This window comes from Moraxella equi, from assembly GCF_002027555.1.
GTDB lineage: Bacteria > Pseudomonadota > Gammaproteobacteria > Pseudomonadales > Moraxellaceae > Moraxella > Moraxella equi.
On record NZ_MXAP01000097.1, the window covers coordinates 1 to 49,372 of the forward strand.

Here is a 49,372-nt window from a genome sequence, read left to right on the forward strand (position 1 = left end):
GGTAGTTTGGAGAGGGGTTTTATACTCAATCACAGGCAGTTTAAAGTCGGTTGTGCATTTTGCCATAAAAAGCACCCCAAAGGTTAGTATTTGAGTGTCTAACTTTTGGGATGCGGTTCAATTTTTTTGATCTAACACTTATTTTTGATTGATTTTTGCCATCGCTTTTTCATAGAACTCATTGAATTTGTCTTTGGCGGTGTGGACAAATTCGCTGTCGGCCTGCTCATCAATCATATCACTAATTTTGGAGAACAGCTCTTTGGTTTTGGATTTTTGATACACAGGCAGTCTTTGGCATACTTCGCTAACTTTGGCGCGCACCTCACCAATCACTTTTTCATCGCCTTTGGCGTCCAAAATATCGCACACCCAGCCCGCTAGCTCCACGCACTCAGCTTCTTTAAAACCACGAGTGGTAACGGCAGGTGTGCCAAGGCGGATACCGCTTGTTACAAAGGGCGATTTGGGGTCGTTTGGCACGGAGTTTTTGTTCACGGTAATGTGAGCGTCGCCAAGCCACTTGTCCGCTTCTTTGCCTGTAATGCCTTGCTTGATAAGACTGATAAGCATAAGGTGGTTTTCGGTACCGCCAGACACCACGTCATAGCCACGAGCGATAATCGTGTCTGCCATGGCTTTGGCGTTTTTGACAACTTGTTGTTGATATTCTTTGTACTCATCGCTCATTGCTTCTTTAAAGCATACCGCTTTGGCGGCAATGGCGTGCATTAGGGGGCCGCCTTGCGTACCAGGGAAGACGGCTGAGTTTAGTTTTTTCTCAATCTCTTCGTTGGCACGGGCAAGGATAAGACCCGAGCGAGGGCCTCGCAAGGTTTTGTGAGTGGTGGTGGTCGTTACGTCCGCAATCTGCACGGGGTTCGGGTACACGCCTGCCGCCACAAGCCCTGCAACGTGTGCCATATCTACCATAAGATACGCACCGACTTCATCGGCAATCTCACGAAACTTTTGCCAGTCCATGACTTGACTATATGCCGAAAAGCCAGCGATAATCATCTTAGGCTTATGCTCACGGGCTAGGCGAGCCACTTCATCATAATCAATCAAGCCGTCATCGGTAATGCCATAATGCACGGCATTATACGTTTTGCCCGAGAACGACACGCTTGCCCCATGTGTCAAATGTCCGCCGTGGGCAAGGCTCATGCCAAGCACGGTGTCGCCTGCTTCTAGTAGGGCAAGATACACGGCAGCGTTGGCGTTAGACCCTGAGTGTGGCTGTACGTTGGCATAGTCCGCCCCAAACAGCTCTTTGGCACGGTCAATGGCAATCTGCTCAATCACGTCCACATGCTCACAACCGCCATAATAGCGTTTGTTAGGGTAGCCTTCGGCATATTTGTTGGTTAGGTTTGAGCCTTGAGCTGCCATGACGGCAGGCGAGCAGTAGTTTTCACTGGCGATGAGCTCAATATGGTCTTCTTGACGCTCGCCCTCGGCATCAATGGCGATGGCAATCTCGGGGTCAATGGCGTGTAGGGAGATGTTTTTGAACATAAAAAATCCTTAGATTGGAAAGATTAGAAATGAAATGGTATAAATAAACATGCTAAGTGTATCATATTTTACCTAAAATGGCAGGGGTATTTTGGTATCAGAGATGATAAATAGACCAAAATCATACCAAGATATTAAGGCGTGCCTACCATTGATAACATTTCACAAAATACGATGAAAATTTGACAATTTTAATCGATTTTTGCATGAAAAATGGCTAAATCTTGTGGCTCGAAGTCAAAAACTTGCTTGATAGAAGACTCACAGCCTACGTTTTTTCCTTGAAAAACGTGCGATTCCCCTGCTTTTTTAAATAGGCATTTTTCATTGCAAATACCAAAGGTAGGCACGCCCTAGCCGATTATCAATTTAAAAAATCTGTTAAAAACATCTCCTGCACCAACACCACTCGCCCTTGCCAATCATAGACCGTATTTCGCCCCCAATGCTTATTATTAAAAAAGTAAGTGCGAGTATGGGGCAAATTTTTGTTGTGCTTAAACATGACATAGCCAATCGGTGTGCGTTTTAAATGGCGTAGGCGTTTGGCATTACCGACTAGGCTTGTCAAGGGAAATATGCTTTTGGCACGCACCCATGCTTTATCATCATTGCCATAAAGCTCCACTTCACGTATCCACGCAAGGGTAGGGCGGTGGACGGGCAGTCCTAAGAGTTTTTTGGTGGTAAAATCAATGACTTGATACGATTCACGTACCACATTGACACGCAAGGCTTGCCCTGCTCGCTGTTCTAATAAGGTGGTGAGCGAGCCGTGAGAATACAGATAAGGGGCTAAGGTGGTGGGTGGTGTGGTCATGATAAAATGGTGTGAAATTTGGCAAATTTTAGCATAAAATGACCAATGTAGGGGTGAGATGGGGTGGTTTTTGAGATGTTTTGTTACAATTTGGCAGATTTTTCAAAAAAAATTTTATAAAAAATCAAACATCATCATCAAGATAATTTATACACCTTATTTTGATAAAATCACCTTACTTTTCAAAGGGTTATCACTTTGCTTGTCTTAATTATCATCAATTTTTATAATGAAAAATCCAACATCATTTTTTAAAAAAATAATGACAATTTAAGCAGGCTATTGGATAAATGCCAAACTTTTGGGTATGCTAAGCACATGAAAAACAAACGAGCAATACAGATGGTTTTGCATTGCTTTTTCATAAGTTGGCAGTTTTGTTATTCACGGTCCTAGACCCATGAACTTTAAGGAAAATTCTCATGACTTACCAATCCGCCCTAGAACACGTTCGCTCTGTTAAAGCCAAATTAGGTGGTACTTGGGACGCCATTCGCCCAGAAGATGCCGCTCGCATTATTGTCCAAAACCGCTTCAAAACTGGTCTTGACATCGCCAAATACACCGCCTCTATCATGCGTCGTGACATGGCAGAATACGATGCGGATAACTCCAAATACACCCAATCACTCGGCTGTTGGCACGGTTTTATCGCCCAACAAAAGATGATTGCCAACAAAAAATACTTTGGCACTACCAACAAACGCTACATCTACCTATCAGGCTGGATGGTTGCCGCCCTACGCTCTGAGTTTGGTCCACTGCCTGACCAATCCATGCACGAAAAAACCGCCGTGCCTAAGCTCATTGAAGAGATTTACACTTTCTTACGCCAAGCAGACGCCAAAGAGCTAAACGACCTATTCCGTGCCTTACAAAAAGCCGAGCAAGCGGGCGATACTGCAAAAGTTAAAGAAATCGAAGCTCAAATTGACAATTTTGAAACCTACGTTGTGCCAATCATCGCTGACATTGATGCAGGTTTTGGTAACGAAGAAGCGACCTACCTTTTGACCAAACAAATGATTGAGGCAGGGGCGTGTGCCATTCAAATTGAAAACCAAGTATCAGACGCCAAGCAGTGCGGACACCAAGCAGGTAAAGTTACCGTGCCACACGAAGACTTTTTGGCGAAAATCAATGCCGTGCGTTATGCCTTCTTAGAGCTTGGCGTGGACGAAGGTGTGATTGTTGCCCGTACCGACTCAGAAGGTGCCGACCTTACCCAAAAAATCCCTGTCAGCCGTGAACCTGGTGATTTGGCGAGCAAATACATCAGCTACCTAGAAACCACTGAGATTGACATCGCGGACGCCAAAGAAGACGAAATCCTTATCAAGCGTAACGGCAAGCTACACCGCCCAACTCGCCTAGCGTCTGGCTTGTATCAGTTCCGTGAAGGCACACAGCATGACCGTGTGGTACTAGACTGCGTAACTTCGCTCCAAAACGGTGCGGACATGATTTGGATTGAGACCCCAACCCCAGACGTGGCAGGCATTGCAAGTTTTGTTAATGACATCAAAAAACAAGTGCCAGATGCCAAATTGGTGTACAATAACTCTCCGTCATTTAACTGGACAATCAACTTCCGCCAACAAGCCTATGACCGCTGGGTTGCCGAGGGTAAAGACGTATCAGACTATGACCGTGCCAAACTTATGGACGCTCAATATGACGACAGCGAGCTTGCCCGTGATGCGGACGAAAAAATCCGTACCTTCCAAGCAGACGCTGCCCGTGAAGCAGGTGTGTTCCACCACCTCATCACGCTACCGACTTACCACACCGCCGCTCTATCTACGCACGAGTTGGCAAAAGGCTACTTCGGAGATGAAGGTATGCTTGCGTATGTGGCAGGCGTTCAGCGTAAAGAAATCCGTGGTGGTATCGCTTGCGTGAAACACCAAGCAATGGCAGGTTCGGACATCGGTGATGATCACAAAGAAATCTTCTCTGGTGAAAATGCGCTTAAAGCAGGTGATGCGAGCAAAAACACCATGAACCAATTTGGCGGTTAAGACTTGCTAAATAAAAGAAACGGTGTTTTGCTGTTAAGGTAGAGCACCGTTTTTTGTTTAAAATTTAACTGTTTTGGTTTTCCGTTCGCCCTGAGTCTGTCGAAGGGTGAAAGAAAACCTTTTCATGGTTCGACAAGCTCACCACGAACGGTTTTTAACATTATTTATTTTAAGGACAAAATTATGGCTACCCAACGCATTACCAAAGGCTCACTCGCCATTGACAAAATTTTATTTGATTTTATTGAAAATGAAGCCCTACCTGTGGCAAAGCTCGACAGCGATACTTATTGGAAAAACTTTGAGCAGGTTGTGCTTGATTTGACCCCAAAAAACAAAGCCCTACTTGCCAAACGCGATGAGTTTCAAGCCCAAATTGACGCTTGGCACAAAAACAACACTTATGAACTCGGTGCGTATAAAAATTTCTTAAACGAGATTGGCTATCTTGAACCAGAAGTTGCTGATTTTACCATTAGCACAGAGAATGTGGACGATGAAATCGCCACCATCGCAGGCGCACAGCTTGTCGTACCAGTACGAAACGCCCGCTACGCCCTAAACGCTGGCAACGCCCGTTGGGGTTCGCTCTATGATGCCTTGTATGGCTTTGATGTCATCAGCGAGGCGGACGGTGCAGAAAAAGGCAAAGGCTATAACCCTGTGCGTGGGGCAAAAGTGGTGGCATTTGCCAAAAATTTCCTTGACGAAACTTTCCCCCTAACAGACGGCTCGCACGCTGATGTAACGTCTTATACCATAAAAGACGGCAAATTATCCGCCAAAGTGGGCGAGTCTGAGACCACTTTAACCGAAAATAAAATAGTTGGCTACAACGGCACGCCTGACAAACCTAGCGAAATTATCTTAAAAAACAACGGCTTACATGTCATTATCCAAATTGACCCAAATAGCCCAATCGGTAAAGATGACAAAGCAGGGGTTAAGGACGTGGTGCTAGAATCTGCCGTTACCACCATTCAAGACTTAGAAGACTCGGTTGCTGCGGTTGATGCCGAAGAAAAAGTGGAAGGCTATCGCAACTGGCTTGGGCTGATGAAAGGCGATTTGTCCGAGCAAGTTGAGAAAAACGGCAAAACCATCACTCGTACCCTAAATGCTGACCGTACTTATACCGACCTAAATGGCAACAGCCAAACCCTGCACGGGCGTTCGGTGCTACTTTTGCGTAATGTTGGGCATTTGATGACCAACCCTGCGATTTTGGTGAATGGCGAAGAGATTTTTGAGGGCATTATGGATGCTCTCATCACGCCAATGCTGACCGCCATTGACATTCGTGGCGAGAACACCTTGCGTAACTCTCGCACAGGCTCGATGTACATCGTTAAGCCAAAAATGCACGGCTCAGAAGAAGTGGCGTTTGCGGTAGAGTTATTTACCCGTGCCGAACAAGCGATTGGCTTGCCCGCCAAATCCATCAAAATGGGTATTATGGACGAAGAACGCCGTACTTCGGCTAACCTTAAAAACTGTATTTCAGTTGCTCGCGACCGTACCATCTTTATTAACACAGGCTTTATGGACAGAACGGGCGATGAAATTCACACCGCAATGCAAGCAGGAGCGTTTGTCTGTAAAGGCGAAATCAAGGGGCAAACTTGGTTTAATGCCTATGAAAAACGCAATGTCGGCATTGGCTTGGCGACAGGTCTTTTGGGCAAAGCCCAAATTGGTAAGGGTATGTGGCCAAAGCCTGACGAGCTTGCCGAGATGTACCGCACCAAGATTGAGCACCCACAGGCGGGGGCAAGCTGTGCGTGGGTACCAAGCCCAAATGGGGCAACGATTCACGCCATCCACTATCATCAATGCAATGTGGCAAACCGTCAAACTGAAATCAAATCAGAGCAAATGCCAAGCATTGATGAGCTTTTGACCATTCCTTTGGCGACCGACACCAACTGGACGGACGAAGAAAAGCAAAAAGAGCTGGACAACAACTGTCAAGGTATCTTGGGCTATGTTGTGCGTTGGGTAGATTTGGGCGTGGGCTGTTCCAAAGTGCCTGACATTAACAATGTCGGCTTAATGGAAGACCGTGCGACTTTGCGGATTTCAAGTCAGCACATCGCCAACTGGCTGGCTCACGGTATCGTCAGCGAAAGCCAAGTTTGGGACACCCTAAAACGCATGGCAAAAATCGTGGACGAGCAAAACGCGTCTGACCCTGCGTATCGCCCCATGTCAGCAGATTTTGACAATAACATCGCTTTTCACGCCGCCGCCGACCTTATCTTTAAGGGAGCGACCGAGCCGTCTGGCTATACCGAGCCACTGCTACACAAAGCTCGTTTGAAGTTGAAAGGTTATCAGGGTGACTAATCGCTTGTGATAAAAACCCCAAGCTGTCATGGTTTGGGGTTTTTATTACCTAGATTTTTTAAAGATTGCATAAATACCAAATAACACGCAGTTGTAAATAAATGAGAATATTGCTCCTGTAATGGGTGCTAGTGCTCGACCTGTATCGTTAGAAACTCTCTGCATGGCTTGTTGTTGTTCCGGTGTAATTTCATCACCACTAAAAAAACCATCATCATCTAAATCAAAACTATTCAAATAAATGGTTTTTTGATAATGAAAAAATTCTGCCATAAAAATAATCAAAAGCCATACCAATATCATTGATAATATCCACGCTACCCATTTAGGTATTTTTCGACGGTTTGCAATTTTAATGACAATAAATGGGGGCGATGCTATTAAAAAAATGGTTAAAAAGATAGAAAAGATTGCCATAAATATGTCTTATAACTCCGCCAACCACAAATTCATCCCAAAGCCAATAAACAAACAGCCAACCCCCGCCATTACCATTGCCATTATTATCGGGCGAGAGCCAAAAGTATCGGCGAGTTTTTTGCCACTAAAAATGAGCAAGATTAAATATAAAAAGCTGACAATTTGTAAAATCACCGCCAAAATAAAAAAGGTCAAAAAGGGCTTGTCATAATCAGGACGGACAAATTGCACAAAAAACGATAAGAAAAATAAAATCTCCTTGGGGTTGGTCAGGCTTAATGATAACGAGCGGTAAAAGTGATTGTGCGATTGGACTTTGGGCGGATTAAAACTTTTATTGGCAATGGCACGGCGATTTTTAAAGGTGTGATACGCCCCGATAATAAGCCGTATGCCCAAATATGCTAAATAGCAACCACCAATGAGCTTGATGACATCAAACACCGCAGGATAGAGTTTGAGTAGTGTCCCCGCTCCAAAGACGGTTGCTAATATAAGTATCGTATCGCCCACCAAAATCCCCGACATCGCCCCCATACCTGCTCGCCTGCCTTGACTTACCGACATCGATAGGCAGTAAGACTGTTTGAATGATGACAATTACGTCAGCAAGGCAGAAGACTAAGTTCTGTGAAGTTGTGAATTAAAGAATAATTACACAAAACTTAGTTCTTAGTGGATACAGCTGGTTTTACCAACCTAACCTTTGATCTTGTGTCTAAGATTTGGATTGGTTCATTTTTCGGTTTTTTGTGTGTGTATTGGGGCGTGCTGAACATTGATAACATTTTATAAAAATAAGATAAAACTTATTGTTTTGTCAATTTTTGCATGAAAAATGGCTATCCGACCGCTTAATTATGCAAATACCAATATTCAACACGCCTCAGGCAAGACTAAAAACGCTTTTTAAACTTACCGCCCATCGCATTACTGGCATTTTGCAGTTCGTTCATTTTTTGGCGAACTTGCTCTTCACTCATGCCCAGATTGATGGTGCTGGGGTCTACACCCATCTCATGAATGTCACTGGTCATTTTGGCAAATTCTTGTTGTTTGTTACCGCCAAACAAAGGACCGCCACCACCGCCAGACATGCCACGAGTCAGCCCTTGCACCGCTTTCATCATTTTCTCGATGCCATCGGGGCGACTAATCATTTTCATCATTTTTGCCATCTGCTTGTGTTGTTTTAGCAGGGCATTGACGTCTTGGATTTGTTTGCCCGAACCTGCGGCGATGCGACGTTTACGGCTAGGGGTAATTTTGTCGGGATTTTGGCGTTCAAAGGGTGTCATGGAGTGAATGAGTGCTTCCATTTCTTTGACTTTCTCTTCGGGTTTGGCTTGGGCGAGTGCGTCTTGGATATTTGCCCCGCTCATGCCTGGCATTTTGTCCAAAAATCCTGCCATGCCCCCCATGTTTTTCATCTGCTGGAACTGGGTCAATAAGTCTTCTAAGTCAAACTCACCACCTTTTTGGATTTTTTTCGCCATGCGTTCGGCTTTGTCGCGGTCGATTTTGTTTTCAACTTCTTCAACCAATGACAACACATCCCCCATACCAAGAATACGCTGGGCGATACGCTCGGGGTGGAACAGCTCCAAGGCTTCTAGTTTTTCGCCACGACCCAAGAATTTAATGGGTTTGCCAGTAATCACACGCACGGACAAAGCGGCACCGCCACGAGCGTCACCGTCTGTTTTGGTCAAAATCACGCCTGTTAGGGGCAGAGCGTCGTTAAAGGCTTTGGCGGTGTTGGCGGCGTCTTGACCAGTCATTGAGTCCACGACGAACAAGGTTTCGGTAGGATTGACGGCAGTGGTTAGCTCTTTGATTTCGGTCATCATCGCTTCATCAATGGCAAGGCGACCTGCGGTGTCGATGATGAGAATGTCAGCAAACTGGATTTTGGCTTGTTCTATGGCACGATGAGCGATGTCAATCGGATTCTCGTTCACGCTCGATGGCACGAACATCGCCCCCACTTGCCCTGCGACAAATTCAAGCTGATTAATCGCGGCAGGGCGATACACGTCTGCCGACACGAGCATGACTTTTTTCTTTTGTTTGTCTTGTAGGAACTTGGCAAGTTTACCTGCGGTGGTGGTTTTACCCGCCCCTTGCAAACCTGCCAAGAGATAGACCACAGGCGGTTTGCCCGTCATCTCTAAGCCTTGGTTTGCCGAACCCATCATCTCGGTCAGCTCGTCATAGACGATTTTGACAAAGGCTTGACCAGGGGCGAGTTCTTTTAGCACTTCTTGCCCGAGGGCTTGTTCTTTGACTTTGGCAACAAAATCACGAGCCACAGGCAGTGCCACGTCTGCTTCTAGGAGTGCCATACGCACTTCACGCAAGGTGTCTTTGATGTTGTCTTCGGTCAGGGTGCTTTGACCTGCCAGTTTGTGAAGTGTGCCAGAGAGTCGTTCGGTTAAGGTGTCAAACATGATGAGTTCCAAAAAATTAATAGAAAAATTTGGGTTATTTTATGCTAAATTTAAAAATTATGCTATTATTATTGCATATTTTGTACCAATTTTATGATAAAGGGGTGGTTGTGTTCGTTTTATACCTGATTGGCGTGATGATTTATGCAGGGGTGGGGCTTCATCTGTATCACGCTTTGGTTAAAAATAAGCCAATTTTTAAGACCGCCACGTTATCCGCCCTAACCATCGCCATCATCTTGCATGGCGTGATACTCGCCCCACAAATCATCACGCTCTATGGGCTTAATTTTAACATTTTTAACGTCCTTAGTTTAACAGGGTTGTTCTGCCTTATCTTTTTTGTGCTGTTTAGTCTGTATCGCCCCATTTTGAGCCTAGGCGTACTTGCCGTGCCGACCGCCATTATTGGCATGAGTTTTGGTGAGTTTGGGCAAGCCCCGTATCAGCCGATTACTGACATGAACATGGGTCTACAAACGCACATCTTACTGTCGTTTGGGGCGTACTGCGTGCTACTGATGGCGTGCGTGCAAGCGGTGATTTTGCGACTACAAATCCGTGAATTAAAGCACCAGACGATACACCGCTTTTGGGTTGCCAAACTGCCGTCTTTGCAGAGCATGGAGAGCCTGCTGTTTGACATGATACTCATGGGTTTTGTGATTTTAAGTGTCGCCATTGGGCTTGGGCTTGTGACCACCTATGACATCATGGCTCAGCATGTGGCGCATAAGCTCGTGTTTAGTGTGCTGTCGTGGCTCGTGTTCGGGGTGTTCATTGTGGGGCATTACCGTTTTGGCTGGCGGGGCAAAAAAGCGTCCAATTTTGCCATTTATGGCTTTATCCTGCTTGCCATTGGGTTTGTGGGGTCAAAGGTGGTGTTGGAGCTGATTTTAAAATAAATTGGGTTATATGGGGGTAATTTATTCATTCACAAACCAATCTTTTATCACAGGGTAAATTGCAATTTGTCCCTACAAGCCTATCTAAGGCATAATTTATCAATAACGCCAAACATTTAAATAAATATTACACCAAAAAAGGATGAATTATGATAAAAAAATCACTCTGTGTCATCATCGGCTTATGTATGGCGATGACCGCCCACGCCCACTGCATTTATGAAAAGCCCTTGGATGAACCCATAACCGATTTTCGCTGTGTTGGTAATCTCATTGAACGCAATCACGATTATGAATATTATAGCGTTATAGATAAGCAGGGTAATGTTTTATTTGCCAAGGTGGATTTATTATATGATGAATATGATAGAGGGATTAACATGGTCGTGAATGGTAAAACAGGATTGATTGATAAAGACGGTCGCATAAAACTGCCTTTTAAGTATGAGCATATCGGTATCTTTGAAAAAGATGACAATCTTATCTTAGCCAAATCAAATGGCAAGTTTGGCTACATCAATCGACAAGGCGAAACGGTCATTGATTTTATCTATGATAACGCTTGGGGGTTTAGCGAAGGTTTGGCGTGGGTTGTACAAAAAAGAGCGGATGATAAAGGTCTTGATGTTTATTTTATCGATGAAAAAGGCAGTAGGGTATTTGATGTGCCAAAAGATGTCTCATCAATGGGGATGGGTTTTAATGAGGGGCTTTATATGGTTAAAAAGGATGGCAGGTTTGGCTATGTCAATAAAGAAGGAGAGCTTGCCATTGATTATCAGGATTATGATTATGTTGAGGGTTTTGAACATGGGCTAAATGTTGTCACTAAAAATGATAAAGAAGGTGCGATTGACCGTATGGGTAATATTGTCATTCCCATAAAATACGATAATATCGAATATGTGGATGAGCATTATTTGATATTAACCTTGGGTGATGATATTTTTATTGCAAATTTTAATGGCGATATTTTAAAAAAGGACATGAGACTATACCGCTCATCTGACCTTTATGATGATAACAACCACCCCATATACATCGCAACTTTGACAAATGAAGAAGGCTATCCAACGGCATTGGTTAATCACGAATTAAAAGAAATTGTCCCTTTTCATCGCTTTGATGACATATTTGTATTAAACGCTAATTATTTTGAAGTAAAAAATAAGCGTTTAAATCAAGATGAAGCCATGCTAATAGATGATGATAGATATGGTATCATTGACAATCAAGGCAGGCTGATATTTGAGCCTGATTATCAAATTGATAAAACCTATCATGGTAAGGTTATGGCTGATTATTATATTTTAAAAAATAAACATCATGCAGGCGTGATTGATAAAAACATGAATGTGCTATTGCCTTTTGATTTTGATGATATTTATTCGCCTGACATGCCATTTTTTATTGTCAAAAAGGATGATAAAGTGGCATTGTATCAATATGACAAAGCCATGACGGGTTTTGATTATCAAAAGATTGAATTTATTACGCCAATGCTATGGGCGGTTCAAAAAGATGATAAGTGGGCGTTAATCAATGAACAAAATAAGCCTTTGACCAAATTCATATATGATGACATCGATGAGTTAAAATATGGCATGATACCTGTTTTAAGACAAGGAAAATGGGGCGTGCTTGATGAGCATTACCAAGAAATCATTGCTCCTGTGCATGACGGTTTATGGATTTTGGATAATGGGGCGATTGGCGTGAGCACATTAATCGATGGTTATCATAAGTATGGCTTGGTGGATAAAAAGGGCATGCCATTGACCCAGATTGAGTTCGATGACTTGTCAAGTTTTGGGGCGACAACAATAAGAGTGGCAAAGCAAATCGGCGATAAGCAGTACTATGGACTGCTTGATACCACGGGTAAGGAGATTTTCCCTGTCAAATACGACTTCATCACGCAGTCAAATGGGGCGGCCGAAGAGATGTATCTTAATGATGAGACCATTACCATAAATAAGGCAGGCAAGATATTGACAAATAGGTAATGGCTAAGTAACGGCTAGGTAACAGCTGGGCGATGTGTATCATCACAGCCCATTTTGGCTAAGTACGCTCTCGCCTGCTTGCTTGATGTCGTCCACGGTGAGATTTCGTTTACCGCTCAAATCTTGTCGCCATTTTCTTGCCCCTGTCAAGCCTTGAAACAGCCCCAGATAATGCCGTGTCAAGGTTGCCAAATTCGCCCCTTGCTCGGCTCGTTTTTCAAGATAAGGGTAGAGATTTTCTAGGATTTCACGGTGCGTTGGGATAGGCTCGCCCCACAACTCATTGCACACCCCCATAAGCATGGGATTATGATAAAACGCCCGTCCTACCATCACGCCGTCCACATGGGTTAGGTGGGTTTTGATGTCATGAAGATTGTCCACACCGCCATTGATTTCTATAAAAAGATGGGGAAACTCTGTTTTTAGGCGGTAAATATCATCGTAGCGTAGGGGCGGGATTTCTCGGTTTTCTTTGGGAGATAAGCCGTTGAGCCACGCTATCCTAGCATGAGCGATAAAGTGCGTACAGCCAGCCTCCGCCACTGTCCCCACAAAATCACGCATAAACTCATAACTGTCAAACGTATCAATGCCAATGCGATGCTTGACGGTAACGGGCTTGTCCGTACTGTCTTTCATCGCACGCACCATATCCACCACCAGTTTTGGTTCTGCCATAAGGCATGCCCCGATTTTATTGTGCTGAACACGGTCGGACGGACAACCAACGTTGATGTTAAATTCATCATAACCCATCTTATCGGCAATCTGTACGCATTGTGCCATATCGTTAGGATCTGACCCACCAAGCTGTAACGCGACAGGATGTTCGCTGTTATCATGTCGCAAAATATAATCGGTGTCGCCCTTTAAAATGGCACTCGTGCTTATCATTTCGGTGTACAGATGTATATGGCGGTTAAACAGCCGTGCAAAATAGCGAAAATCGGCTGTCGTCCAATCAATCATCGGGGCAACCGATATTCTCTTAGTATCTGATTTTAAAGCAGTTTTCAGGGAAAGCATTGATATATAAGCCTTTGAGTGGGTTAAGATTATGAATTATTTTTGATTATTTTAGCGTATTTTTGATTATTTTTGTAGTTTTTTGCGGAAAATTTGCGTAAAATATTGCGGAAAAAAATCTCACCAAAGGTCATCAAAAATGGGCAGTATTCGCACCAAAAAATCAAAAGACGGCACGCCTCGTTATTATGCCGAAATCCGTATCAATAAGCAAGGTTTTCCGCCTTATCGTGAAAGTGCCAATTTTGGCACAAAAAAACTCGCTCAGGCGTGGATAGCCAAGCGAGAACAAGAATTAAAAGACAATCCAAAACTCTTGTTTGGGGCAAAAGGTATCAGTGATGATTTGACGGTTGGCGATGCGATTGACCGCTATATTAGTGAATTGGGGGCGGGCTTTGGACGCTCAAAAATGCACGCCTTGCGACTTTTACAAAAATTCGCCATTGCCAAATTGCCTTTGACCGTCATTAACCCCCTTGATATCACCGACCACGCCAATTTACGCAAAAATGGCGTGCCAGAGCTTGCCCTTGACCCTATCAGCCCCGCCACGCTTGGGGCGGAATTTACTTACCTTTTTGGCGTGCTAGACCACGCAGAAATTATGTGGGGTGTGGACATTGATATGAATGCGTTAAGACGGGCATTAAAACAGCTTAAAAAGACCCGCAATGTCGCACCAAGCAAAAAGCGAGACCGCCTACCAACAAACGATGAGTTAATCAAATTAACCAAGCATTTTTATCAAGTTTGGCAAAATGATGGTATGGCAATGCACCTGATTATGTGGTTTGCCCTATTGTCAGGCAGACGACAAGCTGAAATTACCCGTCTAGAATTGTCAGACGATTTGGGTGGCGTATTTGTGGTGCGAGATGTCAAAAACCCCAAGGGAAGTGCTGGCAATCATCAAAAATTTACGGTATTGCCAGAGACACGACAAATCATTGACTTATTAAAACAGCACACGGCGGACGAGACTTATTTGGTGGCAGAAAGCCATAAGATGATAAGCAAGCTGTTTACAGAAGCCTGTCATCTCTTAGCGATAGACGATTTACACTTTCACGATTTACGGCACGAAGCCTGTACAAGATTGGCAGAACAAGGAATGACAATCCCCCAAATCCAGTCAGTCAGCCTGCACAAAAGTTGGGGGAGTTTACAGAGGTATGTGTCAGTGCATAAAAGGGCAAACACGCCCCAGTTTGATGAAGTTATGCGTGAAGTTTTGAATGATCGCTCTTGACCGCATTCTTTGCTTTGTCAAGGGCGGTCGCCAAGTCGGACAAATGAACAAAATAAGGCGATTTTTGACTGTCGGCAAGGCGAAAGCAAGGAAAAGCAAAACCTTGCTCGCTGGCTAGGCGGTTAATTTGGCTTTGTTTAAGGTGCGGATAATAAATTTCGCAGACTTCACGCAATTCCACTACGAGTTTACCAAATTGTAAAAATAGATAGTCTTGGGTGGAGATTTTAGGGATAAGGGGTTTCATTTATTCACTCCTTTGGCGGTTGTGGTAGGGGTTGCCAGTGGGTTACTCGGGTGTCGCTAGGCATAAGCTCACTAAACTCCCAGCTATCGCCAAGATATTCCGCAGTTAATACATACCGCAGAGGTCTCTGATACACCAATACTACCGTTTCCAACGGGGGTAATCGGTCATCAACACTAATCCACCCGTTATTAGTAACACCATCGTTTTCCCACCCTGCACACACCGCCTTGTGACTGCGAAAAAGCGAGCTTGCTTCGGCAATCACGGCTTTTTGTTCATCATCGGATAGTTTGGACATGTCATAAGTGATTGAGAAATATTTAGGCTTGTTCATAATCCACCCCCAAAACTGCCAAAGCTGTTGCAATTACCCCGATGGGAATTTCTTTAATGACAATATTGCCAATCGCTTCACGATATACAGTACAATCTTTTGGGCAATTCTTGATAATCTCTTTGGCTTTTTCAGTTCCACCAAGATTTTCAATTAGTTTTTGGGCTATTTCAATATTCATTTCTTACCCCTTTTTGATTTTGTTCGCTTATTATTTCGTGGATTGTGTCGCATTTTGTTGCCGTTTGGGATTTTAAAATTTCTTTTTCCAAAATCATTAACGAAAAACGATAAAAAGACACCTGCCGAGTATGGATTATTTAATTTAGCCATTTTATTTCTTACTCCTTTAAACCGATTGCAAAGTGTTCAAGATAATCAAGCATGGAAACAACATCGCTATTTTGTGTTCTAATTCGACACTCTCTTATCTCAGCCAATAAAACATCAAAATCGCTTATTGGATTGTTGTGTTGTTCAACAATCTGCAAAGCTGTCTTGATGGCATTGACCGAATATTTTTTCGGGCAGGGAATGCCGTTGCGATATTTTCCAAAATCAAAAAAAATAAACGCATTTGACGGCTCATTTTCAGCAATGTTTTTTGCTTCGTTTAGTCCGATTTCATCAATCAACGCTTTGGCGGTATTTAGGTTCATTTTTTACTCTCTGGGCGGTTAAAAAAAATTAAAACGGCATATCATTATCAGCCACCCCACCAGAGGGTGGCGTTACCACTTTCCCATGTTTTGCCCACCATTTTGGGGTGGAAAAGCAGGGGGTTGTCCTGTTTGATAGTGGGGCGGTTGGAACTCATTGGGAATACCACCTGTAAAGCCGTTTTGATTGCCCCATTGTCCGCCTTGCCCCTGCGGATAGCCCTGTGGGGCTGTGGGGGCGTGTTGTTGCGACTGCTGTTGTGGCTGACCTTGACCGCTAGGCAACATTTGCATTGATTGGGCTTTTATTTCGGTGCTGTAACGCTCTATGCCTTGTTGGTCGGTGTATTTTCTAGTGTGCAAACTGCCTTCGATATACACCAAACTGCCCTTAGACAGATACTGCCCTGCGATTTCTGCCAGGCGATTATACAGACTGACCCTATGCCATTCGGTCTGCTCTTTTTGCTCGCCTGTCTGCTTGTCCGTCCATCGGTCGCTTGTGGCGATGGACAGGTTGGTGACTTGACCGCCATTTTGGAATTGGCGGACTTCGGGGTCTGCCCCTAAGCGACCCACGATGATGACTTTATTCACACTTGACATGATTTACTCCTAAAAAAGGCATAAAAGACCCCAACACTTACCCCAAAGGGCAAGCGTGGGAATGATAAAAGGATTAGAATTGCTTTTGTAAAGCCTGAATGCAACGCTCGGATTTTTCCAAACGGCGTTGTAGCTTGTCCAAATGTTCTAGGATATTTCTAAAATCGCCCATGACACCCCAAAACTCATCTTGGGCTTGTTTGATTTGGTGGGCGTTATCGGCTAGGATATTGGCAATAAAGGCGGTGTTTAGGCTCGGGGTAAACTCAAAACCCCAAATAAATGCCAATGCCCGCTCAAAATCACACGCCAACAACTCGCTATATCGTGGAATGCTAAACGCTTGATATAGGGCGTGGTATAGGGTCTGATAATGCACCTTGTTGTGTTGGCATTTGGTTTTGATTGCCTGTTGGGTTTGGGCTTGTTGCTGTGCTGATATGGTGTGGCGGTATTGCCCTGTTTTTCTGATACTTGGCAAGACTTCTGATGTTACCCATTTACGGAATTTGTGTTGAACCGTACCTTTTTGCATTGCCTTACGAGAACGCAGGATAAGGGCATATAATCCGCTTTCGTTAATGATGTTTAATTTTCGGCTTTGTTTAACGCCGTTTGAGCTGGTGTCGGTTAAAGCTACATCAGCTTTTTCATCATCATCTAAGCGAGAAAGTGCGTCACGAGCGTTTGCGATTTCCAAAACATTGCAAACATCATTGGCAACGAACCAAAATTCGCCTTGTTGGTCAATGATACGGATTGGGGATTGTTCAAAAGTGAAGTTGATAAGATTTGACATATCTAAGTACCTATTTGAGTTGGATTTTCCCATTTACGACAATGGGGTGGGCAAGATGTTCGTAACACGCTCAAATTCGTGTGTGCATTCTCACGATATGCACCATCTTACCCATAACTTAAAAGGTATAGATATAAAAATGCCACAGATAACGCTTGTGGGGAACGATTTGAGAGTAGGTTACGACACCTTACCCCATATCATAGCGTATCTTTTGCCTTGTGTCAATAAAAAAATCCGCCCATTTTTAAGTATGGACGGACTTTTTAAGAAATAACGGATTAACCAAAAAACCGTGTCAAGACAAACACAATCAACCCCCCAACCATTGCCGATCCAAGTGTAACATAGGGGTAAAAGCGAGCTTCTTTTTCTATTTTTTTGGTTTCAGCAACAAATTTATCGTTTTCAATACGCATTTTTTCAACCGTGGCTTGGCTGGTTGCGATGTCCTGTTGGATTTTACTAATGTCTAGCATAAGTTTTACCTTTTCTAGGTTTTCTTTGTCTAAGGTCTGTAAGTCAATACGGCTTATATCAACCATAATAGCACCTATTATTTGCTTTGTCTAGGAAAACCTACCACAATAAACGCCAATTTAGGGCGATAGGGCTTGCAGGGTTGGCGGACTGTCATACAAGGTAAACAGCACATCTTGCGATGTCCCCACAAGCCCCACCATAAGGGGGTGTGTAGCACCCTTTGGGCTTGTGATTGCAATAAAAAAACCGCTTAGGGCGGTCGCTTTTGCAACCTTGTATTATTCAGTCCGCCAAGACTGACATCGGATTTTGCCGATGTGCGGATAGAATAGCCCATTTTTTAGCCCTTGTCAATAAAAATCACATTTCTGTATTTAAATGGCGGAATTCCGCCATTTGGCTTTATGATGATTTCGCACTATTGAGCAACCTTAAAATCTCATCTAACTTATCGCCAATTTCATTATCATAACTGGCAGTTAGCCGTGCTACAATCTCACTATTAAGGCTTCTGCCGTTGTCTTTGGCGGATTGTTGCAATTTGGCTTTTAGGTTATCAGGCATTCTTACGCCTGTGGGTGCGATATCACGCATAGTTACTCCTGTGCCATATATAATTTCTTTCGCTCACTTTCCAAAATCTCATTAGCACGCATAACATCACGCTCTAATGTCTCAATATCCACATCACTGCGATTGACACGGATAATCTTTAACTGCAAATTGGCAGGCATTCGTGGGTCAAAACTAACAAAATCGCACCAATCACGCTCTGTACACGCCAACTGCCATGCTATCTGTGGCAAATACTCGCTTGGCACTTGCCCTGTCAGTAGGGTGTTGGTGTGGGTGTCGCTGTTTGGGCATTTAATCTCAATAAGCCCGTTATCGCCCACAAGACCGTCTGGACTTGCCCCACTCATGGCAATGGTGGGGTGGTCTATCAGCCCTGTCTCTACCACGGTTTGGAATGTGGCAAGTTCATAGGCTTGTCTTGCCAAAGGCTCGCACTCAATACCCCACGCCATCTCTGACGTGGTAAATGTGCTAACCGCTTGCCCTGTCAGTCGCTCGGATAACAGACGGGTCAAGGTGGCATTTAGTGCCTTGCCCTTTTGGGGCTTAGCGTTTAAGTCCTTGATACGACTGGCGGTAATCTTGCCCACTCGGGCGGTGTGCCATTCATCTGTACGCTGTTGCATTTTATAGCCCCTGTGCGATTTGGCGTTGCTGTGGCGTTAAGGCGTACTCGGTTAATAGTCGCACCTTGTCAAATTGTCCATTGATGACGGCATTACAAGCCTCATTAAAGCGGTTGTCATCAAGGGTTGGCATGGTATTTTGCACTCCTTGATGAATGGTGGCATCAGGGTCATTATCCCCTTCGGTGGGAATGGCGAACACTTGAAAGCAAGCATATTTGTAGGCAATGCTCATTGCTTTATTGGTTGCTTTATCGCCACTATCCATTGCTTCGCCAAAGGTGGTGGCGGTGTATTTGGAACCGTCCACCGCAGAAATAAAATCAAACTCGCCACGAATAGACACATAGAATAAAATGCCATTTTTGCCTTGCTTTTCGGTAACAACACGCTCAGCATAACGCGGCATGACAATCAAATGATGTTTGGCAAGTAAAGGGCTTAGGGCATTGTACACATCATCAATACCACGAAACTTATACCCATAATTGCCTGACCCTGCTTGTTTGTCTTTGGCAATGCCTGTTTTGGCAAGCTCGGCTTGAATGGCGTTAATCGCCTTGAAAACTTCTAAGTTTTCCATGATTTACTCCTGTTCAAATTTGGTTTAACCCACGATTGCCAACTCACACAATTGGCAATCATTGGCTAAAACGGCAATTCATCAAATGCTTGCCCTGTCTCATACAGATAGCGTTCATACTCGTAGTAGTCGCTCTCCATTTGTGCTTGGATGTCATCGGGCAAGCTGTCTAAGTGGTCTTGATAGTCTCTATCGTTCATCTTTACGCTCCATCATCTCAATCATGACCTTATCGGCATGGCTGATATAGGTTTCGGCTTGGGCTTGGGCAACACGGCTGTTATCCTCTGCCGTATGCTCTGCCCATCCAAAGATACACTGATATACGATAACCACAAGGGCGATATATGCTATCGCCCCACCTATCAAATCAGATATTTTCATGCGTACTCCTGCTCTGCCAAAATTTGCTCATATCCTGCCACTTCATGTTCTAGCAGTGGCAAATAACATTTTTTGCTAAACGCTTTTTTAACCAAATCTTGATTTTCTGCCAAATCAAGGTCAAGTGTTATCTCGCCAAAGCGATTAAAACACAGCTTAGCGGTGTGAATAACCGTGTATTCGTCATACTCGGTTACTTCGACTTCGACGTGGACGGCATTACATTCTTGCCCCTTGGGGGCGAGTTCTGCGATAAGTCTCATGGCTTGCTCCTTGTGCGTAAATTTTGGGTACAAAAAGCCCACTCATGCCAAAATAGGCACAAGCAAGCGTTTTGGGTTGGTATTAAGAGATTAGACCGATTTTCTTTTTCATTGCCATTTGGCGGTCAATGAATGCTTGGGCATTTGCCACAAGGTTAGGGTCATGGCTGATATGGCGTTGTTCGCCTAGGCTGTCGTATAGCAAGCCTTTGGTTTTGACAATGCGATTAAGCTTGCGACAGGTCTCATCTAGGCTTTCTTGTAGCTCGGTAAGCTCACGGCTTATGCGGTCATATTCTAGCACCCCAACCATTCGCCAAAAGGCGTTTTGCTCACCATGAGCAGGCTGTCCCATCATCAGACGATGCACATACTCTACCGCTCGTGGCAAATCACTCATGGCAATCTCATCAATATGATGAACACCCATGTACTGATGCACCAGTGCATAGGCTTCTGAGTGTATGATGCCAAGTTTGCCACATAGGGCGGTTACGGCTTGGCGAAGTGGGGTGCGGTCGCGGGCGGTGGATTTGGGTAGACACGGTATCGCCCCTGTATTAAGTGCGTCAAAGGCACGAATGACTATTAACGAAAACTTAGGGCTAATCCACATTGCATAGGCATAGACCAACTCACGGCAGACAAATGTGCCTTGTTTTGCACCGTCTGCACGATTGCCTTTGATGGTGTGGTAAGCGACCTTATTTTCAAGTTCAATTTCGCTGATAAGGTCTTGTGTTTGTTGATTACGCAAGAATAAAGCAGGGGTATGACGATTTTCATTACCGCTTGCCTTGTGTAAATCATTGAGAGAGAAAAAGCCGTTTTTGTCTTGGCTGATAGAATGGGTATTGATGATTAAGTTCATTATGAACTCCTAGAAGTTTAGTTAGTGAATGTTACCCAATAGGGTAACGGGTCTCAACTACCGCTTCTAGACGGCTAGGCATATTCACCACAAGGGCTATTGTATTTTGCCTTATCAACCCGTCATAAGACGAATTTTGTTTTGCCTGTGAGTGATATACAGATTTGTATATCACTTTTTGGTAAATTTTAGGTACAAAAAAATCACGATGACGGTGTGAATTTTCCGCTAGAAGTTAAGTAGTAAGCACATCATACCCCATTCCTCCCACCTTGTCAAACATTTTTTAACATTTTACGGACTGTAATAATACCGCTCTGTTTTCTTGCCCCATTTAAAATTGTCATCAAAACATGCTTGATAACCATCGTAAAACTCATCACAATCAAGGCACCCTCTGATAATCTCCGCCATCTCAACTGGCATGGGGTAGTACTCCCCGTCATCGTCTATGCCCTGTATGTCGGTAATGACAGGATAGTACTGGTCCCAAAAAAACTCACGGGTGTAATCATCATCACACATCCGCTCGCATTCATGCTCTAGGGCAAGCTCCGCCCAAATGCACTCATCTAATATATCTAGCACGATAACCGCATGGCTTGGGCTGATTTTGTCAATGTTTAGCATATATGCTCCTAAAAGTTAATCCGTGATTGGCAACTGTTAAGTAATGCTTACAAGTTGCCAATGGCTGATTAGCTTATCACTCCGTTATCTGCCACGGTGGTGTGGGCTTTGTTTGTCCGATTTTAGATTTGGTTCATCTAAGTTCGTCTAAACTCCGTGTGGCTCCCTCACGGTAGGGCTTCTGGGGTGTTAAATAGTTATTCAAGCGGTCATCTCGTCTTGATGGGTGTATATTAACTTATGTTAGCATTTAAGTCAATAAAAATTAGCAATTAAAGTTAGTAAAAATGCTAACTCTAAGACAAAAGGTATTATTTAAAAGATAGGCGGTAAAAGATGGGCATAAAAAACCGCCCAACAGGCGGAAATTTTTTAAAAATGCTTGACATTATATACAAGACAGGATATAATATAAAACATAAGGGCGGTACTGGCATACCACCCTTATAGGTTACCGCCACCGACCTTGTAAGTGGTGGCAACCTTAGGAGTAAAGACAATGCGTAAAATTGCACTCATCGTAATTGTCCTATTCTTGGTCTTGTATAGCTCACCTGCCTACTAAACCAAGCACCTAAGTTAAGACCCAAAAGGACTTAATAAGGTGGGCGGATTGGGAAACCACCGCCACTCTCCTAAAACTTAGATTATCTTACCATAAGGAAAATACGATGTCAAACTACCAAAACACCGAATACACCAAACGCGCCAAAGCCAACTATAACGCCAAAGCCCTGCGTTCTACCACAGTACAGTTTATGCCAAAAGACCAAGAGGCATTAGATGCCCTTGACAAACTTACCGAGCGATATGGTTCGGTTGCCAAGGCGGTCAAGGCAAGCCTTTTGGCTCATAGCAAGGAATGTGAATAGGGCAATAAAAAAGCCCCCTAAGTCTTAGGGGGCTTGGTGTGGTGGGGATTAGTTGATAAGCTGGCTAATTGCTTTGTCTTTTTTTGACCAAAGTATGGGGTTGATGTTGTAGTTACGTAAAGACTGCATGGTGCTATCAGAAATCTTGTGGTTTATATCATTGAGAGCGACATATAATGTTGTATCTGCACCCCGTGCTTCTTTGGTGTCGGACCAACCAAAAAGAATGTGTTCAATGTTATTTTTAACAGGATTGTTGATGGTGTGAAGTAGGCGTTCTGGCGATTGGCTGGATTTTGGAATGGCAAAATCAAAATTAAAGGTAAACCCTGATTTACCTGATAAATTGACATTGGACAAATAGCGTATATTGTGCTGTGTTAGCCACGCTTCCACATCTTCAAAAAAGAAACTGGCAACGCTAGCATTGGCAAGCGAAAACATATCGTTGATGGCAAGCATCGCTTGGATAAAGCTGTTTTTGCGGACGGCAAAATTGGTCCTATTGGCAAGGGTGGTAAGCTGACCGTCTTTAATTTGTACGCCAAAACCGTTTGCTACTTCGGTTAGCAGTTTTTTGCGTTTTGGGGTGTTGAACTCCACGCCACTCATAGCAAGGTCGTTTAGGATATAGCCATCATCAGTAAAAAACAAGCCTTGTTCATTGCGTAACACATAAAACTGTAAATAATCGTTGTGGCGATCCAAATAGGGTGCGGTAATCTCTACCACCCCATTGTCCAGCTCCGAAAATGCGGTTTGGTCTTTTAGCCATGCCAAATAGTTGTCAAAATGGCTGTGAAGTTCAGTGATGAGTTTCATCGTAAATGCTTAATTGAATGTCCGCAAAAGGATTGCCTTGAATGTTGCAATATTGACAGAATTTATCTAAAAAATCAATGATATTTTTGCAACCATCAAACTCCTTTGGCAGGGCATACGCCCATTTTGTGCCGTAACCTTCCCTGTAAATATGTATGTGGGGGCAAGTAATGACGGTGTCGTCTGGGTTTTTGTGGGGTGGCCCATCTAGGTCCAACCGTACAAGCGGAATGCACTTTTTGGCACGCATTTGATAGGTGGCTTTGTTGATTTTGATGGTGCTGGGGGTAATGTCCAATATTAATTCCTCTTTGCCGTTTTGGGCAAGCAAATCCACACTTACTTTTTTGGTGCGTTCAAAAACCGCCTGTTTCATCACATACTTTGCGATGGCAATTAGCTCATCTGCTTCATATTGCGTTAGGTCCATTGTTTCTCCAAGTCTCACCCCATTTACACATTTGGCAACACAAAAGGCGGGTGGGTGGATAGTCCAACCAAGACAATCCTGTCATCAAATCTTTGGTAGTGCAGGACATATTCGCTCGTCATATCGCCATCATCGCCCACATACTCGGGTATGCCAATATGATAATGCCAAAGGCAATGTTTTTGGGCATAAGCAAAATCCGCTCTTTGCTGTTTGGTGCGTAGACTTTTGGGGATGGACGGCTTGTTACGCCCTATTAGCCCACGCAAGCCATACTGACGAACATAAGACACAAAGGCTAAAATGATTTGCCTTGTCTCATCGTCAAATGTCGGCATACAAGCCTTGAAATTGTCAGAAAATTCTACAATCATACGCTCGCCAACCATTTATCAAAACTTGACAAATCTTTCAATGCCCAATCGGGTATAGGAGTAGAACCACTTTTGATTGATTTGTCCAATTTTTCAACATCAAAATGATGTTCATAAAACCAGTCATAATAGGCTTGCTCATTAGGGTCAAAACGACTTTGTAGGGTGGCTAAGGCAAGCTCTTCAGCTGTTATGCCCTGTGCTTGGGCGGTGGCAATAATCATCTGTTCAATGTGTGGGGGAATGTCTAATATCATCTTTTGTCTCCATCAAAATTTAGGGTTAATACTTCACCCATTTTCCCACCACTTTACCCACAAGCTCCCACTCGCTTTTTGGGGTCATGCGTTGCTCGTGCCAGTCAGGGTTTAGGGGTTTTAGGTACATATCTGCCGATGTCTCGCCCATGATAAGCTGTTTAAAGGTTGCTTCATGGTTGCCATTTTCACGTACCACGACCAAATCGCCATTTTTCAAATCCCACACATCAAAGTTCGGCTCAACAAATATCACTTCATCAGGCTTAAATTCGGGCATCATGGACACGCCACGCACTCGCAGGCAAAAGCCGTCTGCTGATAGATTGGCAGGTCTGGGCAGATACTCGGTATCTTCATCTAGCCATTCCACCACATCGGACGCACTCCATGACCCCGCCGCCACCCAACTGATGATAGGCACAGGATTATTCACGGACAAAAAGTCGCTTGGCTCAACTTCGCTTTGACGGTTTTCTATGGCTTTGATTCTTTGGCGAAGTTCATCAATGGTGGGCTTGGCGGTCATCTCGCCTTGTCCTGTGGCGAGCCAGTTTGGGGTTACCCCAAATAATTGAGCGATTTTTACCAAAGAATCTGTTTTTGGCACATTTTGACCGCTTAGCCATTTTGCAACCGCTGCCGTGGATTTTCCTGTGGCTCGGGCAATATCAGCCTGTTTCAAGTTTTTCTCATCTAATTTTTGTTGAATACGGTCATGTATCATCATCTCAAAAACCCTTTAAAGTTGGGATATGTTAATTTATGTTAGCATATTTTTTATAAACTTAGGTTTACTTTTTTCTAAAAATGTGCTAACTTATGTAACTAATTTTTATCAACTAAGGTTAGTATAATGACTGTACAAGATTTAATGGATTTTTATGGTTGCAAAACACAATCGCAACTTTGTGAAAAAATTCAAATCTCAAGAGTTGCCCTATGGAAATGGAAAAAGCAAGGTATTCCATTTCGCACGCAGGCGAGTTTTGAAGTAAAAACCAATGGCGAGCTAAAAGCCACCCAAACAAAAACCCCTAGCAGTCACTAGGGGCGGTGTCCATCGTTCGGATTAACTTTTTTGGAAGTTACAACGGACGGTGTCATTCTAACAAACAACGGAGTCTATTATATGACAAATTTACCCCAAATTCAAGGCAATTTTCAAAAGATGTCAAGTCGTGAGATTGCCACATTGTGCGAAAAAGAACATCGCCATGTATTGCGTGATATTGATACTTTAAATGAAACCTACGAAAAAATGGGGTTGCCCAAAGTTGGGCAAGGGTATTACACCACGCCCAACACAGGCAATCAGCAATATCGTGAATACTTATTGACCAAAGAGCAGTGCATTGACCTAATTACAGGCTATCGTGCTGATGTGCGTATTCGTATTAATCGTCGTTGGCAAGAGTTGGAAAAAGCAACAAGCCTTGTTTTGCCCGATTTTTCAAATCCTGCTGAAGCAGCTCGTGCATGGGCTGCTGAATTTGAAAAGCGAGAACAAGCCGAAAAAGCCAAAATCGCCCTAGAACAACAAGCCAAACTAGATGCCCCCAAAGTTGCTCATTATGACCTTGTGGCTGACCGTAAGAACCTAGTCAATGCTTCACAGGTTGGGGCAAAGGTCGGACTGTCGGCGGTCAAACTAAACAAGCTACTTGATGACTTTGGCGTGTATAACAAATCCGTCAAACGCAACGCACGCACCTTTAATTTATGGTTTATCGCCAGAGGTCTCGGCGAGATGAAACAAAGCGAAGCAGGGTATGACCAAGCCCTATTTACGCACAAGGGCGAAGCATGGGTGATTGAGAAACTTGCTAATGAAGGGGTTGTCGCATGATTAAGCAATACTCTGACTACTACCGCCCCAAAGGCACGCCCCAATCGATCATCGATGAATGGATAGCCGAGCATGGCATATCCGAAATCACAAAAATCAAAAAGCCCAAAAGAAAAAAGACCAAAGAGCAGACCGTCCGAGCGGTCAAAAAGCTGTTAAAAAAACAAGGCGTGATTAGCATTGATGATTACATCGCCTTAAATCCTGCCAATATGAGTTTGCGTGAAGTGATTGATATCTTACGCCAAAATACAAATTGGACTTTTGGCAAGACCTTACAAGCAGGTTTTAAAATCATGGGAGAGAAAAAATGAGCTTCAAAGCAATGCACCCAAATCAAGCAAGAGACAACAGTATTATTTCGCAGATGAGTCAAAATGAAATCATCAAAAAAATAGAGAAAGGCTCTGTTAGCTTTACTGGTCATTTCAGACATGAATTGTGGAAGTCTCATCATAAAAAATGTGCTTATTGTGGTATAGATTTAGAGTCTGTTTCGGATATGCGTATAGACCACTTTATTCCAAAATATAAGGTGCTAGACAATAGTGTTGAAAATCTAATTTCATCTTGTAAGCGTTGTAATTCAATTAAAGGTAAAAGTGATATGGATTATTTTAGATTTTCATTAGCAGTTTCTAATTCTGTTCTTTACGGTATTATCCTACCAAATGTCGCTAAAAAATTGCTTGATATTGGTATTGAACTACCTATTGTTGAAAAACCTTTTTATTTTGAAACTCTGCTAGGTGGTGCAAAATGAGCAAATTCATCGCAAACAGTTTTCAGCTACCAAACGCATTCGTTGATGAGATGCTTTGCAAGCTTAGCGGTAATGCGTGCAAAATATATTTGCTCATCGTCCGCAAAACCCGCGGTTGGCACAAAGAAGCTGACCGCATCAGTTATTCGCAAATCCAAAAATATACTGGAATAAATCATCGTGCAACAGTCAGCAAAGCAATCGATGAATTACTAGAAATTGGGTTAATTTCTGTTCAAAAAGGCAATGAAAAATCAATGAGCGAATACCGCTTAAATGATGATTTTTGTGGTTCAAAAAATGAACCAGTCAAAAAATGCACTAGTTCAAAAAATGAACCAACTGGTTCAAAAAATGAACAAGAAGCTGGTTCAAAAAATGAACATACAGAAATACATTATATTAAAAACACTAAAGAGAAATACAATGAGTATGACACGCACACGCACGAGACGCAAACTGATGAAAATCATCAAAATGCCAAAAAACCAAAAACGACTTCATCGGTTAAAAAATCAAAATCATTAAATGATAAATTAACTGCTGATGATTTGATGAATTTAAAATTATCTGATTTTAATTTCTCAAATGATGATTTTGAAAATATTCCAAATTTGGGCGATTGGTTATTTGATAATTTGGATTATCAAGTGGTGAATGATTTTATTGCCACTAGAAAAACAAAATTAACCATCACAGCAGTTAAAATGATTGTTAAGCAATCTGCTTTGGCAAATATCAATTTAAATTCTGCGTTGGAATTTTGTATTGATGCAGGTTGGCAAAGTTTTAAAGCTGATTGGTATTTTAATCGTCAGCAACCGAAACAAACTCATTTTAATCAGCAACCAACAAACAGAATGGATGAATTACGGCAGTTAGCACAAAATGCCCCAGTCAATGAATTTGGCGATTTCCCATTTGAGCAAAATTTTCATCAACCAGCCACTATTGGAGTCAATCATGAATAATCTAACCCCCATCAGCAACGCCGAACACCTAACCGCCCTGGTTAAAGCGATTGTCCCAAGAAGTTTTGAAAAAACCTTTGGTGGATTGGCAACGGCTGAGGTTGTGGCTGGTTTTCGTTTTTGCACACAAGGACTTAACCAAGCAGAATTAAATATTGGCTTAGACAAAGTGCGTCAAATGGGCTATTGCCCTGACCCTGCTTTGTTTGCCAAATGGTGCAAGGGCATTGATGGCTTTGATAACACCGACGTCATCGCCGACAGCTACATCAGCAAAAACGGGGCATTAGCAAACATCTTGTCTTGGCTTAAAAACCACAATCACCAAATCAGCGTAGCGGAAAAACAAGCCTATGACAAAACCGCCTTTTTGTTTAATGAAATGAAATACAACGCAAAAATTGAGATAACCGCCCACAGTGCCTTCAAAGACCATTACGAGATGATTGTGCATGAACTGGTGGTAAACAAGGTCAAATGCGAGCGGTACATCGCCCCCATTGCCATCACCCACGCCCCAAGCGAGCCGTCCAAGCAATTAGCCAGTGATGAGTTTGTGCACAGCCTGTTTGGATTAAACAAAATGGATGTGTTGGCATGAGCGAAGACAGTGAACAAAAAGCCATCATCACATGGGCAAGATGGCAAAAATGGGCAGATGGCAAACTTGCTGACTACCTGCACCACAGCCCCAACGGTGGGGCAAGAAGTGGGCGAGAAGGGGCGAATTTTAGACGAATGGGAACAAAGGCAGGGTTTCCTGATTTGTTTTTATTTATCCCGCACGGGGGCTATCACGGGCTATTTATTGAGCTTAAACGTCCCAAAGGTCGGACAAAAGACGGCAAAACACGACAGGCAGGCAAAGTATCGGATTTGCAACAAGCGATGATTGACCGCCTAAATGCACAGGGTTACAAAGCGGTGGTGGCGTATGGGGCAACTGGGGCAATTGATGAGATTAAGGCGTATTTGGAGGCTACAAAATGAGCAAAAAACCCAAAAAACAAGATGATTTTAGACGTGAGATTAAAAAAATGATTGAGAAAATTTTAGAATTGCATAAAAAGTCAAAGCCAACTGTTACAGAGACAGATGGTTGTTTTCAAATTGGTTGCCATTTGCAAGAATTTTACAAACTGCTTACGGTTATTATTGGCATTGACACCAGGGGTCATAGTTGTCGCAATGGTGTTCTTATCAACGCCAAGAGATATAAAGATTTAACTCCCTTTATGTTGAAATATACACAAAACTTTACCAAGGGCGAAAATGCAGAAGTGTTGCTATATCTTTGCAATCAAATTATTTCGGCAGTCGGTGTGGGCTATGCGATGGGGTTTGATATGGAAAAGGCTTTAAATGAATTGGTAGAGCATTATGGCAATACAGGCTTTGAAAATGGCGAGATTGTAGAAACCAGTGCGGATGAATGGATGAAATTACGCCAACTATTAGAGCCTTATGCCAACAAGGATGAAAAAAAATGAACCGACTTGACCGCCTAAAATCCCTGCCCTGTGTCCAATGCCACGCCCCACCACCAAGCGACCCTTGCCACGCTAATTGGGCAGAATTTGGCAAGGGAATGGGGACTAAGTCCGATGATGAGTACACTATTCCATTGTGCCGAAAATGCCATCAAGAGTTGGACACTTATCAAGGATGAAACCGTGAACGGGCTAAGGCGTGGTTTTTGAGAAAACTTGAGTTTGTTAATTCTGTGTTAAATGAGCAGGATAACCCAACTGAGAATTTATTTTAATTTATTTTAAAGGTGTTTGTTATGATGATTATTTTTTGGATTGTTTGTTATTTAATTAAAGCCTACTTGATTTATTTGGTTTATCAAGATATGAGCGGGTTATTTGCTTTGCCGATTTTGAATTATATTGAAATGTTATTAATCTTAAACTTTGGGTTAATGATTAAATGTATTTTATGTAATCCTAGCTATGCGGATTTTAGTGTCTATAAAAAATTTACAATAGCAGAAAAAGTAACTTTGGGTTTTTCAAATGTGCTTATTATCTTAATGCTTGCTTCACTTCATATTCTATATCAAATTTTCTTATGAAAAATCAATCCTACCGCCTTATCAATGCCGATGTTGCCGAGAACTGCTTTCAAGCGATTCATCAAGCCGTAGCGGACAACCTAAACACACCGCATAATGTCGTGGTAACGATTGGCATTGATGACGACAAGGCACGAAGTAACGCACAGAATCGCATTTATTGGAGCTGGTTGCACGAACTAGAAAGCCAAAATGGGCAAGATGATGAATGGTGGCATATGTTTTTTAAACGCTTATTTTTGGCTCGTATTTACGCACGAGATGATGGCGAATTTGCCGAGATGGCACAAAGCATTAAGCGGTGTAAGGGTGTAATCAATGACACGCTTTATGAAAATGTCGCAATGAGTGTGATTAAAAATATCAGCACAACAAAGGCAAATACCAAACAATTTGCCGAGTATTTGACAAAGATTGAATTATGGGCGGTGGCGAATGGCTTTAAGGTTACGACACCGCAGGAATTGGAGTGGGTGAGATGATTCGTTTATTGTTTTTGGTTATTGGTTTCTTTGTTGGCTATCAATATGCCCATTTTTATATTGCCAACGAATGCGAAAAGTTGGGTGGTTTCTTTGTTGGCAATAAAATTTATGAATGCAAAAGGGTAATTAAAAAATGACTTACTACACAAACGACAAAGGCGATATTGCCAAAGTGATTGATTATGACCGAAAATCAGATACGGTAACGGTGGTCATCAATGACAAGGCGGCAGTTATGGCGTGGGACGAGTTTATTAGCGAATTTAAGAAAATTGGAGTTGAGAGATGAGCGGACAAAAACACGACAGCCAAAAGCCAAGATTTAGCCTACTACCGTCCACCCCTTTGTGGCAGGTGGTGGCGGTCTTAGAATTTGGGGCGAACAAGTATGGGATGGATAACTGGAAAACCGTGCCAAACGCCCGTGAGCGGTATTTTAACGCCTGTCATAGGCATTTGAATGCGTGGTGGGCAGGCGAGATGGTAGATGGCGAGAGTGGACTACCGCACCTTGCCCATGCTGTTTGTTGTTTAATGTTTTTGATGTGGTTTGATGGGGTGGACGATGAAAAACTTAATCCGTGAATGGGGCATATGGTCAAGGCATAGCGGCTATGATAAGCACAACACGCCCCTGCTTGCCTTTATGCGTGCCAATGGCGCAGTAAGCTATGGCAGCTACAATGAGCCCAACATCACAGACGAAGAAGCACTAGCGGTGGATAAAGCAGTGTGCAAGCTTCGCCGTGAGTATGTGGTGCTGTACAATGTGTTGTTTGCCCATTATGTACTTGGCTGGAGCTATCGGCAAATATCAAGGCGGTATTTAACCCCCTTAGAATATCCGCATCAAGTGGGTATGGATGATACCGACAGTAGGAAGCGGTTTGTGCATCATTCGGCGGTGGCAAGAATGCTTGAGCAGGCAAAGCGCATTGTGTATAAAAATATTCATTGATAAAAAACAGCCAGACAACCTAAAAAATACCACCCTTGCCGTCTTTGCCTCCAATGCGATTAGTGCTTGGATAAATAAGATTAAATGACCTTGGCAGGGTGTGGAGAGTGTACCAATCAAGCCCCTTGTTCTAAGCGTTTGGCATACTCGATGATGGCTTGCTTTATCGCCCCTGCACGGTTGCCGTTGTGGTGGGCTTTGATTTTTTGTAGGGCTTCATAGGCTTCGGTGTCGTATTGACCTAGTAGCACTCGCACATCTTCTAGGGCTTTGTTGGTATTTTTTTTGATGGCGTTTAATTGAGCTTTTGATGTCTTAATTGTCATAAAATACCCCTTGATTTTTTCAAATTAAATGGCATAATAAAGATAAGGAGTGGTTAAGGGTTAGCCCCCTAACCAAACCCCCAGTAGTTGCCGCTACTTTCGGGTTACCTGTTTAATACGCTGGTGTAGCGATTAAGAGCAGGATTATTAGGGCGATGATTTTGACTAGTGTGGTCATCGTCCAACTCCTTATGTTTACCGCTAGTGCTAGTCACTAGCACCTACCTAGCAACCCTTGCTAGATAGCACATATTATATATTGACTTAGATAATTTGTCAATATATATATCTAAAAAATCCGCTCGTTTTGGGTGGATTTTTTTATTTGACAAAGGGCGAATGATGGGCTATGATATACCCACATCGGCACAATCCGATGTCAGAATTGGCGTTCTGGAATATACAAGGCGATAATATTATGGATAATTTAACTTATCTAAACCAACTCAATGAAGTCGTTAAACTTAGCCAACACGACCCAGAGCGGGCAGAAGAAATGATGGTTGAAACTGAACCTATGGACGAGTACAGAATGATGTATGAAGTCATTGCAGGTTATGTGAGACAACAATACGAGAAATATTTGGAACGCATAGCACAAATGGACAAGGAAAATTGATAAAAAATTTTGATTGACCCAAAAAACCGCTTGACTTATCAAGTGGTTTTTTGTATTATGTATGCAAGGTGTCAGAACCGAACAACATAGCGTTAATCGCCCACGAAAGACAGGCGATTTTTTATGCCTAAAATTTAAGAACACCAAATTTGGTGTCCTTAAAATTCAAAACAAGCCCTTTCAAGTTTCACTCCCAGAATTCTAGGATTGCAAATTATGTTAGGGGGGCGGAGAAATAAGGTAGCAATACACGAATAATCCCAGCCGTCTATGTTCGGCTTCTGAACCCCCTAGCACCCTTTACAGGGTAATTTCAGAAAGTTAACATAGGAGTTCGTAATGAACTTAATTATCTCTATCCCTACCCAAGCCGACTTTATCATCAATCAAGTTAATGGCTTGTATTCTCTAAATGATTTGCATAAAGCCAGTGGTAGCGAAGAAAAACACAAGCCATTTCGCTTTCTACGCAACCAACAAACCCAAGAACTCATTGCTGAAATAGAAAGCGAAAACGCCATTGCCTATCATACGGTTGTCGGTAAAGGCAAACAACAAGGCAGTTATGTTTGCCGTGAGTTGGTCTATGCTTATGCAATGTGGATTAGTGCCAAGTTTCATTTGATGGTTATCCGTGCCTTTGACCGTATGACCAAAGGCGAACATATTCCCTGCCTTGGCAAGCCCCAATCCAACACGCTATCTGACAAAGACTGGACAAACCTAAAACGCCTTGTATGGCTGTGTGAAAACAACTTTAAAATGCAAAAATCCGCAGGATTTGCCATTTGGGCAAGGTTAAGAGCGGTAACAGGGGTCAAAAGCCCACAGAAATTTAGCCGTGAACATTTGCCCATTATTGCTAGCGAGCTTGAACGCATTTTTAGAATGAGTGAGCAGTACAGCCGAGCAATGCAAGCCACCGAACGGCTGATTATCCGTAATGTGCTAAAATATGGCGATGATGAGCCGATGGAATTTTTCCTATTAGAAATGGTAGAAAAAGCCACCGACTACAGCCAAGCCAAAGCCGAGCGGTTGCCTGCGTTTTTTGGCAAAGAATTGTTAGAATTGGCTGCCTAACCACAATCTTAAAAAAACACCCTACACGGTTTGACTGTGTAGGGTATCTGTGCTTGCCGTCGTAGCCAAAAAAATAGTTAAAAAAACCCTTGATTTTTGCGACAGCAGGGGGTATAATTATGGCATACTTGAAAAAAGCTGCAATCTAAACGGTTGTGGCTTTTTTGTTGGGCAAGATGGTAAGTCCGAATGACTGTTATTGTGTAGCGAGCCGTTACGCCCAACGCCTTTAATGGGTTGATTGTATGTCAAATTTTATGCGTGAATGTCATCGCTTAATTAGCGAACAATCTGCCAAAGAGTTGGCAATTTTAAATAAATATATTTTTAAAAGGAGCGTAAGCAATGGCGAAACTTACGCCAAAACAACAGCGATTTGTTGATGAATATTTGATTGACCTAAACGCCACGCAAGCCTGTATTCGTGCAGGGTATAGCGAGAAAACCGCAGAACAAATGGGGTATCAGCTACTTCAGAAAACTTCAGTTCAGACTGCCATCCAACAAGCAATGAACGAACGCCAAAACCGCACTCAAATCAACGCTGATTATGTCTTAAATCGTTTGGTGCAGATTGACCAATTGGACATCGCCGACATCTTGGACGAAACAGGCAATTTTAAGCCGATTTCCGAATGGTCAAAAGAATGGCGGTTAAATCTATCATCATTTGAGATTGTAGAAAACGCCACAGGCGGATTTGTTAAAAAAATCAAATTCCCCGACAAAGTCAAAAACCTAGAATTGCTTGGCAGACACATTCAAGTGGGGGCGTGGTCGGACAAAAAAGTCGTGGATAACATCTCATCGGACGGCTCAATGAGTAAGCCAATTTTTAACATTGTCGGGGTTGCCCCAAATGCAGATACAGACACCGACTAAGCTATTGCCCGCCTTTGACAACCTATCACAGGCTATTTATGATACCATTGTCATGTATGGCGGACGTGGTGGGGCAAAATCGCAAGCCCTTGCCAACCTTGGCATATTAGAAAGCTACATTGATGACGGTGTGATACTGTGTTGCCGTGAAGTGCAAAAATCTATCAATGACAGTATTTTTTCTATGCTGGTCAGTGCCATTGAGCGACTGGGCTTGCTTGGGGATTTTGAGATTTTTAAGCATGAGATTACCAACAAAAAAACAGGGGCAAGGTTTATCTTTGCAGGGTTAAAACACAACGTAACCGCCATTAAATCTATTGATCGTCTGCGTGTGGTGTTGGTGGACGAAGCTGAGAACGTCTCGCAGGGCAGTTGGGATATTTTATTGCCCACGCCCCGTTATGGCAACACACGCATTTATGTGGTGTTTAACCCACGTTTTGCAGATGACCCTACTTATCAAATTTTTGTCAAATCGCCCCATGACAGCAAACTTGTGATAAAAATCGGTTGGCAGGACAATCCGTGGTTTCCTAAGTCGCTGGATAATGTCCGCAGGCGTGATTTATTGGGGGACATGGGGCGGTATCGCTGGATTTGGGACGGTGAGTTTTTGCAAATATCCGATGCCAGTATCTTAGCTAAAAAGATTGTCAGTTATGAGTTTAGCCTTGATAAAACTTTTGGCGAGCCGTTGATTGGCGTGGATTGGGGGTTTAGTAATGACCCAACCGCCGTGGTCGAGTGCTATGTCAAAGACAACGTGCTGTATATTTATCACGCCAATAGTAAAGTGGGGCTTGAGCTTAACGACACCGCCGAATGGCTATTAAAATCCGCCCCTAATATTGCGACATTTACCAGTCGTGCCGATAACGCACGCCCCGAGACGATAAGCAAGGTCAAGGGCGAAGGCGTGCCACTTATCAAGCCTTGTCATAAGTGGAAAGGGTCTATTGAAGACGGTATCGCTTACTTACAAGGGTTTCGCCAAATCGTGATACACCCACAAGCGGACAGTTGCCGTGCTGAACTTGTGGCATATAGCTTTAAAAAAGACCGCTTTGGCGAGATTACTGCTATCCCCGATGACAAGGACAACCATTATGCCGATGCCTTGCGTTATGCGTTAGAACCGCTTATCCGTGGGCGTGGTAAATCTGTTTTTGATGTGGTGCAATAATGCTAAAACAATTATTACAAATTGCCGATAGTACCCTTGTCAATTTGGTATCAAAACTGGGTACAAACCAAGACAAAGCAAGCCATGATAGGTTTGCTTTTTTTGTGCCAAAATCGGTGTATGAGCTTGATAATATCTATCAATCCGACTGGGTGGCGGGCAAGATTATCAACCGCCCCACCCAAGATATGTTCCGTAAGGGCTATTATTTTACAGGGGTAGCAGGGTCATCATTGACACGACTCAATGCCGAGCTAAAACGGCTAAAAGCCGATACGCATTTGGCACAGGCAGTCTCATGGGCAAGGCTTTATGGTAAGGCGTATATCTTACTTGCTAGCCATGATAACGATGATTTGACCAAGCCACTAAACACCGCCAAAGGGCTAAGTTATATCAAAGCGTTGTCGGTCAAGCAGTTATCGCCAACATCGGACTATCTACCTGCTTCACAGGCAGGCGGGTTTTTTGATAAACCTAGATTTTATCAAATCCACAATCTACAAAATACGCTAGGCTTGGTACACCATAGCCGAGTACTCGTCATTGAGTGGCAAGACGGGGTGTCGGTGCTACAAAAAGTCTATGATGAGCTGTTGCGTTTTGCAAAGGTGAATAACAATGCGTCAAGCCTTGTCCACGAAAGCAAGATTGATGTGATAAGAACGCCTGATTTGGCAACACAGATTGAGATGAACAGCGACAACGTCTTTAAGCGTTTTTCTCTGGTCAATATGATGAAGTCAAACAACGGTATGCTTGTCCTTGACAAAGAAGAAGAGTATGACAGCAAGGCATACAGTTTTGGTGGATTGCCTGAGCTGATGCGTGAATTTGCCATACAGACCGCAGGGGCGTGCGACATACCTTATACGATTTTGTTTGGGCAGTCCCCTGCTGGCATGAACGCCACGGGCGAACACGACACAGCAAATTATTATGACATGGTGGCAAGCTATCAGAGTTTGTATTTAAAGCCGTTGTTTGATGATTTATTGGATATTGTGTGTGGGTATTTGGGGCTGACGGCTGATTTACACTTTAATCCGCTTTGGCAGATTGACGAAAAAACCTTGTCAGAAGTGGAAAAAAACCACGCCGAACGCCACAAGATTTACCTTGAATTGGGGATTATCACAGAGTCCCAAATCGCCAAACAGCTTGTTGAAGAAAAGACCTACACCGTGATTGATGACACTCATATCAAACTTTTGGAGCGGTTAAATGCTGACTCAATTGCAACTGATTTTAACACAGGCGACACGCCATAAAAAAGGTCGTAAAGGCAAAAGCCGTCCGATTTTTGTGTCAAAAAAAACCGAAGTGCTGTATTTGACCGCCCTAAATGGGTTGATTGATGAAATGCACAAGGCGACCCTTGATGAGCTTAATGTCATCATGACACCGCACATTGGCGATGGCGTGGCGGTGGCGGACGGCTTATTTGACCGCTTTACAAGTGCTTTTGCCAACTTTTCTAGGCAAATCAAAGACAAGGTGGCAAGCCTTGCCGAACAAATCGCCAAAAAGATTGTGGGCGAGCAAAAAAAGGCAAGCGATAGGCAGTTGTCTGATATGCTATTTAAGCAAACAGGCATTGATTTGACAGGGATAATGAACGATGAAGACATTGAGCAAGCAGTCAATGAAGCGATTGGGGCAAACGTTGCCCTGATTAAGTCAATCCCTAAGCAATACCTAGACAGGGTAGAGCTGGCGGTGCTGACAGGCTTACAAAATGGCGAGCTAAATAAGACATTGGCAGACGAATTACAAAAAATCCACAATATCACCAGAAACCGTGCTGAGCTGATAGCTTCCGACCAATTAGCCAAAATCAATAGCCGATTGTCGCAAATCCGCCAACAACGGCTAGGCATTACGCATTACACTTGGCGGACAAGCCGTGATGAGCGTGTACGCCATAGCCACCGCCTAAGGGACGGTAAACTCATCGCATGGGACAATCCACCAGATGACGGACACGCAGGGCAAGCGATACGTTGTCGCTGTGTGGCAGAGCCTTATACCGAGCATTTATTGGGCGGAAAATCGCCTGAGGAGGTGATGGCGGAGCAGGAAGCTGTTAAGGGCGGTGCGGATTTAAATTCCCAAATTGATAAAATCCTAAAACAACAACAATCCGCCATTAAATCTGTTTTGGCAAACTCATCAAGTTTAATCACTGATAACATGGGCGATTTAACGAGATTGGATTTGCCACATGGAGTAGATGGTGCAAAAGGTTGGACGGGTGGTATTATGGGTTTGAGAAAGTCAGAAAGACTGATGAAACGCCTGATTGCCGAAGGTAAAGAAATTCCGCCAGCGTGGGCAATTCATCACTGGTCAATTGACAGTAGTTATTTGGTGGATAGATATCGCAAAAACCCCTTTTTGGCAGATGATAAACGCCTTGAGATGAAAAATGCAACTGATAAAGCAGAAAGTTTAATAAAACAACTGTTTTCTGATGAAAGGGCTGTGATAAAAGAACCGATTGTTCTATTTCGTGGCGTTGGATTGCCACAGGAACAGGTTTCTTTAATTGAGAAAACACTCAATAAAGGGGGTACGCCTGAGTTTGTGGAACAATCTTACAATTCAAACACTCTCAAGCTTGATTTGGCAAAACAGTTTGCAATCGGAGCAGTAAAGCATGGTAATATTCCAGTTATTCACAAAACTCTTGTCAAAAGTGGTGTAAAAGGAATTGACATTACTGAATTAAATTATTATGATGAGCAAGAAATACTACTACAAAATAATTTAGTTCGTAAGGTTGTTTCTATGCAACAAGATAGCAATGGCGTGATTGAATTAACATCAATTATCGAGCCTAACCATTCTTATATTGGCGATAGTAAATCCAACCAATACTTTGAAGAGGAGGTTAGCGTTTACTTTCCAGATGACCCGCATTTAAATAAGGTGGCTGGTACTGTGGCAACTTTGCGTATAGGCACTGGTAAAATTTCCGACATTCGCTTAGATGATTGATTTAGCCCTGTCATACAGGGCTTTTTTATTGGCAAACCCAAGTTTTTACTTGGGTTTTTTTATTGGAAAATGGGTGATGAAACTTTTTCAAATTATTGACCTAAAACCCACAAAACGCATCAAAACCCCACAAGGGTTTATGATTTGCCAAGGCGTAACTTTGGCAAAACCTATGGTTAAGCAGTATTACGCAGGCGAGATTGGCGAATTGGACGGCTTTACGCCTACCGACATTGTCAATATCTACACCCCTGCTGACGTACTGTTTAGTGAGCAGGTCATTGACGGCTTTATGGGGGCGGACGTTACCATGCACCACCCAGACGGCAATCAAATCAACGCCAACAATTATAGACAACACGTCATTGGCACCGCCAAAAATGTGCGTGAAGAAAATGGGTATTTGGTGGCGGATTTGATTATCAAAGACAACTGGGCGATTGATGCGATTGAGTATGACAACGTCCGCCAAATATCGCTTGGCTACTCGGCAAGCCTTGACATGACAAACGGCACAACCGACACAGGCGAGAACTACCACGGCAAGTGGCAAGCCATGGAAGCCGACCACATCGCTGTGGTGCGTGAGGGGCGTTGTGGGTCGGACTGCTACATTGGCGACAGTAATTTTAACCTAAACTTTAACCGTGAGGATTTTATGAAAGTAAAAATCGGTAATCTTGAATTTGACGTGGGCGATAACACGCTTGCCCAAGCCATTAACAATCAAACGGCAGAATTGACCGCCCTACAACAAGGCGAGATTAACATTGGTGATACCGCCTTTAATTTGAGCGAACACAAAGCCATGCAAGCCACGATTGATAAACTGGTGGCGGATAAGCAAGCCTTGCTTGACGAAAACGCCACGCTAAAAGCCAATCAAATCACACCTGAGCAGGTGGAAAAGTTGGTGGCTGACCGTGCCAAGACCCTTGACGATGCCAAAGCCTTAAATCCACAAATCGTGGCGGACGGCAAAACGGTGGAACAAATCAAACGTGAAATCGTGAGTGCAAAAGCAGATGAAGCATTGGTCAAAGCCATTGTGGGCGATGTCAAGACGGCAAGCCAAGCGGACATTGACACCGCCTTTAAAGCACTGGTGGCAACAGCTGACCGTCAAACGGTGGCAACTGATACCTTGCTTGCCGATATGAATGTGGGCGATAAAAAGCCCGATGAAAAAACATTTGACAAATCAACCATGTGGAAAGGAGAGTAATTGTGTTTAATCCAGCTTTAAAAGGTGATGACGCTATCGCATTAGCAGGGCAACGGGTCAAATCCGCCCCCGAAGAAGTACTGAGCTTGCCCTTGATGGTTGAGCCAACTTATCCTGTCAAGGACGGCTCACCCATTTATCTCACCGCTGATAAAAAAGGCTGTACCACCGTGCAAAATGCCAACGCTGGCTTTGTGGGGGTGGTGGTGCTACACAACATCGGCAAGACAGGTAAAAACGGCAATGATGAAGTTTACCAAAAAGGCGATATTGTCCCTGTGATGGTCAAGGGTAAGATTTGGGCAGAGGTCAAAACCGCCGTTACTGATTTGACCGCCGTTGTCGGTGCAGACGCACAAGGCAAATTGAGTACAGCCGACACACCGCTCAAAGGCTTGCGATTTGGTCAGCCGAGCGTTGGCAGTAAAAATTTAACAATCATTGAGATTTTGGGAGTGTAAAATGGATAAAATCCAACAGATGAAACTACGCCTTGCCCCCATTGCAGGGGTCATGCAAGCCAAAGTGGGCGATGCGTTCAATTTGGACGCATTGGCAAAGCTATTTGTGCAGGTGGAAAGCTACAACGCCATGACCCCACAAATGACGGAGGCAATGAGTTACGCCAAATTTATCCCTGTTAAAAATAATTTTGGTGGCGTGGTCGGCACTTCTCATGTACTACAAAGAAAGCAAGGCGTAGGGCGTGGCAAGGCATTTGCTGGCACGGGTGGTGATATTCCGCTTGCTGAGGTTATTTATGACGAAGTGAGTTTAAACATCAAGGCAGGGGCGATTGGCTATCAGTTTAGCGTCATGGAAGTGGCAACGGCGTTGGCGATGGGGGTTAGCCTTGAAGCTGACAAAATCGCAGCCGCCCGACTGGGCTTTGAAAAACACATGAGTGATATTGCGTGGCTTGGCGAACCCGAAACAGGACTAAAAGGCTTTTATAACCAAACAGGCGTAGCAAAAACTGCTAAAACCATTGATTTTGCTACCGCCAACCACACCCAAATCCTAGACTTTTTTAACACCGTGATTTATGACGCATTGGACACGGCGGACGAAACGGGTATTGACATTGATACCATTATTTTGCCAACGTCTGTCTCTCGTGTGCTGTCTAGCCGTGTGCTTAGTGAGCATAACCCTATGACGGTGCTTGATTTTGTCAAGAAAAATAATGAGGCGGTGCTTGAAGGTCGTACCATGAACATCGTTTCAAACAAACGGGGCAATGGCGTGGGCGATACCAAAGCCGACCGTATCGTGGCGTATCGCAAAGACCCAAGTTGTCTTGAAATGCGTATTCCGCAGGAGCTACAATTCCAGCCAACGCAAGCCAAAGACCTAGACTTGTACACCCCGGGCAGTTACCTGTATCAAGGCGTGTGGCTAAAACGCATTGACAGTATGCGTTATTATGATGTCAAAAAATAAATAACCCCAAGTCCATAACCCAAACCCAAAATCGTCATGGTTTTGGGTTTTTTTACAACTTAAAAAGAGAGATGATTATGCCAAAATATCAATATGATGGTGAACATCACCGTGTGTCTATTGAAGGGATTGCCCTTATCAAAGGTATGACTGTTGATTTGTCTGATGGTGATGAGGCGTTTTTGCTAAATAGTGGCTTTGGTAAAGCCATGTTAGCCAATGGCGAGCTGGTCAAGGTGGACGAAACCGCCCCTAAGCCAAAAGCCGAACCTAAGCCCAAAACGGCAGAATCCCCATGATTACAACATCTGTTGTGATAAGCGACACCAAGCTACTTAGCCGTATTATGACTACCGCCAGGGGTTACACCGCTCGGGTACGTGTAGGCTATTTTGGCAATGAACGACATGCAGGTAAGCGACCTATTACGATGGGCAATCTAGCAGGCATACACGAACACGGCACAAGGCACACGCCAAAGCGTATGTTTGTTTATCCTGCCCTAAAAAAGAACCGTGGCAAGTACCTAAAATTGGCAGGTGGGTCATTTTTGCCGATTGTGCGTGGGCGAAAGACCGCCACGCAAACTTGGCATTATGTCGGGCAAGAAGCGGTAAAAGATGTGCAAGACTTTATGGTTACAGCAACCTTTACACCGTTATCGCCAAAAAACCATTAAGCAAAAAGGCTCATCAAGACCGCTGGTTGATACAGGGCAACTTCGCCAGTCCGTAACTTATCGGGTGAAAAAATGATTACAAGAAGTGATTTAAATGACCGCTTTGGTGAGTATGAGATTGAGCGGTTAGAGAAAAACATCAAAGACCCACAAGCGGTGAATAAAGCCATTGATGATGCGGTGCAATTTGTAAACGGCTATATCGCCAGTAATTACCGTTTGCCCCTGCCGTCCATTCCTGCCTCTGTGGAGCGAGCGTGTGCGGTGGTGGCACGGTACTATCTATACAAAGACAAACCAACCGCCACCGTCCGCCAAGATTATGATGACATTTTGGCATGGCTTAAAGATGTTGCCTCTGGCAAGGTCAAATTAGATTTTGGGGGCGATGAGCAAGAGGAAAAAACAGCATTTATTTCGGGGGCATTTGTCGCATGATTAATTATTTTGAAGTTGAGCCTGTTTTGGTTGCACACCTCACAGACAATGTGGAGGGGTTGTTGGCAGTTGATACACCCTTTGACATCGATGATATGCTGGATAACAGCAACACCACACCGTCCGTTTCGGTCATCTACTACGGCGATAGAATGGGCGAAATCTCAGCAAAGGGGGCGTTGAATGTGCAATACCAACAATGGCTCATCGTGCTAAAACTCACCGACCCTATGGCACAAGGTGGCAACACCAACAGCCTGCGTGAGCTTGCCAACCCGTTTATTTTGCAGATTTTAAAGTGCATGCAGGGTTTTGACCCTAAACTTGCTAAGTTTAAGCATTTTAAGCGGGTGGATTGCCCTGTGAATGTCGGCAGTAGTAGTGGGTTTGGCTATTTTCCGTTTTTGTTTGAGATACAGATGTTTGTTTAAATTTTTTTAATCATTAAACCGCCTTTTGGGCGGTTTTTCATTTATAGGAGCTTATATGGCTTATGAATTTTTATCCTTGCAAGGCAAGGCGAATCTTGCCCGCTTGATTGATGGCAAAGCAACAGCACTTACTGAGCTTGGCAACCTAACCGCCCTAAATATCGGTATTAGCACCGAGACCACCAAAATCAAAGAAAGCAAGACGGGCAAACGCCAAGATGTGCTGGAAATTGAAAAGGGTAAAGGGGTGACGGTTGAGATGACCATGAATGAGCAAACCAAGAACGATGTGGCGTTGGCATTCCAAGCCGAAGTTACTGAGCTAGAAGGCAGAACGGTCAGCGACACACCACTTGCCACACTCAAAGTGGGCGATAAGGTTAAACTGGATGGCTTTAATCTGTCTGAAGTCAGTCTAAAAGACGATAACAGTAAGCCATTAGAAAAAGGCAAGCATTATACGCTTGATGAGAAATTTGGTGTCTTGACCGTCTTGTCATTAGATGACATTGCCCAACCTGTCAAAGCCACTTTCACCGAAGGGGCGATGAAGTCTAGCGTGATTTTCAGTTTGCCCGCCAATGCTGAATACTACTTTTTATTTGAAGGTGTCAATAGCATTGACAACAAAAAAATGGCGGTGGAATTGTGGCGATTTAAGCCATCAGCCAATGGTAACATGGGTTTTATTAATGAGGAGCTGGGCGAGCTACAAATCAATGGTTCGTGCCTTGCTGACACCAAAAAACAAGAGGATGCTAAACTTGGCGGACTTGGTCGTATCGTGTACCTAGACTAAACAAGCAAAAACCCCAAACTGTGGCGGTTTGGGGTTTTATTTTCAATCTTAGCAAATCGAATGAGGTTATTATAACAAATGTCTGAAATTATTGCAATGGTGGCTGGTATGTTAGAAAAATACGAAAATTCGCCAAAAGTGAGATTTTTGATAAATTGGCTCGTGGTGTGTCTAACCATTTTTGTATTGGGCGGATTTATCAACGCAATCAAATGGTGGTAACATGAGACTTATCAACGAAAAAACAGGGCAAACCATTGAATTGCCTTACGATTTATACCCCATTGATGACCTAAACTGGTCAGCGGTGGTATCAAAGACAGACTACACGCTCACAGGGGCGTTGGACGTGCAACAAGGCACCAGAAAGGCAGGAAAGCCTTTAACCCTGCAATCACAAGATGACATGGGCGTGATTACTCGTCAAGTGGTCAATGAGCTACACGAATGGGCAAATCTGATTGAAACCACGTTTATCATGGAATATGAAGCGGACGGACAGACCAAAAAAGTGAGTGTGATGTTTGACCATAGCCAAACACCGATTGAGGCAACACCGCTAAAAGAGTTTAACAGCCCCAATCTTGATGATTATTTTAGGGTGGTGCTTAAGTTTTTTACGGTTTAGGGGGTTGCATTCTATTGTGAATTGTTTATAATATTAACATTCATTCACAAAAGGGCAACAGACATGGCTAAACAGATAGAACAAACACTTGCATGGTGTGAGAATTGCAACAAAAAAACATTGCACTACAAAGAAACCAGAAAAATCAACTGGGTTATGCACATTTGCCTATTGTTTGTCGGTATCGGGTTTATTACCTTACCGCTTGCATTGTTTGGTAAGGCAATGACAGCAGATATTGGTGGCGGAAGAAAAGGTTCTTGTTCACAATGTGGCTATGACAACTAATTATTATAGTATCTAAAAAACCCACTCAATGAGTGGGTTTTTTAGTAAGCAAAAATCCCAAAGACGGAAAAAATGCGTGAAATCGTTATAAAAAAACGGTCTTATGACCGTTTAGTGTTATAAAAACCCTTGTCGAAAATCCACCCTGCCCAAGATTTTTACTTCTGATGTGTTCATTGTGAAATCGTGGTAGAGTGGATTGTCTTTTTTAAACAACAATTTGCCATCATCGGCAGGATATATGCGACAAACAGATTCAATGCCATGTATTTCTACCAAATACAAATCCCCATAGAATAAGGGAGACAGAGTATTAACAAGCAACAAATCCCCATCTCTTAACGTAGGAAACATTGAATCGCCATAATATGTGTAAACAATCGTATTTTTGGGGTTGCGTTGATGGTGGTGTGGCAAAATTATTTTTTTACCGTCATTACCAATATATTCAACCAAATCATCATCTCTGTCACCCCAAGAAGACAACATTATGTGGGGGGTGTTGAAAAATTCGTGTTCATTTAACCCCAACACTTGCAAAATCTTGATAAGTGTGGCTTGGCGTGGCTTTGAGTTGCCAAGCTCATAGTCGGATATTTGTTTTTGGGACAGACCAACACGACCAGCAAGCTCGCTTTGGCTAAGTTGCTTGTTTGAGCGATGGTGCTTGAGTGCTTGGGCAAAATTTTTGGACATAAAAACCCCTTGACAATAGTTTTAATAAGTTTTAAAATACTAAAACTTAGTAAAACTTACTAAGTTAAGGGCAAAAATAGGAGCTATTATGTACACCTGTTCTTTTGATGATGAACTTACAGCGATTGTAAAACGCCAAGCCAAGATTGAACATCGTTCTATTCGTGGTCAGTTTGTTCACTATCTCAAACTTGCCTTAATGCAAGAAAACTTACTAAACGAAAAAGCAGACACCGTCCGCCAAGATGAAATGTCTGCTTTAAACACAACCGTTATGGAGATGTCTAATGACTAATGTACCACAAAAGCCCCTTGAAAATCAAGGGCAATTTGTAACCGTCTTTAATGGCGAAATTAACCAATCTGCTGAAATGTTGTGCAATGCTCGTGATTTGCATAAATTTTTGGGTGTGCAAACTCGCTTTAACGATTGGATTAAAAGTCGTATTTCTGAATATGGCTTTGTCAAAAACCAAGACTACGTTAGTTTTACTGAAAATTTAGTAAAACCCAAAACTGGTAGAAAAAGCGTTCAATACCACATCACCCTAGATATGGCAAAAGAGCTTGCAATGGTTGAGAAAAATACCAAAGGTCGTGAAATCCGCCGTTACTTTATCCAATGTGAAAAGCAAGCCCTACAATCTGCCCAATCGCTCACCGCACAAATCACCCAAACGTCTATTTTGCTCAAAAATATTGACGGTAACTTATCAGAAGCAGGGCGATACTTGGCAATACATGGCAAGCAGACTAAGCCAACCTTAAAGGGCAAGCTGTCGGATTTACTCGCCAAAGCCCAACCATTTTTGCCATTTGTTGAGTTTGGAGGTGCAAAATGAGCTACGACCACATGAGTAAACACGACATTGCCTCTCTTGCCCGTGAAAACTTGCATTGGGTAAGTACGCTCATCACCCTTGCCAAGAAAAATGGGGCGTATAGCGAAACCTTGCTTGACATTGCCGAGTATCTGTCAGACACGCATTACTGTGACTTTGACGAGATGGCAAACGAGTTTAAATAATTGGTTTTTTTACAAAACCGCTCCAATTGGGGCGGTTTTTTTATTGGAGTTTTTATGGCAGATTTAAGTTACGACATTGCGTTTAAGAGCGACACTAAGGGCATTGAGACCGCTGAACAAGAGATTAAGCAGTTAAAGGAGGGGCTAAATCAGACCGCCCAAACAACCAAAACATTTGCACAGGCGGTGGCTAATATTGGCACGGGTCGTCAAGGGCTACACAATATCAATGAGCTAATCAATACAATTGAGCAGGCTGGGGGTTCGGTTACCAATTTACGACAACGTTATGAACAGCTTGCCAACTCTTTTGATAATTTAAATACACGTGAACAAGGGCAACAGGTACGCCGTTTACGTGAGTATTTTGAAAGCCTTGGTACATCAATGACAGAGGTTGTCGGTAATTCTCACAAATTAGACCGTGAGTTGTCAGACACAGGCACCCAGATGCAAAAACTTGGCAAAAATGCAGGTACAGCACAAGAAAAATTACAAAAAACAAAACAGGCTACCGAACAGCTTGGCTCGGTAACAAATACCGCCCGTACAGGCATTGACAAACTATCAGGGGCGTTGGCGGCGTTGGGTATTGGCTTGGGTGTCAAAGAGCTTGCCGAGACTGCGGATGCTTATAGCACGCTATCGGCAAGGATTGCCGTTGCTGTTGGCGAGACGGGCAATGTGCAAGAGGCAATGGCAGGCGTGCAACAAATCGCCCTTGCCACCAATGCTGATTTGACCGCCACGGCTCAATTATTTGCGAAAATTCACGAAACAGGCAAGCAAATGGGGCTGACACAGCAACAAAGCCTTGATTTGACCAAAACAATCCAGCAAGCCATTAGTCTAAGCGGTGGTTCTGCCGCTGCCGCCGAAGCAAGCATTACCCAGCTATCGCAAGCTTTGGCAAGTGGGGTACTCCGTGGCGATGAGTTTAACTCAATCGCCGAGCAGTCCCCTGAGATTATGACCGCCCTTGCCAATTCGCTAAACGTAACCACGGGCGAGCTTCGCACTATGGCAGGTGAGGGCAAGCTGTCCGCTCAGGTGGTGGTAAACGCCCTGCAACAACAAGCAGGGGCGATTGAAGAGAAGTTTGCCAAATTTCCGACCACAATCGGTCAAGCCATGCAAAATATTAAAACGCAATGGCAAATCGTGGTGGGCGAGTTTAACACCGAAAGCGGGGCAAGTGCTGTTGTTGTCAAAGCCTTGCAAACGATAGGCGATAATTTAGCATGGCTAAAAAACGTCTTTAACGATGTTGGCGAAGGCATTACCTGGTTTAGCGACAAACTATCACAGATTGATGACAGCACCATTGATGAGCTAAAACGCACGCTATCGCTTGCTTATGATACCGTTAAAGACCTAGCAAAATCCATTGGCGATATGGGTGAGACGGCTTGGAGTGCGTTTAAATCGGTGCTTGATAGCGTTACACCCATGTTTACTGCCTTTACAGACGGGCAAAAAGAAGTCAGTAGTTTGGATGCAGGACTACACGCCTTACAATTGAGTTTGGGGTTATTGTCAGACGGTGCAACGGGGGTAAGCATTGCTTTTAATTTGTTGGTGGGTAGTCTGCAATTTTTGGCAGGCGGTATGTCAACACTAAGAGCCAAAGTTGCCGAGTTTTTGGGATTTGAAGACCTTGCCAAACAGTCTGAATTGGCGGCTGACCGTTTGTTTGCAGCCGCTGAAAAATCAATGGGTCGTGCCAATGAGTTGGCGTTAAATTTTCAATCAAAAGTGGTGCAAGCGATTGATGAGATTAACAAAACCGAACAACAACGCAATGCCGAAAGTGTCGCAGACCACAAACAAACCTTAGCAGACAAAACGCAGGCGTGGCAAGAGTTTTTTTTAAAGGAGCGTAACTTTTTTGCCGAACGCCAAACGCTTGAAGAGGGATTAAAACTTGCCAGACAAGCAAATGATGATGAGCGTGTACAGCACCATTTAAACGCACTAGCTGAGCTTGATAGTGCCGAGCAGGCAAGCACTAAGACACGCCAAGACCTTGAAAAGAAAAAGCATGATGCGGTGCTGGCGTATGCCGAAAGTGCCATCAAAGCCAACAAAGGCATAGCGGACGAGCAGTTAAAGGCTGAACTGTCCGCCCAAGGCTTTGCCGTGGCAATCTCAGAAGCTGGTAAGGTTAGCGTTACCGCCCTAAATGACGTGGCAAAAAGTAGCGAGCAGGTGGGGCTGTCGCTAAAAGACTCTGCCCTAAACGCCGCCAAAGGACTAGGCGTTGATGTCAAATTGGCACTCAATGAGATTAACTCTGCTTTTTCTGCCAATGCCGAGCAAGTCCGCCAAGTGGCAGACGGTTACAACGAGCTAAAACAGGCAGGTATGGACGCAGGCAGTCTGATTTTGGCAAGCCTTGACAAACTGCTTGAAGGGGCAAAAAGCCAAAAAGAGATTGACACCGTCCGCCAACTGTACGTTGAATTCGGGCGAGATGGCAAATTATCCACCGAGCAGGTGGAAAGTGGGCTAGATGCCATCAATGACAAGCTAAACAAAACCCCTGCCTTGCTTGACGAGACCGCCCGAGCGTTTAAAGAGCTTGGTATTATCAGCCAAGCCGAAGCCGAAGCAACCGCCCAAAAGCAAATACAAATGTTTGAATTGGTTAAAAATAGCGGTCAAGCCAGTAGCGAGCAGTTGCAAGAAGCCCTACAAAAAGTGCAAAAAAGCATTGAGACAAGTGGTAATGCCACACAGCAGGCGTGGCTTGACAGTCAGCAGTCGGCATTGGGGCTAAGTCAAGCCCTAGATGAGACATCAGACCGTGCCAAGCAAGTAGCAAAGAGTGCCAAAAACATTGGCGATGATGTCGCACAGGGGGTAGATAAAGGCGTTAATGAACTCAAACGCCTAAATGGTGAGATGGACAAAACAGCAGAGAGTCTGGT

General features: G+C 43.6%; 68 protein-coding genes. 40 read left to right on the top strand and 28 right to left on the bottom strand.

Annotated elements, in window-relative coordinates; genetic code table 11:
• Window positions 1–138: 138 nt before the first annotated feature.
• Together glyA and B5J93_RS09300 are read right to left on the bottom strand one after the other, a co-directional pair.
• Window positions 139–1,521 (bottom strand): serine hydroxymethyltransferase, encoded by a 1,383-nt coding sequence (glyA, locus tag B5J93_RS09295; RefSeq protein WP_079326136.1) that lies wholly within the window; start codon window positions 1,519–1,521, stop codon window positions 139–141.
• A 364-nt stretch (window positions 1,522–1,885) separates the two neighbouring features.
• Window positions 1,886–2,341, bottom strand: coding sequence for a chorismate--pyruvate lyase family protein (locus tag B5J93_RS09300; RefSeq protein WP_079326137.1), 456 nt, complete (start codon window positions 2,339–2,341; stop codon window positions 1,886–1,888).
• Window positions 2,342–2,763: 422 nt separating this feature from the next.
• Here B5J93_RS09300 and B5J93_RS09305 point away from each other — a divergent pair, with 422 nt between their 5' ends.
• Both B5J93_RS09305 and B5J93_RS09310 read left to right on the top strand, forming a co-directional pair.
• Complete coding sequence (locus B5J93_RS09305; RefSeq protein WP_079326138.1) at window positions 2,764–4,362, top strand: isocitrate lyase; 1,599 nt, start codon at window positions 2,764–2,766, stop codon at window positions 4,360–4,362.
• 183 nt (window positions 4,363–4,545) lie between these two features.
• Window positions 4,546–6,708 (top strand): malate synthase G, encoded by a 2,163-nt coding sequence (locus tag B5J93_RS09310; protein WP_079326139.1) that lies wholly within the window; start codon window positions 4,546–4,548, stop codon window positions 6,706–6,708.
• 45 nt (window positions 6,709–6,753) lie between these two features.
• Here B5J93_RS09310 and B5J93_RS09315 read toward each other — a convergent pair whose 3' ends face one another.
• The 3 genes from B5J93_RS09315 to ffh form a co-directional block, all read right to left on the bottom strand.
• Entirely contained in the window at window positions 6,754–7,125 is a 372-nt protein-coding gene (locus B5J93_RS09315; RefSeq protein ID WP_079326140.1) for a hypothetical protein, read from the bottom strand.
• A 9-nt stretch (window positions 7,126–7,134) separates the two neighbouring features.
• Complete coding sequence (gene leuE / locus B5J93_RS09320; protein ID WP_228144920.1) at window positions 7,135–7,728, bottom strand: leucine efflux protein LeuE; 594 nt, start codon at window positions 7,726–7,728, stop codon at window positions 7,135–7,137.
• A gap of 296 nt (window positions 7,729–8,024) precedes the next feature.
• A complete protein-coding gene (ffh, locus tag B5J93_RS09325) occupies window positions 8,025–9,578 on the bottom strand; it encodes a signal recognition particle protein (protein WP_079326141.1) in 1,554 nt (517 codons plus the stop codon).
• Between the two features lie 110 nt (window positions 9,579–9,688).
• Here ffh and B5J93_RS09330 point away from each other — a divergent pair, with 110 nt between their 5' ends.
• On the top strand, window positions 9,689–10,483 hold the full coding sequence (locus tag B5J93_RS09330; protein ID WP_211278872.1) for a cytochrome C assembly family protein: 795 nt from the start codon (window positions 9,689–9,691) through the stop codon (window positions 10,481–10,483).
• 149 nt (window positions 10,484–10,632) lie between these two features.
• Window positions 10,633–12,489: a WG repeat-containing protein gene (locus B5J93_RS09335; protein ID WP_079326142.1), complete on the top strand. Its 1,857-nt coding sequence runs from the start codon at window positions 10,633–10,635 to the stop codon at window positions 12,487–12,489.
• Between the two features lie 42 nt (window positions 12,490–12,531).
• On the opposite strand, the gene dusA is transcribed toward B5J93_RS09335, so the two are convergent.
• The gene (gene dusA, locus B5J93_RS09340; RefSeq protein ID WP_079326143.1) at window positions 12,532–13,518 is read right to left on the bottom strand and encodes a tRNA dihydrouridine(20/20a) synthase DusA; all 987 of its coding nucleotides are present in this window, start codon (window positions 13,516–13,518) and stop codon (window positions 12,532–12,534) included.
• A gap of 139 nt (window positions 13,519–13,657) precedes the next feature.
• Here dusA and B5J93_RS09345 point away from each other — a divergent pair, with 139 nt between their 5' ends.
• The gene (locus tag B5J93_RS09345; RefSeq protein WP_079326144.1) at window positions 13,658–14,770 is read left to right on the top strand and encodes a site-specific integrase; all 1,113 of its coding nucleotides are present in this window, start codon (window positions 13,658–13,660) and stop codon (window positions 14,768–14,770) included.
• Here B5J93_RS09345 and B5J93_RS09350 read toward each other — a convergent pair.
• From B5J93_RS09350 to B5J93_RS09415, 15 genes are all read right to left on the bottom strand, one after another.
• Window positions 14,739–15,017: a pyocin activator PrtN family protein gene (locus tag B5J93_RS09350; protein WP_079326145.1), complete on the bottom strand. Its 279-nt coding sequence runs from the start codon at window positions 15,015–15,017 to the stop codon at window positions 14,739–14,741. The genes B5J93_RS09345 and B5J93_RS09350 overlap by 32 nt on opposite strands.
• A 4-nt stretch (window positions 15,018–15,021) precedes the next feature.
• Window positions 15,022–15,354, bottom strand: coding sequence for a DUF551 domain-containing protein (locus B5J93_RS09355; protein WP_079326146.1), 333 nt, complete (start codon window positions 15,352–15,354; stop codon window positions 15,022–15,024).
• On the bottom strand, window positions 15,341–15,535 hold the full coding sequence (locus tag B5J93_RS09360) for a hypothetical protein (protein WP_079326147.1): 195 nt from the start codon (window positions 15,533–15,535) through the stop codon (window positions 15,341–15,343). The genes B5J93_RS09355 and B5J93_RS09360 overlap by 14 nt, the downstream gene beginning before the upstream one ends.
• 160 nt (window positions 15,536–15,695) lie before the next feature.
• Entirely contained in the window at window positions 15,696–16,013 is a 318-nt protein-coding gene (locus B5J93_RS09365) for a hypothetical protein (RefSeq protein WP_079326148.1), read from the bottom strand.
• A 72-nt stretch (window positions 16,014–16,085) separates the two neighbouring features.
• Window positions 16,086–16,619: a single-stranded DNA-binding protein gene (locus B5J93_RS09370; protein WP_079326149.1), complete on the bottom strand. Its 534-nt coding sequence runs from the start codon at window positions 16,617–16,619 to the stop codon at window positions 16,086–16,088.
• Between the two features lie 73 nt (window positions 16,620–16,692).
• Complete coding sequence (locus B5J93_RS09375; protein WP_079326150.1) at window positions 16,693–17,418, bottom strand: BRO-N domain-containing protein; 726 nt, start codon at window positions 17,416–17,418, stop codon at window positions 16,693–16,695.
• Window positions 17,419–17,699: 281 nt separating this feature from the next.
• A complete protein-coding gene (locus B5J93_RS09380; protein WP_079326151.1) occupies window positions 17,700–17,963 on the bottom strand; it encodes a hypothetical protein in 264 nt (87 codons plus the stop codon).
• Between the two features lie 340 nt (window positions 17,964–18,303).
• The gene (locus B5J93_RS09385) at window positions 18,304–18,495 is read right to left on the bottom strand and encodes an Arc family DNA-binding protein (protein ID WP_079326152.1); all 192 of its coding nucleotides are present in this window, start codon (window positions 18,493–18,495) and stop codon (window positions 18,304–18,306) included.
• A 2-nt stretch (window positions 18,496–18,497) separates the two neighbouring features.
• Entirely contained in the window at window positions 18,498–19,103 is a 606-nt protein-coding gene (locus tag B5J93_RS09390; protein ID WP_079326153.1) for a lambda exonuclease family protein, read from the bottom strand.
• Between the two features lies 1 nt (window position 19,104).
• On the bottom strand, window positions 19,105–19,686 hold the full coding sequence (locus B5J93_RS09395) for an ERF family protein (RefSeq protein ID WP_079326154.1): 582 nt from the start codon (window positions 19,684–19,686) through the stop codon (window positions 19,105–19,107).
• A gap of 65 nt (window positions 19,687–19,751) precedes the next feature.
• Window positions 19,752–19,886, bottom strand: a complete 135-nt coding sequence (locus tag B5J93_RS14240) for a hypothetical protein (protein WP_265734212.1) — start codon at window positions 19,884–19,886, stop codon at window positions 19,752–19,754.
• Entirely contained in the window at window positions 19,876–20,070 is a 195-nt protein-coding gene (locus B5J93_RS09400) for a hypothetical protein (protein WP_079326155.1), read from the bottom strand. Before B5J93_RS09400 ends, B5J93_RS14240 begins: the two co-directional genes overlap by 11 nt.
• On the bottom strand, window positions 20,067–20,333 hold the full coding sequence (locus tag B5J93_RS09405; protein ID WP_079326156.1) for a hypothetical protein: 267 nt from the start codon (window positions 20,331–20,333) through the stop codon (window positions 20,067–20,069). The genes B5J93_RS09400 and B5J93_RS09405 overlap by 4 nt, the downstream gene beginning before the upstream one ends.
• Window positions 20,334–20,415: 82 nt before the next feature.
• Window positions 20,416–21,204, bottom strand: coding sequence for a KilA-N domain-containing protein (locus tag B5J93_RS09410; protein WP_079326157.1), 789 nt, complete (start codon window positions 21,202–21,204; stop codon window positions 20,416–20,418).
• Window positions 21,205–21,498: 294 nt separating this feature from the next.
• Window positions 21,499–21,834: a hypothetical protein gene (locus B5J93_RS09415; protein ID WP_079326158.1), complete on the bottom strand. Its 336-nt coding sequence runs from the start codon at window positions 21,832–21,834 to the stop codon at window positions 21,499–21,501.
• Window positions 21,835–22,505: 671 nt separating this feature from the next.
• Between B5J93_RS09415 and B5J93_RS09420 the strand changes: the two genes are divergently transcribed.
• Window positions 22,506–22,706: a hypothetical protein gene (locus B5J93_RS09420; protein ID WP_062498426.1), complete on the top strand. Its 201-nt coding sequence runs from the start codon at window positions 22,506–22,508 to the stop codon at window positions 22,704–22,706.
• A 48-nt stretch (window positions 22,707–22,754) separates the two neighbouring features.
• On the opposite strand, the gene B5J93_RS09425 is transcribed toward B5J93_RS09420, so the two are convergent.
• From B5J93_RS09425 to B5J93_RS09445, 5 genes are read right to left on the bottom strand one after another with little or no spacing between them, the layout of a single operon-like run.
• Window positions 22,755–23,528 carry a DUF1829 domain-containing protein gene (locus tag B5J93_RS09425; RefSeq protein ID WP_079326159.1) on the bottom strand — a complete coding sequence of 258 codons (774 nt, stop codon included), beginning with the start codon at window positions 23,526–23,528 and terminating at the stop codon, window positions 22,755–22,757.
• Window positions 23,512–23,958, bottom strand: a complete 447-nt coding sequence (locus B5J93_RS09430) for a DUF6978 family protein (RefSeq protein WP_079326160.1) — start codon at window positions 23,956–23,958, stop codon at window positions 23,512–23,514. The genes B5J93_RS09425 and B5J93_RS09430 overlap by 17 nt, the downstream gene beginning before the upstream one ends.
• A gap of 23 nt (window positions 23,959–23,981) precedes the next feature.
• On the bottom strand, window positions 23,982–24,332 hold the full coding sequence (locus tag B5J93_RS09435) for a hypothetical protein (RefSeq protein WP_079326161.1): 351 nt from the start codon (window positions 24,330–24,332) through the stop codon (window positions 23,982–23,984).
• Complete coding sequence (locus tag B5J93_RS09440) at window positions 24,329–24,589, bottom strand: hypothetical protein (RefSeq protein WP_078275377.1); 261 nt, start codon at window positions 24,587–24,589, stop codon at window positions 24,329–24,331. The genes B5J93_RS09435 and B5J93_RS09440 overlap by 4 nt, the downstream gene beginning before the upstream one ends.
• A 25-nt stretch (window positions 24,590–24,614) precedes the next feature.
• Complete coding sequence (locus tag B5J93_RS09445; protein ID WP_079326162.1) at window positions 24,615–25,319, bottom strand: LexA family protein; 705 nt, start codon at window positions 25,317–25,319, stop codon at window positions 24,615–24,617.
• Between the two features lie 126 nt (window positions 25,320–25,445).
• Between B5J93_RS09445 and B5J93_RS09450 the strand changes: the two genes are divergently transcribed.
• The 14 genes from B5J93_RS09450 (at window position 25,446) to B5J93_RS09510 (ending at window position 31,692) form a co-directional block, all read left to right on the top strand.
• Complete coding sequence (locus B5J93_RS09450; protein WP_079326163.1) at window positions 25,446–25,640, top strand: hypothetical protein; 195 nt, start codon at window positions 25,446–25,448, stop codon at window positions 25,638–25,640.
• Between the two features lie 81 nt (window positions 25,641–25,721).
• Window positions 25,722–26,438 carry a Rha family transcriptional regulator gene (locus B5J93_RS09455; RefSeq protein ID WP_079326164.1) on the top strand — a complete coding sequence of 239 codons (717 nt, stop codon included), beginning with the start codon at window positions 25,722–25,724 and terminating at the stop codon, window positions 26,436–26,438.
• Window positions 26,435–26,752 (top strand): hypothetical protein, encoded by a 318-nt coding sequence (locus tag B5J93_RS09460; RefSeq protein WP_079326165.1) that lies wholly within the window; start codon window positions 26,435–26,437, stop codon window positions 26,750–26,752. Before B5J93_RS09455 ends, B5J93_RS09460 begins: the two co-directional genes overlap by 4 nt.
• Window positions 26,749–27,201 (top strand): HNH endonuclease, encoded by a 453-nt coding sequence (locus B5J93_RS09465; RefSeq protein WP_079326166.1) that lies wholly within the window; start codon window positions 26,749–26,751, stop codon window positions 27,199–27,201. Before B5J93_RS09460 ends, B5J93_RS09465 begins: the two co-directional genes overlap by 4 nt.
• Window positions 27,198–28,172, top strand: a complete 975-nt coding sequence (locus B5J93_RS09470; RefSeq protein WP_079326167.1) for a replication protein — start codon at window positions 27,198–27,200, stop codon at window positions 28,170–28,172. The genes B5J93_RS09465 and B5J93_RS09470 overlap by 4 nt, the downstream gene beginning before the upstream one ends.
• Complete coding sequence (locus tag B5J93_RS09475; RefSeq protein WP_079326168.1) at window positions 28,165–28,773, top strand: hypothetical protein; 609 nt, start codon at window positions 28,165–28,167, stop codon at window positions 28,771–28,773. The genes B5J93_RS09470 and B5J93_RS09475 overlap by 8 nt, the downstream gene beginning before the upstream one ends.
• Window positions 28,770–29,162, top strand: coding sequence for a VRR-NUC domain-containing protein (locus tag B5J93_RS09480; protein WP_079326169.1), 393 nt, complete (start codon window positions 28,770–28,772; stop codon window positions 29,160–29,162). The genes B5J93_RS09475 and B5J93_RS09480 overlap by 4 nt, the downstream gene beginning before the upstream one ends.
• 47 nt (window positions 29,163–29,209) lie before the next feature.
• The gene (locus B5J93_RS09485; RefSeq protein ID WP_143823524.1) at window positions 29,210–29,662 is read left to right on the top strand and encodes a hypothetical protein; all 453 of its coding nucleotides are present in this window, start codon (window positions 29,210–29,212) and stop codon (window positions 29,660–29,662) included.
• Entirely contained in the window at window positions 29,659–29,841 is a 183-nt protein-coding gene (locus B5J93_RS09490) for a DUF968 domain-containing protein (RefSeq protein WP_079326171.1), read from the top strand. Before B5J93_RS09485 ends, B5J93_RS09490 begins: the two co-directional genes overlap by 4 nt.
• Window positions 29,842–29,958: 117 nt before the next feature.
• Window positions 29,959–30,249: a hypothetical protein gene (locus tag B5J93_RS09495; protein WP_079326172.1), complete on the top strand. Its 291-nt coding sequence runs from the start codon at window positions 29,959–29,961 to the stop codon at window positions 30,247–30,249.
• Window positions 30,246–30,731: a recombination protein NinB gene (locus tag B5J93_RS09500; RefSeq protein ID WP_079326173.1), complete on the top strand. Its 486-nt coding sequence runs from the start codon at window positions 30,246–30,248 to the stop codon at window positions 30,729–30,731. The genes B5J93_RS09495 and B5J93_RS09500 overlap by 4 nt, the downstream gene beginning before the upstream one ends.
• 136 nt (window positions 30,732–30,867) lie before the next feature.
• On the top strand, window positions 30,868–31,023 hold the full coding sequence (locus B5J93_RS13555) for a hypothetical protein (protein ID WP_158080726.1): 156 nt from the start codon (window positions 30,868–30,870) through the stop codon (window positions 31,021–31,023).
• On the top strand, window positions 31,020–31,319 hold the full coding sequence (locus B5J93_RS09505; RefSeq protein WP_079326174.1) for a dATP/dGTP diphosphohydrolase domain-containing protein: 300 nt from the start codon (window positions 31,020–31,022) through the stop codon (window positions 31,317–31,319). Before B5J93_RS13555 ends, B5J93_RS09505 begins: the two co-directional genes overlap by 4 nt.
• Window positions 31,300–31,692, top strand: a complete 393-nt coding sequence (locus tag B5J93_RS09510; protein ID WP_158080727.1) for an antiterminator Q family protein — start codon at window positions 31,300–31,302, stop codon at window positions 31,690–31,692. Before B5J93_RS09505 ends, B5J93_RS09510 begins: the two co-directional genes overlap by 20 nt.
• Window positions 31,693–31,808: 116 nt before the next feature.
• On the opposite strand, the gene B5J93_RS09515 is transcribed toward B5J93_RS09510, so the two are convergent.
• Window positions 31,809–32,018, bottom strand: coding sequence for a hypothetical protein (locus tag B5J93_RS09515; protein WP_079326176.1), 210 nt, complete (start codon window positions 32,016–32,018; stop codon window positions 31,809–31,811).
• Window positions 32,019–32,367: 349 nt separating this feature from the next.
• Between B5J93_RS09515 and B5J93_RS09520 the strand changes: the two genes are divergently transcribed.
• The 16 genes from B5J93_RS09520 (at window position 32,368) to B5J93_RS09595 (ending at window position 44,719) form a co-directional block, all read left to right on the top strand.
• Window positions 32,368–32,637, top strand: a complete 270-nt coding sequence (locus tag B5J93_RS09520; protein WP_143823525.1) for a hypothetical protein — start codon at window positions 32,368–32,370, stop codon at window positions 32,635–32,637.
• A 339-nt stretch (window positions 32,638–32,976) separates the two neighbouring features.
• Window positions 32,977–33,720, top strand: coding sequence for a KilA-N domain-containing protein (locus B5J93_RS09525; RefSeq protein ID WP_079326178.1), 744 nt, complete (start codon window positions 32,977–32,979; stop codon window positions 33,718–33,720).
• 345 nt (window positions 33,721–34,065) lie between these two features.
• A complete protein-coding gene (locus B5J93_RS09530) occupies window positions 34,066–34,602 on the top strand; it encodes a terminase small subunit (RefSeq protein WP_079326179.1) in 537 nt (178 codons plus the stop codon).
• A complete protein-coding gene (locus B5J93_RS09535) occupies window positions 34,580–35,788 on the top strand; it encodes a PBSX family phage terminase large subunit (protein WP_079326180.1) in 1,209 nt (402 codons plus the stop codon). Before B5J93_RS09530 ends, B5J93_RS09535 begins: the two co-directional genes overlap by 23 nt.
• Window positions 35,788–37,059: a DUF1073 domain-containing protein gene (locus B5J93_RS09540; RefSeq protein WP_079326181.1), complete on the top strand. Its 1,272-nt coding sequence runs from the start codon at window positions 35,788–35,790 to the stop codon at window positions 37,057–37,059. The genes B5J93_RS09535 and B5J93_RS09540 overlap by 1 nt, the downstream gene beginning before the upstream one ends.
• Window positions 37,013–38,788: a phage minor head protein gene (locus B5J93_RS09545; RefSeq protein WP_079326182.1), complete on the top strand. Its 1,776-nt coding sequence runs from the start codon at window positions 37,013–37,015 to the stop codon at window positions 38,786–38,788. Before B5J93_RS09540 ends, B5J93_RS09545 begins: the two co-directional genes overlap by 47 nt.
• A gap of 76 nt (window positions 38,789–38,864) precedes the next feature.
• On the top strand, window positions 38,865–40,013 hold the full coding sequence (locus B5J93_RS09550; RefSeq protein WP_158080728.1) for a DUF2213 domain-containing protein: 1,149 nt from the start codon (window positions 38,865–38,867) through the stop codon (window positions 40,011–40,013).
• 2 nt (window positions 40,014–40,015) lie between these two features.
• Complete coding sequence (locus tag B5J93_RS09555; protein WP_079326184.1) at window positions 40,016–40,474, top strand: structural cement protein Gp24; 459 nt, start codon at window positions 40,016–40,018, stop codon at window positions 40,472–40,474.
• A gap of 1 nt (window position 40,475) precedes the next feature.
• The gene (locus B5J93_RS09560) at window positions 40,476–41,456 is read left to right on the top strand and encodes a major capsid family protein (RefSeq protein ID WP_079326185.1); all 981 of its coding nucleotides are present in this window, start codon (window positions 40,476–40,478) and stop codon (window positions 41,454–41,456) included.
• Window positions 41,457–41,533: 77 nt separating this feature from the next.
• Complete coding sequence (locus B5J93_RS09565) at window positions 41,534–41,755, top strand: hypothetical protein (protein WP_079326186.1); 222 nt, start codon at window positions 41,534–41,536, stop codon at window positions 41,753–41,755.
• A complete protein-coding gene (locus B5J93_RS09570) occupies window positions 41,752–42,135 on the top strand; it encodes a hypothetical protein (RefSeq protein WP_079326187.1) in 384 nt (127 codons plus the stop codon). Before B5J93_RS09565 ends, B5J93_RS09570 begins: the two co-directional genes overlap by 4 nt.
• A 72-nt stretch (window positions 42,136–42,207) precedes the next feature.
• The gene (locus B5J93_RS09575; RefSeq protein WP_079326188.1) at window positions 42,208–42,573 is read left to right on the top strand and encodes a gp436 family protein; all 366 of its coding nucleotides are present in this window, start codon (window positions 42,208–42,210) and stop codon (window positions 42,571–42,573) included.
• Complete coding sequence (locus tag B5J93_RS09580) at window positions 42,570–43,004, top strand: phage tail terminator protein (protein ID WP_079326189.1); 435 nt, start codon at window positions 42,570–42,572, stop codon at window positions 43,002–43,004. The genes B5J93_RS09575 and B5J93_RS09580 overlap by 4 nt, the downstream gene beginning before the upstream one ends.
• Window positions 43,005–43,059: 55 nt before the next feature.
• Window positions 43,060–43,803: a phage tail tube protein gene (locus tag B5J93_RS09585; protein WP_079326190.1), complete on the top strand. Its 744-nt coding sequence runs from the start codon at window positions 43,060–43,062 to the stop codon at window positions 43,801–43,803.
• A gap of 223 nt (window positions 43,804–44,026) precedes the next feature.
• On the top strand, window positions 44,027–44,431 hold the full coding sequence (locus tag B5J93_RS09590) for a hypothetical protein (protein WP_079326191.1): 405 nt from the start codon (window positions 44,027–44,029) through the stop codon (window positions 44,429–44,431).
• Window positions 44,432–44,494: 63 nt separating this feature from the next.
• Window positions 44,495–44,719: a hypothetical protein gene (locus B5J93_RS09595; protein WP_079326192.1), complete on the top strand. Its 225-nt coding sequence runs from the start codon at window positions 44,495–44,497 to the stop codon at window positions 44,717–44,719.
• 117 nt (window positions 44,720–44,836) lie between these two features.
• Here B5J93_RS09595 and B5J93_RS09600 read toward each other — a convergent pair whose 3' ends face one another.
• Window positions 44,837–45,415: a LexA family transcriptional regulator gene (locus B5J93_RS09600; protein ID WP_079326193.1), complete on the bottom strand. Its 579-nt coding sequence runs from the start codon at window positions 45,413–45,415 to the stop codon at window positions 44,837–44,839.
• Window positions 45,416–45,503: 88 nt separating this feature from the next.
• Between B5J93_RS09600 and B5J93_RS09605 the strand changes: the two genes are divergently transcribed.
• The 4 genes from B5J93_RS09605 to B5J93_RS09620 all read left to right on the top strand — a co-directional run.
• The gene (locus tag B5J93_RS09605; RefSeq protein WP_079326194.1) at window positions 45,504–45,710 is read left to right on the top strand and encodes a TA system antitoxin ParD family protein; all 207 of its coding nucleotides are present in this window, start codon (window positions 45,504–45,506) and stop codon (window positions 45,708–45,710) included.
• Complete coding sequence (locus B5J93_RS09610; RefSeq protein ID WP_079326195.1) at window positions 45,703–46,257, top strand: antA/AntB antirepressor family protein; 555 nt, start codon at window positions 45,703–45,705, stop codon at window positions 46,255–46,257. Before B5J93_RS09605 ends, B5J93_RS09610 begins: the two co-directional genes overlap by 8 nt.
• Window positions 46,254–46,442 (top strand): hypothetical protein, encoded by a 189-nt coding sequence (locus B5J93_RS09615; RefSeq protein WP_079326196.1) that lies wholly within the window; start codon window positions 46,254–46,256, stop codon window positions 46,440–46,442. Before B5J93_RS09610 ends, B5J93_RS09615 begins: the two co-directional genes overlap by 4 nt.
• Window positions 46,443–46,496: 54 nt before the next feature.
• Window positions 46,497–49,372 (top strand): tape measure protein (locus B5J93_RS09620; RefSeq protein WP_143823526.1); only part of this gene is annotated, 2,876 nt, incomplete at its 3' end.

Coding starts and splice junctions, on each gene's coding strand:
- B5J93_RS09375 (WP_079326150.1), bottom strand. CDS start 17,418: ATGTCAAATCTTATCAACTTCACTTTTGAACAATCCCCAATCCGTATC.
- B5J93_RS09345 (WP_079326144.1), top strand. CDS start 13,658: ATGGGCAGTATTCGCACCAAAAAATCAAAAGACGGCACGCCTCGTTAT.
- B5J93_RS09490 (WP_079326171.1), top strand. CDS start 29,659: ATGAACCGACTTGACCGCCTAAAATCCCTGCCCTGTGTCCAATGCCAC.
- B5J93_RS09545 (WP_079326182.1), top strand. CDS start 37,013: ATGCTGACTCAATTGCAACTGATTTTAACACAGGCGACACGCCATAAA.
- B5J93_RS09515 (WP_079326176.1), bottom strand. CDS start 32,018: ATGACAATTAAGACATCAAAAGCTCAATTAAACGCCATCAAAAAAAAT.
- B5J93_RS09435 (WP_079326161.1), bottom strand. CDS start 24,332: ATGATTGTAGAATTTTCTGACAATTTCAAGGCTTGTATGCCGACATTT.
- B5J93_RS09535 (WP_079326180.1), top strand. CDS start 34,580: ATGCAGATACAGACACCGACTAAGCTATTGCCCGCCTTTGACAACCTA.
- B5J93_RS09360 (WP_079326147.1), bottom strand. CDS start 15,535: ATGAATATTGAAATAGCCCAAAAACTAATTGAAAATCTTGGTGGAACT.
- B5J93_RS09460 (WP_079326165.1), top strand. CDS start 26,435: ATGATTAAGCAATACTCTGACTACTACCGCCCCAAAGGCACGCCCCAA.
- B5J93_RS09495 (WP_079326172.1), top strand. CDS start 29,959: ATGATGATTATTTTTTGGATTGTTTGTTATTTAATTAAAGCCTACTTG.
- B5J93_RS09315 (WP_079326140.1), bottom strand. CDS start 7,125: ATGGCAATCTTTTCTATCTTTTTAACCATTTTTTTAATAGCATCGCCC.
- B5J93_RS09400 (WP_079326155.1), bottom strand. CDS start 20,070: ATGAAAATATCTGATTTGATAGGTGGGGCGATAGCATATATCGCCCTT.
- B5J93_RS09355 (WP_079326146.1), bottom strand. CDS start 15,354: ATGAACAAGCCTAAATATTTCTCAATCACTTATGACATGTCCAAACTA.
- B5J93_RS09480 (WP_079326169.1), top strand. CDS start 28,770: ATGAGCGAAGACAGTGAACAAAAAGCCATCATCACATGGGCAAGATGG.
- B5J93_RS09485 (WP_143823524.1), top strand. CDS start 29,210: ATGATTGAGAAAATTTTAGAATTGCATAAAAAGTCAAAGCCAACTGTT.
- B5J93_RS09365 (WP_079326148.1), bottom strand. CDS start 16,013: ATGAACCTAAATACCGCCAAAGCGTTGATTGATGAAATCGGACTAAAC.
- B5J93_RS09595 (WP_079326192.1), top strand. CDS start 44,495: ATGGCTAAACAGATAGAACAAACACTTGCATGGTGTGAGAATTGCAAC.
- B5J93_RS09370 (WP_079326149.1), bottom strand. CDS start 16,619: ATGTCAAGTGTGAATAAAGTCATCATCGTGGGTCGCTTAGGGGCAGAC.
- B5J93_RS14240 (WP_265734212.1), bottom strand. CDS start 19,886: ATGAACGATAGAGACTATCAAGACCACTTAGACAGCTTGCCCGATGAC.
- B5J93_RS09550 (WP_158080728.1), top strand. CDS start 38,865: ATGAAACTTTTTCAAATTATTGACCTAAAACCCACAAAACGCATCAAA.
- B5J93_RS09500 (WP_079326173.1), top strand. CDS start 30,246: ATGAAAAATCAATCCTACCGCCTTATCAATGCCGATGTTGCCGAGAAC.
- B5J93_RS09405 (WP_079326156.1), bottom strand. CDS start 20,333: ATGAGACTTATCGCAGAACTCGCCCCCAAGGGGCAAGAATGTAATGCC.
- B5J93_RS09300 (WP_079326137.1), bottom strand. CDS start 2,341: ATGACCACACCACCCACCACCTTAGCCCCTTATCTGTATTCTCACGGC.
- B5J93_RS09395 (WP_079326154.1), bottom strand. CDS start 19,686: ATGGAAAACTTAGAAGTTTTCAAGGCGATTAACGCCATTCAAGCCGAG.
- B5J93_RS13555 (WP_158080726.1), top strand. CDS start 30,868: ATGACTTACTACACAAACGACAAAGGCGATATTGCCAAAGTGATTGAT.
- B5J93_RS09425 (WP_079326159.1), bottom strand. CDS start 23,528: ATGAAACTCATCACTGAACTTCACAGCCATTTTGACAACTATTTGGCA.
- B5J93_RS09385 (WP_079326152.1), bottom strand. CDS start 18,495: ATGCGTGATATCGCACCCACAGGCGTAAGAATGCCTGATAACCTAAAA.
- B5J93_RS09560 (WP_079326185.1), top strand. CDS start 40,476: ATGGATAAAATCCAACAGATGAAACTACGCCTTGCCCCCATTGCAGGG.
- B5J93_RS09510 (WP_158080727.1), top strand. CDS start 31,300: ATGAAAAACTTAATCCGTGAATGGGGCATATGGTCAAGGCATAGCGGC.
- B5J93_RS09610 (WP_079326195.1), top strand. CDS start 45,703: ATGACTAATGTACCACAAAAGCCCCTTGAAAATCAAGGGCAATTTGTA.
- B5J93_RS09445 (WP_079326162.1), bottom strand. CDS start 25,319: ATGATGATACATGACCGTATTCAACAAAAATTAGATGAGAAAAACTTG.
- B5J93_RS09605 (WP_079326194.1), top strand. CDS start 45,504: ATGTACACCTGTTCTTTTGATGATGAACTTACAGCGATTGTAAAACGC.
- B5J93_RS09380 (WP_079326151.1), bottom strand. CDS start 17,963: ATGGTTGATATAAGCCGTATTGACTTACAGACCTTAGACAAAGAAAAC.
- ffh (WP_079326141.1), bottom strand. CDS start 9,578: ATGTTTGACACCTTAACCGAACGACTCTCTGGCACACTTCACAAACTG.
- B5J93_RS09575 (WP_079326188.1), top strand. CDS start 42,208: ATGATTACAAGAAGTGATTTAAATGACCGCTTTGGTGAGTATGAGATT.
- B5J93_RS09350 (WP_079326145.1), bottom strand. CDS start 15,017: ATGAAACCCCTTATCCCTAAAATCTCCACCCAAGACTATCTATTTTTA.
- B5J93_RS09430 (WP_079326160.1), bottom strand. CDS start 23,958: ATGGACCTAACGCAATATGAAGCAGATGAGCTAATTGCCATCGCAAAG.
- glyA (WP_079326136.1), bottom strand. CDS start 1,521: ATGTTCAAAAACATCTCCCTACACGCCATTGACCCCGAGATTGCCATC.
- dusA (WP_079326143.1), bottom strand. CDS start 13,518: ATGCTTTCCCTGAAAACTGCTTTAAAATCAGATACTAAGAGAATATCG.
- B5J93_RS09525 (WP_079326178.1), top strand. CDS start 32,977: ATGAACTTAATTATCTCTATCCCTACCCAAGCCGACTTTATCATCAAT.
- B5J93_RS09540 (WP_079326181.1), top strand. CDS start 35,788: ATGCTAAAACAATTATTACAAATTGCCGATAGTACCCTTGTCAATTTG.
- B5J93_RS09565 (WP_079326186.1), top strand. CDS start 41,534: ATGCCAAAATATCAATATGATGGTGAACATCACCGTGTGTCTATTGAA.
- B5J93_RS09580 (WP_079326189.1), top strand. CDS start 42,570: ATGATTAATTATTTTGAAGTTGAGCCTGTTTTGGTTGCACACCTCACA.
- B5J93_RS09585 (WP_079326190.1), top strand. CDS start 43,060: ATGGCTTATGAATTTTTATCCTTGCAAGGCAAGGCGAATCTTGCCCGC.
- B5J93_RS09465 (WP_079326166.1), top strand. CDS start 26,749: ATGAGCTTCAAAGCAATGCACCCAAATCAAGCAAGAGACAACAGTATT.
- B5J93_RS09410 (WP_079326157.1), bottom strand. CDS start 21,204: ATGAACTTAATCATCAATACCCATTCTATCAGCCAAGACAAAAACGGC.
- B5J93_RS09570 (WP_079326187.1), top strand. CDS start 41,752: ATGATTACAACATCTGTTGTGATAAGCGACACCAAGCTACTTAGCCGT.
- B5J93_RS09600 (WP_079326193.1), bottom strand. CDS start 45,415: ATGTCCAAAAATTTTGCCCAAGCACTCAAGCACCATCGCTCAAACAAG.
- B5J93_RS09615 (WP_079326196.1), top strand. CDS start 46,254: ATGAGCTACGACCACATGAGTAAACACGACATTGCCTCTCTTGCCCGT.
- B5J93_RS09420 (WP_062498426.1), top strand. CDS start 22,506: ATGTCAAACTACCAAAACACCGAATACACCAAACGCGCCAAAGCCAAC.
- B5J93_RS09310 (WP_079326139.1), top strand. CDS start 4,546: ATGGCTACCCAACGCATTACCAAAGGCTCACTCGCCATTGACAAAATT.
- B5J93_RS09505 (WP_079326174.1), top strand. CDS start 31,020: ATGAGCGGACAAAAACACGACAGCCAAAAGCCAAGATTTAGCCTACTA.
- B5J93_RS09390 (WP_079326153.1), bottom strand. CDS start 19,103: ATGCAACAGCGTACAGATGAATGGCACACCGCCCGAGTGGGCAAGATT.
- B5J93_RS09590 (WP_079326191.1), top strand. CDS start 44,027: ATGAGACTTATCAACGAAAAAACAGGGCAAACCATTGAATTGCCTTAC.
- B5J93_RS09305 (WP_079326138.1), top strand. CDS start 2,764: ATGACTTACCAATCCGCCCTAGAACACGTTCGCTCTGTTAAAGCCAAA.
- B5J93_RS09520 (WP_143823525.1), top strand. CDS start 32,368: ATGATATACCCACATCGGCACAATCCGATGTCAGAATTGGCGTTCTGG.
- B5J93_RS09440 (WP_078275377.1), bottom strand. CDS start 24,589: ATGATATTAGACATTCCCCCACACATTGAACAGATGATTATTGCCACC.
- B5J93_RS09335 (WP_079326142.1), top strand. CDS start 10,633: ATGATAAAAAAATCACTCTGTGTCATCATCGGCTTATGTATGGCGATG.
- B5J93_RS09530 (WP_079326179.1), top strand. CDS start 34,066: ATGGCGAAACTTACGCCAAAACAACAGCGATTTGTTGATGAATATTTG.
- B5J93_RS09450 (WP_079326163.1), top strand. CDS start 25,446: ATGACTGTACAAGATTTAATGGATTTTTATGGTTGCAAAACACAATCG.
- B5J93_RS09475 (WP_079326168.1), top strand. CDS start 28,165: ATGAATAATCTAACCCCCATCAGCAACGCCGAACACCTAACCGCCCTG.
- B5J93_RS09470 (WP_079326167.1), top strand. CDS start 27,198: ATGAGCAAATTCATCGCAAACAGTTTTCAGCTACCAAACGCATTCGTT.
- B5J93_RS09455 (WP_079326164.1), top strand. CDS start 25,722: ATGACAAATTTACCCCAAATTCAAGGCAATTTTCAAAAGATGTCAAGT.
- B5J93_RS09415 (WP_079326158.1), bottom strand. CDS start 21,834: ATGCTAAACATTGACAAAATCAGCCCAAGCCATGCGGTTATCGTGCTA.